This window comes from Paenibacillus sp. BK720 (genome assembly GCF_011761545.1).
Taxonomy (GTDB): Bacteria; Bacillota; Bacilli; order Paenibacillales; family Paenibacillaceae; genus Pristimantibacillus.
On the sequence record NZ_JAASRQ010000008.1, the window covers coordinates 1 to 57,671 of the forward strand.

A 57,671-nucleotide genomic window follows, 5' to 3' on the forward strand; every position below is an offset into this window, starting at 1 on the left:
CTGGAAAGTACCGATCCAACCAGTTATGGACGCGGCCTTGCACCACGCGCAGGTCAGTTGACAGATGATCGCGAATTTTCATCGCTTCCCTTAGTTCGGCATAGATGCCCTGGGGAAGGTTGGGTACAGCATATCTTCCGTCTTTGACAAGCTGTGCGATGACTTTAGCATCTTTAATGTCGTTCTTGGTTGGTGAATTGTCATCCAATTCTTTGCTTTTCTTCACGTGGAGCGGATTAACCACAGCGCACGTAACATGCTGTTCTCTTAAAAAATGGGCCAGGTTCAGCCAGTAATGACCGGTCGGTTCCATGCCAACGATGACGTCCTGGAACCCTTGCTCCGTCGCAATCTTTCCAATCCAGCCCACGAACATTTCGAAGCCTTCTCGATTGTTCTCAAACGTAATGGGCTTCCCAAACTCCACTCCGCGGTAGTCTTGTGCTCGAGCGACGTGTTTAAATTTAGCGATGTCTACACCGACAATTAAGGTAGAAGAAGTGATTTGATTAATGCGTTCATTTTGAGTAGAATTCATCTTGTAGTCTCCTTGGCTTGTTTTTGGATCCGGTAGCTGGCCAGCGTCGTGGACCCATTAACATCATACCAAGGAGTCTTTTTGTTTCTCAAACCTCGTATTTCTTCATTATAGGAATGCTGCCCTTTAGTTGAGAACCATCAGCAGCCGGTCATTATTGACCGGCTGCTGCACTAAAAAACTATCGTCCCTCTTAATTTAATCTTTGACTCCAAGAACCCTGTCGCTATGGCCTCTTTTATGAAGATTCATCATTTCGTACCAATATCTTTTGGTTTCTTCGTTGAATTCTTTCTTGGATACCCTCTCGAGCCAATCATATAGCTCTTTCTGTTTTGGTTTTGAGATGTCAAACTCAATTATAATCTCTTTCATATCCATTTTTCTTGCCTCCATTTGACTATCGTTCTCCCGTTAGCTTAATAGACCATTAGTTATTCTCGAGCAGCAGAACATTTAACTGATTGGGCTTAAGCCGCTTCCCACATCTTCCTTCTCCATACAATAATCCTGTATGTCATTACTGTTAAGAAGGGAGCCAATAATGAAAATTCCAGTTACTGGGTTCGTAGTGGATTCTGGTGATGATGATACTCAGCACTCACACAAACTGTATATAACTTCTTTCAATGGAAATCCGGTTCATGTTCATTCAATCTCCGGTATAACATCAATAAACGACGGACATTCTCATCAATATGCGAGTTGGACTGCCCCTGCCCCCACCGGTGTACCTCATGTCCACAGCTATAATACCTTTACTTCCATGAGTCAAGGCCATACGCATCGCATTCAGGGAACCACTGGCCCCGCTATTGCTCTTCCCGGCGGTGGGCATTACCACCTATTTGAAGGGTATACTACAATCGATGGCAGTCATCCACATTCGCATGCCTATAATGGGCGAACAAGTAATGAAGTCAGTAGTCGATAAGTTTTTGAAAGACATTCACCACACACTTGATTTTTTCCCGTCAATAAAGCGGCAACTGATCCTCTGATCGGCTGCCGCTTTTTAATCGAACTATCTTCTCCCGGTAGTTAAAAACTATTATTTCGCTGGCTCATAATGTACATGTACTTCTAATACTTCTGAAGTTTTTTAAATTCATTCTCCACTTCTGTAGCAACATCATGCGCTTCATCAAAATCAAGGGTTTTATCAATCGATAGAACCACATCAATTACAGCATTACTGCCATAATTTCTTGCTTTAAGATCTTTTACATCCTTAACACCTTCAACCTACTTTACCTTTTCTTTAAAATCTTGCAAGGCTGATTCATAAAATCCGTCAGATAAGTGGTGGGAAGCTTCACGGAAGATGTATAGAAGTTCTTGTCTTGAGCTCACGACAAAAACTTCTATACAAATAATAAAAGAAGCCGCAGTTTATGTCACTTCCATTGTATAGATGTTGTTGTCGTAATCCATTGAAGCTTCTCCTTTCCAAACAATTAACCATTGGCTTCTAACAAAAATTTAGGCATCTAGGCATTTGACTAAAGAAAGTAGGCAAATGACCGCATAGTATATTTTAAATTTTTTGAAATGAGGGCTTCATGTACTCAAACATTAATCAGCAGTATCTAAATTCACAAAAACAAAATCTCTTGGACTTGTGTTGTAGAATTTGTACGGACGATATAGGGCGACAGCGGTGGTGCTGTCCCCCTTGCTATCTCCCTGCTCCGCCTTACCAGCCATATTACTCATATCCGCCTCTTGCCTCATTCTATCCGAAACAATATGTTTACTGAGTTACCCCCCAGAAGGACTGTCAATAGGCAGTCCTTCTCACCATAATGTCAATTACCTTCCAGTGAACTGGACATTGGATATATCCTCTCAAAGCCTTTTATCAACGCTTCAATCTGAATTATTGCTGCAAAATACCACGACAATTCATACTTCACTTAACCATTTATACCATAAAACTACCACGCTATCCTGCCCGTTAGTTGAGAAAACGGCAGCGGATCTCTGATCTGCTGCCGTTTTTATTGACTTAAACTAAAGCTTCCTTTTAGCGCAAGATAAACCCGCCATTAAGTCCTCTTCGTAAAAATCTGGAAGGTAACGCCGAATTTGTCGGTTACCATCCCGTACGCGGGACTGAAGTAGACCTCCTGCAGGAGAGGTTCGACCTGTCCACCCTCTTTCAGCGCCTCATAATACTTCTGGGCCTGCTCTTTATCGGCGATGGAGATGCAGATGTTTACTTGCTTGCCCTGCACGAACCGGCCCCCCGGTTCTGTATCGGCGACATACAGATCCGTTCCTCCAATCTTCAGGACGGAATGGGCCACTCGGTCCCTCACCTGCTCCGCAGCATAAAGATGTCTTTTTATAGATGTCTACATAGCATGACCACATGGACGGCTTACGGCTGCATTATACTTTATTTCGAATTAAACACTCCGTTTAGTGCATCGGCCCAAATCTGATATCCTTGCTCGTCAGAGAACTTTCATTCATTTCACTGTCACCCCTCACAAACTTGAGTTAAACTAGATCTAAACTAGTCTTAAGGGAGGAGAACGGAAATATGAACGTGAAAAGCAAGGTTCAGCTCTATTTAGATCGAATCGGCTATGACGGACCGCTGGATAGAAGCGCTCAAGCGCTAGCAGATCTGCAGGACTGTCATCTTCACGCCGTGCCTTATGAGAATTTGGACATTGTGCGCGGCATGCCGATCTCGCTTGAGATCGATCACCTATTCGATAAAATTGTCGTCAGGCGACGCGGAGGTTATTGCTTCGAGTTGAACGTGCTGTTCGGATGGCTGCTGCGCGAGCTGGGATACCCTGTAACCGATCTATTCGCCCGCTTTTGGCGCGACGAGCCGTCCCCTCCTCCGAAACGCCGCCATCAAGTGCTGAAGGTTGAAGCTGAGGGCCAAACCTATTTATGTGACGTTGGCGTCGGCGGCATCGTTCCCCGTAGGCCAGTCGCCATGGTCGAGGGGCTTCCGCACCGGCAGGGCGATGAAACTTACCGATTGGACAAGGACCCTTACTACGGCTGGATGCTGTGCGAACTGAAGCATGAAGAATGGTGCCGGCTCTATTCTTTCACGGAGGAGCCGCAGCTGCCGAAGGATTACATCATGGCCAGCTATTGGTGCGAGCATGCGCCGGACTCGATCTTTACGAAGGCAGAGATGGTTGCCATCCGCACCCGGGAGGGCCGGAACACGGTGGCCGGAAAGGAATTCCGCCTGTTTGCCCAAGATGGGGTCAACGTGTTCACGCCCCAATCGGACGAAGCATACAAGGAAGCGTTACGCCAGCACTTTGGGATCAAGCTGGACTAATCGTTTAAATACAAGAACTGCCTATCGTCATTATTCGAATGACAACAGGCAGTTTCTTTGTGTGCGCTAACCCTTCACCGCGCCGACCATGCCGCTAATAATTGCTTTTGGAGTAATCGTTCCGGCCGCGATATAAGGGAAGTTATACGCCAGCGCAGATGATCCTTCGATCCAAAAAAGCAGCCGATCTTTATAAGCCGGCTGCTGTCGTGTTGTTGAGCTATAGTTCTCCGCTTTAGCAAGTAATTCTATCCATACTTCGCTCCCTACCCCGACCTTGATTGTCGCTTCACCATCTGTAACCCTACAGCCGCAAGGAGAATCAACCCTTTTACTGAATCGTTCAACAACGCATTCATTCCGACCGCCGTTATGATTTTATCGATCATTGTGAATGACATGGTGCCGAACACGATACTCGCCACTTTTCCTCTCCCGCCGGACATGCTGATTCCGCCGATGACAACGGCAGCGATGGCATAGAGCTCGAAGTTCTGACCGGACGTTGCCGGGTCGAAGGAGGTATCTTTCGCAATCTTCAGGAACGCTGCAAATCCCACCAATGCGCCGCTAAGCACGAATACCTTGATTCTGGTCCAATGAATATCGATACCGGCTAGCTTAGCAGCGCGCGGATTGCTTCCGAGCGCATGGACACGCTTTCCGAATTTGGTAGAGGACGATATGTACGTGAGAGCCACTGCGATACAGATAAAAATAATGCCAATGACGGGGAGTGTTATCAATTCTCCATTGCCGAGCTTGAACAGCGCCGAATAGCTGGCTAATGATCCGTCCACGCTGTATCTCGTTTCACCCCGCTCATTCATCATATATTGCGAGATCGACCTAAAGATCAGCATCGTTGCCAAAGTGACTATGAACGAAGGCATCAGCAGCCTGCCAACAAGCACGCCGTTAATGAAGCCGCACACCATTCCGAGCAGAATGGCGATGATCAGCCCTGCAAAGATGTTATCCACTTGATTGTAAACGATAATGGTCAGCCCGCCGACAAGGACGAAGGATGAGCCGACAGAGAGATCGATATCCCCGGTAAGAATGATGAAACCCATTCCGAGCGCAATCGTCCCCAGAATGGCGCTGTGAAGCAATATATTCGTCATGCTGGTCCAGGATGTATCGCTGCCATTTGTAATCAAGAAGGCAATGAATATGCCGATAAAGACGATAATGTAGTTGTAATTGGACCACAGATGCTTATAGTTGACGCTCATTCTCCGCCGCACTCCTCTCCTCTGGAACAATGGCGTTTGTCGCATGGAGCATGACGCGTTCTTCGTTGATTTCTTCCCGGTTCAGAATCGCCGTAATGGTCCCGCGATAAAACACCGCACAACGGTCCGCAATTTTCTGAATCTCTGTCATCTCGAGTGTGTTGACAATAATTGTTTTTCCTTGCTTGGCCAGCTCGAGAATAAGCTTATATATTTCGTGCTTCGCGCCGATGTCAATCCCCTGCGTAGGGTTGTCGAAAAGAATAAGGTCTGCGTTGGTGCGCAGCGACCGCGCCAAAATGATCTTCTGCTGGTTTCCGCCTGACAAGCTTGTGATCATGTCCCGATAGCTGCCCGCCTTGATTGCAAGCCTTTTTCTCAACTCGTCGTAGGTTTGAAGCTCTCGTTTTTTGAATATAAACTTCTGTCTGGAATGAATCGCGTGCTCGGAGAGGTAAGTATTTTCGAGCAGGTTGAGGTCCGGGATGACGGAGTTTTCCTTGCGGTTCGCGGGAACCATCGCTATTCTTAACTTCATCGCGCTTCGGATGCTGTGAGGCTGGAGGCTTCGGCCGTAGATGAGAAGCTTGCCGCTATGAGGCTGCAATACGCCGAAAATCGTCTGCAACAGCTCCGAGCAGCCAGCGCCTTCCAAGCCTGTAAATGCAATGATTTCGCCCTTCTTCACGGTCAAGTTGACGTTGTGAAACCGCCTGCCGGATAGCTGCTGTATCTCTACGATTGCAACACCTGCCGTGCGCTCTTCATACCCTACATCGGATGAATACCGCTCCCCAACCATATATCTGGCGATTTCCTCCGGCGTGGTGTGCTTGATGTCATTCGATACAACCAGCTTTCCGTTGCGAAGCACGGTGAAGCGGTCCGCAATCCGGAAGATCTCCGGCATCTTGTGGGAGATAAAGATAAAGCTTTTGCCAGCATTTTTCAATCTTTGGATAATAAAGAACAGCCGCTCAATCTCTTCGTTGTTCAGCGCTGTGGTAGGCTCATCCAGTATAAAAAGCTTCGCTTCCCCCTGCAGCACCTTCGCGATTTCCAGCAGCTGCTTTTTCCCCGTATCCAGGCTGCCCGCGTATTCCATAGGGTCTATATCGACCCCCAGCTTATCCATCAACGCGCTTGTCTGCTCAACCATCTCTCTCTTTCGCAATCTGCCGAGGGGACCGGTCAGCTCCTTGCCCAGAAACACATTCTCGTACACACGCAAATCGTTAAATATATTCAGTTCTTGATGAACAAAGGCAATCCCGTGCTGCTCAGCCGACTTGATGCTGTGTTGGGTGATCTCCCTGCCGTCGAAAGAGATCAGGCCGTTATCCTTGCTATGAACGCCAGCCAGGATGTTCATCAGCGTCGATTTGCCCGCACCGTTCTCTCCGAGCAAGGCGTGTACTTCTCCCCGGTTAACGCTCAGACTAACACGGTCGAGCACAGTAACTCCATAGAACGCTTTGGTGATGCCGTCCATCTTCAGCAGTTCCATATGCCCCCACTCACCTTGTATATTAGGATAATCCGCTCATAAGCACGATCATCTCATGAGCGGTTTATTTACCATATTATTTCTCTTTGTAGGTGCCGAACGCCTTAAAATCCGCTACGTTGCTTGCATCGACGACCTTAACCGGAATGACGTGATCCTGCTCCACTGTTCCTTTTTTCATGAGGAAGTCCGTCATCACCTGCATCGCCTCTTGAATCATAGCCGGATCATAGGTTACCGAGAAGAGATCGAATGTGGACGGGCGTGCGATTGTCTGATGTTTGTCTTTCAGAATCGCATACATTTCGGCAAGACCCGAAGAGGCGCCAAGTCCCTTGAGCTGCTTCAGAAACGCTTCCTTCTTGCCTGCATCAAGGGCGGAACCGTTCAGCGATTCCAAGACACCGATAGCGATTTCATCATCGTGCGTGAAGATCCAATTCTCCTTGGAGGTATCAAGCTGGGCGCTGCCGAACCACGATTCGAACAGCTCCTTCCCCGTATCGCGGCTCCAGCCGGTGGCTGCGGATTTCACCACGGTCTTGTCGATCTCTTCTTTGGTCCAGCCTTGCTCGCTTAGGTATGCCCTGAATCCGTTCGAACGAAGCTCCGGCACGGAGGAGTTGTCTCCGATCATTTCATAGACGTAATCGTCCTTGGTGAGACCCTTCTCAACGAATCGCTTGGCCGTCTCATAACCGATGCCTTCGTTGTCGCCCTTTACGTTCGAGACCACCTTCTCATCGATCATCTGACTCGAGATGACACGGTCGAATTGGACGAAGGGGATATCTGCGGCCGCAATCTTCTCCAGAGTCGATTGAAGACCGTTGTCGTATGGAAGAATAACAATGCCGCCGATGCTGCCCGATTTAGTCAGGAGGTCATCCACTTGCTTAATTTGGTCCTCCACATCCGTTGCTGCATACACCTTGACCTTGAATTTCTCCTTCACCGCATCGTCCTTATTGAGCTCATCCGCCTTCTCCTGGGCGTAAGTTAGAACAGCCCCCGTCCAGCCATGATCCGCACTCGGCACCATGACGGCAATTTCTTTCCCGGAGCCGTCGCTCGTGCAGCCGGCTAGTCCCAACCCGGACAGTACCAGAATCGCGAGCACCAGCATTACTGAAACTCGATTTCTAATCATATCAACCCTCCATTCTTGATATATTCCCTTTGGTCTCAATCAAGTGTATTCGTGTACAACTACATTCATGTCAGGGTGATAAGGGGATGAATGGTACGTTGTTCTTGTCACTCATCGGGGATGTTATCAAGTTCTTGTCATTTCATTTTGACAAAAACTTGATAACATAAAACAAAAAGTCACAATTTATGCGGCTTACAATGTTACTATGTTCTTGTCACCCGACACCGGCGGAATCGCCTCCGAATTGACTGACAGTACTTCTAAACATACCTGTTAACGCAATGAAGCTGCCGATAATGCCGGCGCTTCGTCCTGGTTGCTTATTCAACTAACGTTCTCCCGTTAGATTAACGAATTAGTGTTTAGAATCTTAGTATATTTGTATTTCCATTTAGCAAATCTTCAAAGACAGGCCGTTGGACGCTGTTTATTTGATCCAGTGAGATGTCGCTAATATTCCAGAACTGTAATTTCAATGATTCAAATTGATCGTCCTGAAAATTGATCGTATCTCCATCTTCTGATAAAAGCTCATTGTAATTAGTCCAAGCATTGAAAAGAAACATAACGAATACTACCCTGTTCCCGTCAGGATAGGTGTATTCCATTCTAGGGCCGCTATATACTGCATAAAATTCACAATCCTTAACAGATAATCCGGTCTCCTCAATAACCTCTCGTATCATTGTCTCTTGAATAGTCTCACCTGGATTCATGCCTCCGCCCGGCAACCCCCAATCGCCGTAATCGGATCTCCGCTGCAATAAAATTCTACCTATGCTATCTCTTATTATCGCTCCGCCAGTTACAACAATTCTCATTTGCTGATGACCTCTCTGCTCACTAATATTTAATTTTATATTAGCACATATTGGAAGTAACCTGCCCTTTAGTTGAGAAACGGCAGCTCATGTGCGAGCTGCCGTGCTGTGATTGTTGAGCTATAGTCTCCCTTTAGCTTAATGACCTACGTGGTCGCCCCACAAAAAGAGAGAAGCACTTAAAGACATGTAATCAACAGTTTTGCTTTGGAGTACCCTTTGTTGGATTGAAAGTATCCTGAATCGGCCTTTATTAGCCCATTAAGTGTACCAATACTTCTAACCGTGTATCCGAAATCTGGAATTTTTAATGATTTCTTCAGCAAGTTCATCCGGCTTCTTACCATCGGTGTCCAGTAGGAATAGCTCATTAACCGGTGAAGCCATCAACTTGCTCCGAAGGAAGAGCGAGCGGTCGATATATTGCGTATCTCCTCGCTGATGGAGTCGAGCGTTAAGGGTGTCCGGTTCCGCGTGCAGCACAACATAGTGAAGCGTTACATCGAGATCCGATAGTTGGTCAAAGAACCATTGAAGTTCATCTTCAACGACGAAATCGATAACCACGTCTAACCCGTTCACCAAAAAATTCCGCGTCACCGCAGCGATATTTAACCATGCCAGTCGGAGTCTTTCCTCCCAGGGCGGTTCGGTCTCCCCTCGGTAGACTTGGAGAAGGAGATCACCTTCAATCAAGACACATTGGTTCATCGCACTAGCCAGAGTCTTGGAGACGGTTGATTTCCCTACACCAAGTGGACCAGAGATAAGATAGACGGTTACTGTTTTTCTTGTGGTATGCATATAATCTCCTCCCCCATATTTTACGCATTCGTAACAAAGCTGCTTTTTCATGCCGGCAGCTTCGCACTAATCATGTTCAACTCTCGTTCTAGTTGAATCAGCCTCTTACTAATTGGTGTTTATATTCCGTACCAAATAACCACATTTAAACTATCTTTAAATGGGTCTCTCCTGTTTACTAAGATAGGCTTTGGCTTGTTCGTAGAAGGATTCACCGAATAATCCCCCAATTAGCTATCCGTTCTTCACAAATAGAGAATGAGGTCTCATATTCTTTCATTAAAATGAAAGTAAGAACTTTTTCTTTGTGAATATCTATAACTGAGTTAGGATATTTCAATTTTAAACTGCTATACAATGATTCGAGGTATTCAAGATTTTTCTTGATATCGTTGCCTACTTGATCTACAAGTGTATCTGAAATACTTTCTAATATAGTTATAACCTGTTTTGTTGCATTCAATATTTCATCATAATCAAAGGTCCCAAGAGGTATTAGCCCCTCTTTAATTCGTTGGGTAGGAAAAGCCCACGCACCTGTTGCTCTTAGACTTACAGGTCGGTTAATGTTTTCTTCCATATTTAACATGGTCCAGTAAATGTCATCAAATTCAAATAGTTTGTAATTTAAGGAGTAGTGGAGCTCTTTTGTTTTGACGTTAGCTGTAATTATTAATATAAAAAAGAACATCTCTTTATAAAAACATATCCGTAACTACTTTTCCATTTGTTCGTTTTAGCGGATTCTCTTATTGCTTTATCAAGTAATTTATTTAGGTCTGATTGTTTCAATAGTTTCCCTCGCTCATTGTTTTTCTGTCGATACGCATATTGAGGATTATATCATGGTTTTTAACTACGAATTATCACTAAACTGCCTCTACTCTAAAAAAAGCTGCAGTTGATCCTCCGATCTGCTGCAGCTTTTTTGATTGAACTAACGTTCTCCGATAGTTTAATGAATGAACGACAGAGGGCCGAATGACCGAAACGTGAATACAGTGATAGGTAATGTTGAGGACTTCTTTAAAGTGATCCTCGACTTACCTGATTTCATACATAAGAAAGTCATTTAATTTATCTATTTTGTCTGTTACAAATTCAATATCATGTTTTTTCTCTCTAATTAGTACATATAAAGGTGCAGAAGTAACATATACTCTTTCTTCAATCTCTGGCATTCCATGTGTAACTATATTTATCCTATGATTTGGATCTTCCAGTCCTTCAATTGGAACCTCATTATTTATTGTTCTGTTATAGACTAGCAGAATATATTTAGGTTTCTCAAACAAACTTGTAAGTAGAATGTAGATAGCATAACTAGCAAGAATAGCCATACCTAAGCGATATAAGTATTTATTTATTGAGTTTTTCATAATTACTGGCCCCCCACAATCCATTCACTTATCCACTCAATAATACCACATATTGGAACTTTCCTGCCCTTTAGCTTAATGAAGTCTAAGCTGTTACACTTTGTTTTGGTGACTCTTTTGTCGTTAGTGCAGTATAAAGGGATATTCACGTCTAAAAAAAACGACAAGAAAATACCTACAAATGAAAAAGAACCTTGATTTATCAAGGTTCTAAATCGGGATTATTATGTCGTTGTACTCCAGAATCGGCGGTTCATAAACGATGACACAAATGTTTAGACGTTTCTGACAGCCAGAGCACTTCTAAGTTAGTTGGTAGTCCCTACGAGCCGGCAGGTCCTCGCGGCCCGATCGTTCCAGGGTTCCGTCCGCACACCTTGGTCCCTCGGGACCCTGAACACCCGTCAGCCTTGCGGGCCTTATGTTTGGTTTGTTTTAGACTTTAATGAGGCCGCTGCATTTCCATGCAGCGGCCTCTGACAACTAAAAAAATCATTTTTATCGACTATTACTAGCGATCAGATATTCTGACCGCCCGAGACCTCGATTCTCTGTGCGTTAACCCAGCGATTATCGGAACCGAGTAAGCCGGCGACTGCGGGACCAATGTCGTCGGGTACGCCGACTCGACCCAATGCAACCATTGCGGCAAAGGCGTCTTTGTAAGCAGGCGTGTCGCGTACAGCACCGCCTAGAAAGTCCGTTTCAATTGCGCCTGGCGCAATTGTATTAGCGGTGATACCGCGGTGACCAAGCTCTTTGGCCATATAGATGGTTAAAATCTCGACTGCCCCCTTTGCAGCGGAGTAAGCGGAGAAGCCCGGATAAGAGACACGGGTGAGACCCGATGAAAAGTTCACAATGCGGCCGCCATCTGCAAGTAGTGGCAGAAGGGCTTGAGTCAAGAAAAACACGCCCTTAACATGCACATTAAACAGGCCGTCGAATTGAGCTTCTGTAGTTTCGGTAAAGTTGGTCATTTCTCCGTGGCCGGCATTATTCACCAAATGATCGAATGTAGTGCGATTCCAAGTTGACTGCAGAGTCGAACGGACAGTCTCGGCAAAGGCAGCAAAGCTGGAAGTACTTCCAACATCGAGTTGTAGAGAAACCGCTTTACGCCCCAAAGCTTCGATCTCGGCAACGACTGAATTGGCTTCTTCTGCTTGGCTTCGATAGGTTAGGATGACATCGCCCCCATGACGCGCAATACTGATGGCCGTATTGCGACCAAGTCCACGGCTGCCGCCAGTGACGATTGAGATATTTGTCATTGTAACTTCATCCTTTCAGAAATCATCTTGAATTACATTGATATCATAAAAGGTAAAGTTTACTTGAAGTCAAGGATATTTTGAATATAATATTAAGTGCTTATTTGAACAGAAAAAACCGTTGTTTTTAATTCCATTTCCCTCTCTTTATCGTATAACCTGAAAAGTCTAAAATTCGTGTCGTCAAAATTTGTTTAAAGTAAACTTTAACAGAAAGCGGTGAAGGTTAATTTATGTTGACTATAAGAGAAGTTACTGTATTGACGGGAATAACGGCTCCAACCCTTCGATATTACGAAAAGGAGGGGCTGCTTCCACATGTGAAAAGAAATGAAAACGGGAAGCGGCTGTATGACGAAGAAGATTTAAGCTGGATATCCTTTGTTACTGCGCTTCGAGCCACAGGAATGCCGATCGCTCAAATTCAGAAGTATGTATACTTGTATAAAGAAGGGGACTCGACGATTTCGGAACGAAAAATGATGATGCTTCATCATAAAAAAGAAATTGAGAAGAGCATAAGGGCACTATACTTCAACTTGGATAAAATAAACTATAAACTTGCTCTATATGATGTGTTAGAGTCTCAGATTGACCGAACTACCATAAAAATTTGATTTCATACCGGAGCCCCTGCAAGTTTCGTCCTGCTTGATAGGGTTCCGCGTATCGATTCTTATAAAAGTCGATTGTCTCATCATCTGACGCGGATGGAAAAAAGATCGCGGCGTTCAAGATATTGAATCGATTACTAAGCTGGCGGAAAGAACAAAAGCTGAGTCTTAAACGTCTTGAACATGCTCCTTCTGCCAATACGGCAGAGGGGGCTTTTGCCTTCCATAAGCAAAAACCCCTTTTCGTTACGTATCGTTCTATAACCCCGCCATAGACACTGCGGGAATATTCTCAATTATGCCCATGTTGTAACCGTCTCTAATGGTAAGCGATAGGAAGGATAACCTTCTTTTGCTGCTTTCCCTATCGAGATTAACATGACCGGTTGGAAACGGTTTTTATCCAAACCAAACGCTTCGGCAATTTGATCCTTCTCATAACCGGCCATCGGGTTGGTGTCATACCCGTGGGCACGGGCCACGAGCATAAGCTGCATCGAAACGAGGCTTGAGTCAATCAGATTCATACTATGAAGACCGGATTCACTCAGGCTGGCATAATATTCTTTTGATTGCTCGATTTGCATATCCGCAATGTCCTGAGGCATATAGCCTAGTTCAACGGATTTGCCGATAATTTCGTCCATATATGCAATGTTGTTTTTATCATAAAATACCGCGATAACAGCCGATGAAGTCAAAGCTTGCGTCCGGTTGAAGGAGGCTAGCGGAGCAAGTGTTTCTTTACCTTCTTTGCTGTCGATGACAAGGAAACGCCATGGCTGCATATTAATGGCTGAGGGGGCGCGGGTAGCTTCGAACAAAATTTCGTTCATTTCCTCCCTGCTGATCTTCACTTCAGGATCGTAGGCTTTAACAGCACGGCGACCAAAAACGATTTCGTTGAAATCGTTTGTTTGATGGAATTTCCCAGTGTAATTTTTCATGTGAATTCCTCTCCTTTTTATCTTTATAAGATTTGTGAAGTTGCGGTATCTACCACTTACCTTCACTTTGACGAGTGTAAACTATGAAGTATACTTTATAGCAAGAGAGGAAATTCGAGGTGATTAATATGAAGATTAGTGAGGTAGCAAAAGCTGCTGAGCTTCCTATATCTACTATCCGTTACTATGAGAAAATCGGCATTATTACTGAGGATTATATACTTAGAGATCAGAATAATTATCGGAAGTATGCTGCAGGAGTCATCCCATATATTGAAGTTGTTAAAAAATGTTTGGCTGTTGGTTTTTCGATTCATGATATAAAATCAATGATCTCATTACATGGAATAACAAAAGAGGAGCTAACCCGCATTATTAGAAATAAAGTGTCCGAAATCGAAGAGGCTCAACTAAAATTAGAGAATTCCAAACAAAGTCTTTATGATATTCTCGAATCAGATGTTACATGTGAAGACGGGTTCGGAAAATACTGATTTTAAAAGATATGATATTTCAAACGAACGCTCATTCGTGGAGTAAAAGGGCCAAGTAGACTGGGGGGATTTGCAACTCTGCCACAGAACAGGGCTACTCTTGCAGCAGAAGTAAGAAGGACCCGCCGCTGCGAACGCTTCGCACCGAAGGCGTATACGAATATAAGTTCTTCCATCAAACAGGAGAGCTTCTTTGCCGACTTTCGCTGTAAGCATCTTACCGTCTTTGGTAATCGTCGCCGAGTGCTTTTGTTACAGCCGACCTGTGATTTCACCCATCTACAACTTTCCTTTAAGCCTTATGTAACTATCTGCAAAAACGCTGATAGGGAATAGTAGCGAAACAGCGGTTACAAACCCAATTAAAGGTTTACTTAATTTCATTCTCATTTCACGCTTCATTATCATCTTTAGCAGATATACATCAAGATTTTGATTTTACCGTATCACTTTGTTATTGGTGTGTCATGACAAAGAGAACAGCCCGCCGGCTGTTCTCTTTCGCTATCTGCCCTAGAAGCATGTAAACGAGCGAATCTGATTCAAATCGATGCCGAAGTACGCCCAGAAGAAGCCGAACCATCTGAACCCTGCAACAGAATTACGCCCGACGAATACCGGGAAGAACCAGAATTGCCCGCCGTTGTTCAGCCAAATGTATGTGTTGCGGAACAAGCAGCCTCTGATCCCGCCAGGGTCGACGGCAAATGTGGTAAACGGCATTTGCGGTACGAATTGCGGTGGAGGAGCCATGGGCGCTTGAACTCCTCCTGGTGCACCCCCTGGAAACCCCGGAGTCCCCGGAAACCCACCTGGAAATCCACCTGGAAACCCACCTGGAAACCCCGGTCCTCCCGGTCCTCCCGGCACGCCAGGACCGCCCGGAAATCCCGGAAACCCTCCGCCGGTTCCCGGCGTTGGAAAAAAACCCATATGTGATCGCTCCTTTTAATGAATAGGCATAATCATCATATGCATTCGCGGAGAGGGCGCCTGGGCGAGTTCCAATAAAAAAATCTTGAGGCACGAAATGCGACTAAAAAGGCTGTACTAACTTTCAAATCCGGTTTAAATATCGCGTTTTGAATAAGGTTTCCGATAAAGATGACCGAAAACAAGTCTAAAACTCTTAGTCCTATTCGCTTCAAGAGATAGCCCCCATTAGGTAACGTCACGTTGCTCCAGCGGGACGTTCGCGAGTACCCGCCGGAAGAGATTTTGGAGTACTTATATAGAATGTACGGTGCAGCGAGGGAATGAACATATGGTAAAAAACTGACGTTGAAGTTATGATATTAATGAAAAAAATAATGACATCGGACGGGACAATCTATGAATATTCCGGTTTTAGCAAGCAAGCTTTATATCCCCGTGCCCAGAACGAAAGTTGTCTTCCGCCCGCGTCTGATCGAGCGGCTGAACGAGGGGCTGGAACGCAAGCTGACCCTCGTTTCCGCCTCCGCCGGTTTCGGCAAAACAACGCTGGTCGGCCAATGGGCCGTCGATTGCGATCGGGCAGTCGCTTGGCTGTCGCTGGACGAAAGGGACAATGACTCCACGCGCTTCTTCCTTCATCTCATCGCTGCCGTGCAGTCTATTGCGGAGAGCGTCGGAAACAGCGCGTTCACCGCTTTCGAATCGTCTCAGTCCCCGCAAATCGAATCGATTCTCACGGTTCTGCTTAATGAAATCTCGACTCTCCGGTTCAAAATCGTTCTTGTCCTGGACGATTACCACCTCATCGATTCGGAACAGATCGACGATGCCCTCCTCTTCCTGCTCGAGCACCTTCCTCCGCAAATGCACCTGGTTATCGCCACTCGCGAAAACCCGCAGCTGCCCCTGGGCAAATTGCGCGCAAGAGGACATTTGACCGAGCTGCGCGACAGCGATCTTCGATTTACTTCCAAAGAAGCTGCGGCTTTCCTTCATCAAGCGACAGGGCTGGATCTAACGGCCGACGAAATGGCTGCCTTGGAATCCCGGACCGAAGGCTGGATTGCGGGACTCCAGCTGGCGGCTCTCTCGATGCAAGGCCGCGAGGACATTCCCGGGTTCGTTCGGGCATTTTCCGGGGACAATCGGTACATTGTGGACTACTTGGCCGAAGAGGTTCTGCAGCGCCAGCCAGAGCCCATCCGAAGATTTTTGCTGCATACATCCATTCTCGACCGTTTGCATGGCCCACTGTGCGAAGCCGTTACCGGCCAGGCGGAAGGCAACGTACGGTTGTCCGATTTGGAGAAGGGCAATTTCTTTATCGTTCCGCTGGACGACACACGCCAGTGGTATCGCTACCATCACCTCTTCGCGGATGTTCTCTACGCTCATTTGAAGGCGGATCAGCCCGATCAAATCGCTTCATTGCATCGTCGTGCAAGCATTTGGTACGAGCGGAACGGCTCCGCGGACGATGCGATCCGCCATGCTCTCGCAGCAAAGGATTTCACGCGAGCGGCGGACCTGATCGAGCTGGCCTGCCCGACGATGGCCAAGCTTCGACAAGAAGCTACGATGCTACGTTGGCTAGAGGCGCTGCCTGACGAGTTGGTTCGCCGTCGGCCCGTGCTCAGCGTCGTTTATGCCGGGGCGCTGCTGACCCTCGGCAAGCCGGAGGGTGTAGAAGAACGGATTCGGGACGCCGAAAGCGGGCTGGAGCCGACGGCAGACTTGAACGAACGACCGGATGTCCACTCGTCTTCGGCTGAGAAGGTTTTCGTAGACGAAGCCGAATATCGCCGTCTCCCTGGAACGATCGCAATGTATCGGTCAGCGCTTGCCCTCATGACGGGCAATGTAATCGATGCAATGAAGTACGCCCGACTGGTGCTGAGCCTCATGCCGAAAGATGCCTATCTCAAGCGCGGAGCGGCATCCGCTCTCCTTGGACTCACCTCCTGGACAAGCGGGAGCCTCGATGAAGCTTATCGTCTGTTCGCTGATGGCATGGCCGACGTGCAGCAAGGCGGGTACATCTCCGACGCGATCGGGGGCACGAACGCCCTTGCCGATATCCGAATCGTTCAAGGCCGTCTCCGTCAGGCGATGAGCCTATACGAGCGGGGATTGCAGCTTTCGATCGAGCATGGTGATCCTGTCATGCGGGGAACGGCGGACATGTACGTGGGGATGGGCGAAATCCATCGCGAGCGCAACGATCTGCAGACCGCCATGCAGCTTCTGCTGAAAAGCGAGGAACAAGGCGAGCATACCGGATTTCCGCAATACCGGTATCGCTGGCACGTCGCGATGGCTCGAGTATGCGAGGCGCAAGGAGACTTGCAAAGCGCGCTCGACCTCCTCGACGATGCGGAGCGCTTTTATGTCGGTGATCTTTTCCCGAATGTGCGTCCTGTGGAGGCGATGAAAACAAAGGTGCTGATCGCGCAGGGGAAACTGCGCGAAGCGCTCGAATGGGCACGCGCACATGGCCTGACCGCCCGGGACGAACTGAGTTACCTGCGCGAATTCGAGCATATCACTTTAGCCAGATTGCTTCTTGCCCGTTTTCGAAGCAATCGGGAATACAGCTTTTTACATGAGGCCATGGGACTTCTTGAGCGCCTCCGTCAAGCGGCGGAAGAAGGCGAAAGGACGGGAAGCGCGATCGAAATCATGATCGTGACGGCTCTTGCGCATCAAATGAAAGGAGACACGCCTGCTGCGCTTGGGCCGCTGGAACGCGCCTTGACTTTGGCTGAACCGGAGGGCTACTTCCGTATTTTCGTAGACGAAGGCCAACCTATGGAGGTTCTGCTGGGAGCCGCCTCGAAACAAGGACTCAACCCCAAGGAATTTGTTCGCAGGCTCCTGGCAGCCTTTAGCCGGACCAAACCGGCTGCAAACCATTCGCTGCGTGAACCGCTAAGCGAACGTGAACGCGACGTACTTCGGTTGCTAAGAACCGAACTAAGCGGACCGGATATTGCCCGCGAGCTGATAGTTTCCCTGAACACCTTGCGAACCCACACCAAAAACATTTACGACAAGCTCGGGGTGAACAACCGCCGCGCAGCCGTCCGACGGTCCGAGGAACTCGATTTGTTATAACGTGAGCGCATCCCCCCGCCCTGGCAAAATAACCGGGGCTTCTTTGCGTTTCCCAATAAAATTTCGCCACATCAATCACCACATGTGGTGATGCGGTCTCCCTACATGAACAATTATCATTGGATCTAGCAAGAACACGCGTAGACAGGAGTCGAATCCGCAGGAGGGAGATGCAGGTGGTGAATAATGAGTGAGACGCAAGGGTCAATGGAAAGCCGACACGACGGATTTTACGAGATTTGCATTAAGGGGCACTTGGATGCCAAATGGGCTTATTGGTTCGAAGGGATGAGCCTTACGCACGGGAGCGACGGAACAACCGTCCTTTACGGCCCGGTGGCCGACCAGGCCGCCTTGCATGGCATGCTGAGAAAAATACGGGATCTCGGCCTTGCATTAGTATCGGTCATTCAAACAAAGAAGGAGACGAACCCATGAACAAAGAGAGTAAAATTACAGTAATTTCGCGTCTTTTCCGCTTCGCCGGCGTAGCCGCTATGTTGTCAGGGATCCTGTTTGTCGTCATTCAAACGATCCATCCGCTGGACATTCTTTCATCCGTCAACACCGATCGGTGGGTCCTCGTTCACTTATTGGGCATAGCCATGTGCTTTCTCGGCCTGCTCGGCCTGACGGGGATCTACGCCAGGCAAGCGGCAGAGACCGGCTGGCTTGGTCTGATCGGCTATTTCACGTTAAGCCTCTTCTATGCGCTTACGATGGCTTTTCAATTCGTCGAAGCCCTTATTTCTCCGACGCTCGTAACCGAGTCTCCAAAGCTTGAGGAGAGCATCTTGGCGATCGCCGGGGGATCTTCCGGCGAGTACCTCGGAGCCCTTGAAACGACTTACATGTTGACGGGCATCCTGTACTTGCTCGGCGGCCTGTTATTTGGCATCGCATCATTCCGCGCCCGCATCCTGTCGCGCTGGGCGGCCGGTTTGCTTGCCTTAGGAACGATTCTGCCTCTTCCTTTGTCTTCGCTGGTCCATCATCCGTACGATCGGTTTTTGGCGGTGCCTGTTGGGCTGGCCCAGGCTTGGCTGGGTTATTCCCTCTGGCGATCCTTGTCCAAGGAGAGGAAGGAAGGTGTCCCAGATCTTCAAAGCGCCGGCAAAAGAGTCCCCGGCTAAGCTCCTCATAGCCGGCCTGATTTTTCTGAGCTTCATTCGGCGATCGGAAGAACATTTGATGCGAAGGCTGGCTGTTTGGTCCTTATAAAAAAGGGGGGTCCCACCGTCTTTTAACGACTTATGGGATACCCCCTTTCGATGTTACATTAAGCTATTGTTCTCCTAAAGGCGAACCCGCCATTACGCCCTCTGCGTGAAAATCTGGAAGGTGACGCCGAATTTGTCGGTTACCATCCCGTACGCGGGACTGAAGTAGACCTCCTGCAGGGGGTGATCGACCTGTCCGCCCTCTTTCAGCGCCTCATAATACTTCTGGGCTTGCTCCTTATCGGCGATGGTGATGCAGATGTTTACTTGCTTGCCCTGCGCGAACCGGACCCCGGTGGCCGTATCGGCGACAAACAGAACCGCTCCTCCGATCTTCAGGACGGCATGAGCCACTCGGTCCCTCGCCTGCTCCGACACCGCTTGTCCAGCTTCGCCGAAGGTCTGCTTGAATACCACCTTGGCTTCCAACGCTTGCTCGTAAAAGGCGATTCCCTCACGAGCGTCTCCGTCCAGCATAATATACGGGTTCAGTTGCACTTCCATAATTAACAGCTCCTTCAACCTTTAGGATTGATCTTTCTCTGATAGTGTAACCACTAATAATGACAACTTCTGTCATAATTAGTAGTTATTTTATCAAGCCGGGATTAAAGTCGACCGGCTTCATGCCTTCCGCCTTCCACACCGTGCCTCTTCGCTCGTACTCGAATAAATTTTCGATTTCCTTCGCGATTTGCGGACCTAACTCGCGCTCGACCAAATACAAGGCTATATCGAGTCCGGAAGTTACGCCGCCTCCGCTCACAAGACGGGGATTATCCTCCACGATTCTCGCATCAACCGGATTGGCGCCGAGTGCCTTTAACGCATTCATGCCCAACTCATTGGTAACCGCATACCTGTCCTTGAGCAGCCCTTTCATGGCAAGCAGCAATGAGCCTCCGCATACGGTAGCCACAGTCACCTCCTTATTGCGAAACGCCTGATGCATCAATTCGGTTAATCGTGAATTCGCAGCCTTTCCAAGTATCTTCGGAATGGCATCCTCCGAATTTCCCGCCGGTTTGCCAGCCGCTCCAGGGACCAAAATGATGCCAGAACGATTCGGATCAAGCTTCGCCTCCGCCGTGAGGGAAGGTCCGTTCAAGCCGCTCGGGACAGAGCGTTTGCCTTCTGCGGATACCAATTCTACGGTAATCGCTCCATTCGAGTACATGCCTGCGGCAGTGAATACTTCATAAGGACCCAATGCGTCAAGCAGATCGAAGCCGTTAAACAGTACGATTTGAACATGAACGTTTTGGTCCTTGTCCGCATCCTGATCCTTTTTTGTTTTTGCGTTTGCTCCAGGAGCAACCAGCGTGAGAACGAGTGTCAGCGACAAGAGCAATCCAAGCATCTTTTTCATTGTTAACACCAAATCCTTTCATTTCGATTAGACATGCAAACGGTATGAAGTCAAAAGCACTCATCGGATTGTTTAAACAAAGCGGGGTCTGCCGACCGTTCTAATGAAAATTTTCGGAATGATCAGCACAGCTATACCATGTTACCGGTCTCTTCATGGGATTCTTATGCCTGTTAATTTGGATGCCGGCAGCATTCCGGCCTTCGCGACCCCGGTCATGCGATCACCGTCGACAGCCACTTCGAATTTCAGATTTAAGCGCATCGGCTTTGTGATTTTCAGCAGCCAGGCTAGCTTGTCGCCCTGTAGAACGGGGTCCACAAAATCAACCGTTTCGTTCCCTTGTATGGCTTTGCCGTGGACTACGCCATGATATGTAATAATGGATAGCCTAACCTGCAGCTTCCCGACCGGCGTAGCAATCGTCGTATCCCAATCTCCATCAAATGCGAATTCTTGCTGAGTCCTGCCAGTCGTGGCGCCATCTTCGATCGCCGCTTGCTTCTCCGCTTTCCGCGGCTTGCCGCCCGTTAGTGGTATTGGCGCCATCCCCGTCGCCCGCCAGACGGTTCCCCTCCGCTCATATTCGAACAACTGCTCGATTTCGTACGCGATGCGCGGTCCAAACTCGCGCTCAACCAGATAGAGTGCCGCATCGAGTCCCGACGTGACGCCGCCGCCGGTAACCAGATTGCCGTCATCCACGACGCGCGCCGGGATAGGAACCGCCCCGGTTGCACCCAGTAATTCCATGCCCAGATGATTCGTTACCGCCGGTCTGCCCTCAAGCAGCCCCACCATTGCCAGCACCAGGGACCCGCCGCATACTGTTGCGACGACGACGTCTTTTTGTTCCAGCGCCTTTCCGAGCATGCCGGGCAACGTCGTATGGACGGTCCGTCCCAAAATGGACGGAACCGAATCGGGGCCGTCTCCTTCGACGGGACCGGATGCTCCGGGCACGAGAATAATGCCCGGGCGCCCCGGATCCAATCGGCCGCCGGCCTCGATTTTTAACCCGTTCGTGCCGCTAGGCACGGATCTTGGCCCCTCGGCGGTAACGAGCTCTACGCTTAACGCGTTTTCCGTTATCATCTCAGCAACACAAAATACCTCGTAGGGTGCAAGGGCATCGAGCAGATCGAAGCCGTCAAAAAGCACGATTTGAACCGATAACATTGATTCATCCTCCTTGAATCGTTTCAGCGAAGCATGTGATCTTTATCACTTTGAAAGCATAACAAAGGAGTATCTCAAAAGAAGCGGCGAAAAAGTCACAAAACTATAAACAATTAATCACAAAACGGCAGGCTGCTCTAATACTTGCGGAATACGTGAAAAGATAGGGGAAAAGGGGTTATTTATCCTCCGTTAAAGAAGTCTTGTCTGTCTGCACTTTATTTACCAACTTAACTGGCTCAAAAATTGCTCAACATGAAATTACGTACAAACTAAAAAAAGAACCTTGAAATAACAAGGTTCTTAATCGGGATTTTCCTATCGTTGTACGCTGAGTGACGACTATTCCATAATCATGCCAATGACTTGTTTCGCAAACGCAGCGTAAGGCTCGATCAGATCAGGACTTCGATCAATAGCCCACCTAAAGTTATCGAAAGCCCTTAATAGCAGGAAATGCTTCGTTTCAGAAAGGTCTTTTTCACTTATTCCGTACCCGTCCATAAACGCTTTGAACTCCTCAGCGCTTGCACTTTCTTCTATCCCCAGAATTTGGCAATGCATCAATTGAGCAACGGTTGCATGCGGTACCACGCTTACTTCTGGATTCCAACTTTACTCCCTTGCGGAGCGCAGCTGCCGTTCCGCAAAATATTTCTTTACAACGGAATAAGCGAGCTTCGGTCTGCGGTACCGGTCGACGATTCCCTTGCTGTTCTGCGTTCCAGCGCGGGTTAGCAGCCATCCTGTTCCTTCCGTTACCCTGCAATCGCAAAATTGCCAGATCAGCATGCCGGATAAGAACTGGACGGACGTATAAGCCGCCAAATTGCGCTCGATGATATCGGCCTGGCGCTCCTCCGTTCCTTTCACCCGACTCGGATCCCGGTAGCCGTAATAGCCGTCGGCCCCGAATTCGCTCATGATCATCGGCTTCCCAAGTCCTCCGGCTTGGTCCGCCCAAAGTCTCGCCTGCTTGACAAGCTCCAGAGGATCCTCGTCCTCGTACCAGAGCGGATACAAGTTGAACGAGACGATATCCGCAAGATCGAAGCAAAGCTCGCGATCGCGGTGATGCGAAGCAAAGCTTAGCGGCCTTGACGAATCCATCGCCCGGATTTGCTCGAGCTGCGTCCGATACATCTCCCGTCCTTCCGGCGTATCGCTTGCGCATTCGTTCAGTATCGCCCAGATGATGATGCCAGGATGGTTGTAATGAGTCTCCACCATCTCCCGGTTGCAATCCTCGCACTGCTTGGCGAACAAAGGATGCTTCATTTGCTCCAGGCTAAGGCCGCGCGCATGATTTTCTTCCCATACGAACAAGCCCCGCTCATCGCACAAATCAAGAAACCGTTCGTCGTTCGGATAGTGGCTGGTCCGTACGGTATTGGCACCCATATCCAGCATCAGTTCGATGTCGTTCACCATGAGAGGATAAGGAATGGCGGCTCCTGCCAGCGCATGATCCTCATGCCGGTTGAAACCCTTCAGAACAACGTCCTCGCCGTTTATTTGGATGCGGCCATTCTCCGTTGTCACCGTTCGAAAGCCGACCCGCTCGATCAAATCATCCACGGGAGCTTCCCGTCCTTCTATATACAGACGCGCCTTCAGCAAATAGAGCTTGGGGTCACCCGCCGACCACGGAGTAACGCCAGGGAACGATTCCGTAATCGAAATCTCGACGGTTTCGCCCGGCTTCACGCCAGCCTCGCCTGCGGCAATGTCCCTGCCTGCCAGACTGAGCCGCAGCCGTGCGCGACGGGCTCGTTGTCCGATATTCCGTACATAGAGGCGAATCGCACCCTGCCAACCTTCAGCCGTACGAATCGGCGTAAAGACGATTCGTTCGATGAACAAGTCTTGCAGCAGCTCAATTGCCGCAGGTCGGATTAAACCTCCATAGGTATAATAATCGTTCGGAACATGGAGCGCGGACGATTCGCCGAATGAATTGTCCACGATCACTGCAACTTCATGCGTTCCCGGTTCGACATCCGGAATGACGACGGCAAACGGCGTATACGCATTATAATGGTGCCCTGCCGGAATTCCGTCAAAAAAAACGTCAGCTGTATGGCTCGCGCCTTTGAAAACAAGCCGAATTGAGCCTTTCTGCGATATTTCTATAGTTCGCCGGTATACGGCCTTCCCCCGATAGGTCGCAAACTGCGGGTGCATCTCCCAACAGCCGGGCACGGGCATTCGATATTCGTAGCGGGACGGTAACCCCTCAATCCCGTTAATCGGTTGAAAATCCCAATCGCCTTCCAGCTCTTGCACGTCGCGTATTTCATTCGTTCTAAACAGTCTCAGCAATGGGGACTCCTCCAAACTCTTCATCTAACTCGACGATTTCAACCGCATAGAGGTCCAAGCTTGCATCGGGACCGACGCTCATCTCTTTCAGAAGGCTCTTAAACTTTCCTCGGCAATAATACCCATATAGTATACATTGCCCTTCCCATACGAATGAAACGTTACAGCCGGTTTGTTCCGATCCAATAACGGAGTGCCCAAGCAATGACCGAAATGCGGGGCATCGATTGGCACCTGGCATCACGCTTGCGAAGGCTGAATGTCAATCTATTGCATCACGGTGATGCGGGCTGCAGAGCGGGTACTCCACCTTTGAGCGTCAACCTTCATAGCGTAGTATCACCGGTTTAATCAATCGCTTGCTATCGCAGCCTTTTCGTTTCGCCTGCCGCAATACGGACGACTTCTCCGTCTGCGCTAACCCAAACCTCAAGGGCGTTCGGATTATGCACCAAGCTTCTATCAACCGAGAAACGGAGCGCTTTGAGCGCATTCTGATAGGATACAATGTCCGTCATCGTCGCTTTCCAGACCGACTCCTCGCCGCCGAGCAGCTCACCCGTCTTGTCTACCAGCTCCCAGTTGTCATCGTTGTCAAACTCGTAGCTGTGACCCCAAATGAACAATAGCTCCATCCGACTAAAATATGGATTGGACGATAGCAGCTGTTCCGCCTTCCCGACCATGTCCTTGTGGTGACAGGTCGGATGCCATCTCAGCGGATCATCCGGCATGTGGAAGCGGCCGTGGCTCTGGACGGTGCGGGCATATTCGATGCCGAGCACCGGCAGCGCGTGCACGACGCGGTCATTGTAGGTGCCGAACGGATAGCTCATGCCGCGTACAGGGTATCCCGCAATCGCTTCCAAATTTCGGCGGTCCGCGATCAGTTCCTCCGCGATCTGTTCATCCGGAGACTGCTCCAGGAACGGGTGAGTGACGGAATGGGCCGAAATCTCGTGGCCGCGATATAAGTCCGCTACTTCTTCGGCATTGATGTATCCTTCCTGGCCGAATTTGCCGGAATTCAGATGGAACGTTCCTTTGAGCCCGTATCGGTTAAAAGCCTGTACCAGTCTCCTGTCTTGCTCGCGGCCATCGTCAAAACTAAACACGACCGCCTTGCGTAGCCCTCCCGGAAACCGGTCGAATCGAATGCTTACGTTTCCCATTATGACTCCTCCTAAAATCGATTCTTGATCTTTTACAGCTTTCTTTATAACAAATTGTGGGCCACTGCCTCGAAAAATACCAGAATCGTGCTTCAATGAGCTTAAAATAAGAGTTTCAATCGGCGTCCATATTAAACCCGCATTTTCCCCGTGCTGACTGACTATTCTAATCACACCTGATATCTTACATTTCTTCTCCTCCAATAGGGATTATAGTCGATGTTATAACACTAAAACCTGTATTTAAAGGACAAAAAGTAGCATGATATAGACCTCCATCTATTCCGGAATCGGGTTTAGAGGAGGTTCCCTCATATCTTATCGATCATCCGCTCCAAGCTTCAACTCGAACTCCTTGTCGCGGTCGCAGATCAATACTCCGTCCACAACCTCCAGCTTGGCAACCTGAATGGACGAGCGGCGCAATTCATAGCTGTTCGAATCTTCATGATGCCCATTCACACGGCCAGGATGAGTAAAATAAAAGACACTATCCTTCTTCTCCTTGCACGACCACATCCGCGTGAAGGCCAATCGTCCCGTCATCCGAACGTTTGCCAGGCTGGTCGAGAATGATATCGTTCCGTTCCCATGTCGTAAGATCATCGGAACGGAGAACACTTGCCCTCTCCATTCGTCAATGATAACCCAATAATACCCTTTTAAGCGAAACACATTTGGTCCTTCGTGGCCTCTTTCGGTTATCACCGGACCAGCGTATCCCGATGCTATTTGAACTCAATCTTGGTCAAAAAGAAAAAGAGCAAACATATTCTTTGCTCTTTTCTCCATTCAAGCCTATATTTAAATTTCAATGGCAAGGCAGTTGACGTATTCCGTCGGCAGCGACTCCGGCAGCGAAACGACGAGCGCGCCGAACGATTGCTGGAACGGCACTTCTCCGGCACCGAGCAATCGCACGTTCTTCACCTTCTCCTCCGAACCGAACGTTCGGATTACGGCAAGACGGTCTTTCGGCACACCCATCTGGAACGCATAGACTGTGCTGCCTTTCTGCGTGAACCGGAAATCCGATGCGGTCCACTCCGCCTTGTCTTCCTTAAAGTGATCAATAACGACGCGAGTGCCGCCTTCGCCCGACACGCGGAACGGCCGGGTTCCATACACACCTTCCCCGCAGGCTTCAATCCACCGCGCCATTTCCTTCAGGATGTACCTGCATTCATCGTCGATCGTGCCATCGGGCTTCTGCGGAATGTTCAACAGCAGATTGCCGTTCTTGGCAATGATATCTACAAACATCTCGATGACGTGCCCTGGCTTCTTGTAGACGGACCTTACATTGTAGAACCAGTCGCCCAGGCAGGTGTCCGTCTGCCACGGTTCCGGTTTGATATCCGGCTCTTGGCTGCGCTCGATATCCATCACGCCGATGCTGTAAATCTCTTTCTTGCGGTCCTTCTGGTTATACACCGCCCTGTTTACGCCGCCGTTAAGCGACGCGCTCGTGTTGTACAGGTGCGCGACTGCGTGCAGCCCCGCCTGATAATCGGGATGATCGGGATTAAAATCCGGTTTGTCCCATGTGTTGACAAACGGCAGCACGCCGTCCGAGTACAGGAGATCCGGTTGATACAGGTCGATGACTTCCTTAACGATGTCGAACCATCGCTGATGCCACCATTGATTCGGCGTATACCACGGGTCCAGATCGTACATTTTCTTATCCGGGTCATGATGCTCGCGGTTTGGCAAGTACAGATCCTCGTACTCGGGATCATTGCCGTCATAGGGAACGCCTTTATACGGTCCTTCCTTGTCCTGTCCTTTGTTCCAATGAAACCAACTGAACGTAGCGCCCAGGTGTTCGGTAAGGCCAAACGGAAGGCCCCGTTTCACTGCAGCCTGCTTCCACAGCGCGACGATATCCTTTTTAGGCCCCATGTTCACGGAATTCCACCGATGGATCTTGGAGTCGTAATTGAAAAAGTTGTCGTGGTGCATCGCTTGCGCTACGAAGTATTTAGCTCCTGCCGCTGCGTACAAGTCCATCAGCTCTTCGGGATCGAACTTCTCGGCTTTCCACAGCTGCACGATGTCTTTGTAGCCAAATTGAGACGGATGCCCGTAGTGCCGGACGTGATAGCGGTACTGTTCCGAGCCTTCGACGTAAAGGTTGCGCGCGTACCAGTCTCCGTACATCGGGACCGATTGAGCGCCCCAGTGCGACCAGATGCCAAGCTTGGCGTCCCGGAACCAGTCCGGGCATTCGAACGTCCGCAATGAATCAAAGGTTGGTTCGTAGGGACCCTTAGCCATTTCTGTCTTCAGCAAACGAAAAACCTCCTAATTGGTTGTCTCGGCATGATCTCCGTTACTTTGCCATTTTGTCGTACGCATTCTGGTAAATTTCCAGATAGCGTTTCAGTTTTAAGCCATCGAAGCCCTTCATTCTGGTTCGGCCAAGATTCGCAAAACTTGATGGCGCTGTTCGAACAGCTTTCATTCGAAACGGCTTCAAAATCCATCGGATATCACCGGTATGTAGGTTATTTTTTCCCTTGATCATGGGGAACCGTAACAGTGGCAGATGCTTCCGTTACATTCCCTGCTTGATCTGTTGCTCTATAAGTAATCGTATAGACAAGAGGCTCATTACCCATTGCTTTTTTGGCCAGCAGCTTAAATTCCGTATCGAGTGTGCCGAAATCTGCTTCCTGTACCATGGATTCGTAGCGGTCGACGGCTACGCTCGGCGTAATGGACAGCAGTTCCACCTGAGACAGCTCATCCCCCGTTTCAACAATCGCCGTTACTTTAACCAGCTTGTTGTTGGCCGGCCACAAGGTTTCCTTATCCAGGACAACATTCAACCTAGGAGAGACCTTATCAATGATCAAGCTTCTATACGCCCAATCCGACCAAGCGCCACGATTATCCATCGCACGAACCCTAATCGACCAATCTCCGTCCGCCAATCCATTCAAAGTGTATAAACCGGATGCGCCCGCCAGTTCGCCGCTGTCCGCATCAACCGTCTCCCAACCGTTGCTGGAGGCTTGAACCTGATAAGCAGCCTGAACATCCGCATCGTCGGCATCAAGGAACGTCCAGTTAAGCTGCGGACTGTTCAGATTGATCGCCTGTCCATCCTGATACGAGGTGATCGAGACGGATGGGGCCGAATTAGGCGTTTGCCCCGTCGCACTCTTGACAGCCATTAGCTGCTCAAGGAGTACTTTATCATTCATTTCAGCTTTATCCCGGTTGTAAAATACATTTGTGACATCCCATAAAACCGGGGTAATTCCCCGAGAATATGCGGCCTTGGCCACCGACGTAAGATAGAGCCGTATCATTTCTTGCGTCTTATTTTTTGTAGCTACGCCAAACTCCCCCATGATAACGGGGATGCCTTTGTCGATGAAACGTGTTTTCACCAAATCCATAAGCCTGTTTAGCTCAGCGAAGTCTTCATCCGTTCCCCATTCCGTGCGCGCTTTTCCCCAGCTCGCGTCTTCATCGAGAATGGCGAATACGGAAGGAGTGTAATAATGGACCGATACAGCACAGCGATTTTGAGGATCGTTTGGCATCTTAAAGAGTTCATCAACGGTTTTCTCAAAATCGGTTCCATACCCGCCAATCAACAGATGTCGTCGTTCATTGTTGCCTCCCGAACCGCGCACAATATCTACAAAGGTCTGATTGATCTCATTCAGCAACGCATAGGCTTTTTTTCTGCCGTCGACAACAGTGTCTTGACCGCTGTAAAAGTTCCATAAATCAAACCATATGCCTTCTTCATTGAAAGACTCGAACATCAGATGATCGTCATAGTTTTTAAAAGCTTCCGTCAGCTGCGTCCATATGCGTGTATATTTGTGCATCGATTCTTCTTTTTCTGTCGGAAACTTCTCAAACCAGCCGCCGTCCCAGTGAAGATTCAGAATCACATACATACCGCTATCCCGCGCCCAATCCACAACTTCTTTTACCCGGGCCAGATAGTCAGCATTGATCGCGTAATCCTCGCCCATCATATTGGACCACGATACGGGAATTCGAAGGACGCCGAAACCTTCGTTTGCATAACCTTTAATCATTTCCTTCGTAATAATGGGACTGCCCCAGGCCGTTTCATAATTCGAAACACTGGTGTCGTTAATCCAGTCGCCTGTGGACTCAAACGTGTTGCCCAAATTAATGCCGATTCCCATTTCCTTGACAAGCTCCATTGTTGTGATTTCCCGCATCGTGGTTGCCGGCTTGACGGTGACGACTGCCGTGGCGGCGTATTGGCCGTCCGCGCTTACCGCGGCAATCGCTGCCGTCCCCGGCTTCAGTCCGGTTACCTGTTCTCCCGAGACGCTCGCAACGGATGCGTCGCTCGATGACCAGACGACCGGACGGCTGGATGCGCCGCCGTCGAATACCGGAGCGAGTGCAGCCGATTTGCCGGCCTCAACCGTCAAATCGTTCACATGGAGCCCTTGCACCGCAGCACCCTGTTTAATATCGCCGCGCACGATGCCCATACCGTTCGTTCCGATATAAACCCGGCCGTACACTTGTCCGTCGCCCGTAATCGTCGCCTCTACATTCGCGAATTGATGCTGATCGTCATTCATGCGGATCCAGCTCGCGCCTTCGTCCTCCGAACGGTAGAACCCGAGCTTGCCGCCGTTCACTTTCAAAGCGGCATAGATTGTTTTATACGTTTTGCCCGGCGCTTCTTTGCCGAAACCGACGGATAGAGCCTCGTCGACGCCGTTTACTTTCGTAAAGCTCGCTCCTGAATCCGTTGAACGGAATAGTCCTTCCGAGCTGGCAAGCCAGATATCGCCTTCGGCCGTAGGAGCAGCCTTGAACTTGCCGCTTAGATTATTCGGCAGTCCGGAAGCCGCGGACGAGAAGTTGGCGCCGCCGTCCGTACTGACATAGAACGTCCCGTCAAGGAAACCGTAAAACTTGTCCGGATTGACGCGGTCCGAAGAGACGCTCGCGCCTTGAGGGATGCCTATCGAGGCGGTCCACGTCTTGCCAAGGTCGGTAGAGAAGCTTACCGGCCGAACGGCGCTGCCATCCGGCTTCGGAGCCCATACGATTGTATGGCCGTTCGCTCCGACCGCAACCGATCCTCCGTCCGTTCTGTCGCCGTTCTCCGCCTGCCAGGCATTTGCCGCCGGCGTCCAGGTGATGCCGTTGTCCGTCGATACGCCCATCCGCGCGTCCTCTGGGTTCATTGAAAGGGTATGGCCGACTCGCACGATCAAGTTCGGATTCGTCTCCGCATAGTCCAGGTCGGTGCCGACAGTGAGATCAGGATTCCTGAGCGTATGCGGCGACGTATTCAGGTCTTCATGACGGAACCCTCCGAGATCGCCCATCGCGCTGATCAACGGCGCCCCGGATGGAGGACTGATCAAGCCCAAAATTCCGTTCTCTTCAATCCCGTTCGCCATGACGGAGATCCGGATTTTCTCGCCCTTGTCGAAATTGGTCATGTCCTCCGAGCCGTACAGCGTCGCCCCGGTGCCGTACATGATCCGGTCGGAGTTGAACGGATCGATCTCCAGGTCGCCTATTCCCCAGCCAAGCGTTGGCGAGGTGACCGGATCGGTCTCCGGATCGCGCTGAACGCCCCAATCGAGCCATGGCGAGATCGAATAATCGATCGTGTACCGGTTGTCGCGCTTCGGATACGCGGTGAACTGCCAAAATGGTTTCCATGTTTGACCGCCGTCCGTACTGCGGTGAATCTGGTTATCCGGCCACCAATTGTTCAACGTCGCGACCATCAGTGTATCGGGATGCTGAGCGTCGACGGCAAGGCCGCCGTACTGATTGCTCGTAACGCCGGCTCCGCCCGGGCTGATATCCGTCCACTCGCCTGTCTTCGTATCGAGCTTCCATACCGAACCGCTTTTGCCGCCTTCGAACGGTCCAAGCTCCGAGTTGTACGTTATATACAGCATACCATTGGAACCCAGCGTTCCGTGGTGGGGCAGGAATCCCTGCTTCGGCTGGCCCGCCACCGGTTCCCAGGTAGCACCGCCGTCGACCGACTTGTAAATGCTCGTCTGCCTGTCCGCCAAGCCGACATAAATCGTCTGCGTCGCATGGCCTGCGGAGCCCGTCGAAGGATCAAAGGTGACCCATACGGGGCCGACTTTGCCGCCGTAGCCATCCTCCACGTCGCCGACTGGAGTGAAGCTGCTCACCTTATGCCATGTCGCTCCATAGTCCTCGCTCTTCCACAATCCGTTTCCGTTGCGGGCTCCCAAGTAGAGGATCCGGTTATCGTTCGGGTCGATAACCAGACGTTCGCCCATGGTCCGGCCGGGCATGTTGCCGCCGAACTTGAACGGCATTTCCGTCTTTTCCCAGGTTTGCCCGCGGTCCTGCGAACGAAGGATGTAACCGTTCGTTTGCACCCAATCGTTCGAGTAGGTGCCGGCCGCTATGTACACGCGGTTCGGATCGACAGGGTCGGTAGCTATACTCTCCACGCCAGACAGGTTCCAGTCTTCCTTGCTCACCCATTCCAGCAGCTGAATCCACGTCTTGGTCGTCGGGTCCCAGCGATACGCGCCTCCCATGTCCGTGCGGGCATAGATGAGATCCTTCTCCTTCTCGTTGAAAATAATGCCCGGGATGAGTCCGCCTCCGACGATCTTCACCCTGCCCCAATCATAGGCTTGCGATTTCACCGGCACGATGTCCGACTGTACAGCTGTTGCTGCGCTTCCGATCGAATCCGCTGCGAATGCCTTGCCGGGGACCGTAGTCAACGAAGAACTCATGCTTACCGTCAACGCGGCGGCCGTTACCAGAAGTGAAGCGGACTTGCATAAGGATATGATTTGTTTGGTGAATCCACGCGACTTTTTCCTTGTTTTCATCAAGCTTGTCTCCTTCTTCAATCGTTTTCTTCTTGCGTTCATGCCACTTGCCCTTGTTGAAAGCCGATGCATGAAAACGTTTTCAATTTTCGATAACCACCCCTCCTCGTCTCGCATGTTTCCTTGCATAACTACTTTATCAACAGGTTGAATATTGAACCTTGATTATTTGGACATTGGTGTAGCATGATTTAGTCAGGTTAAAAGCATTCCAATCGTAATTTGTAATAGTAGAGTGCATCATGCCAGTAAAATAGAATTGCCCAAAACCAGTAAACCAGTCAAAGGCAATCCTTCCTTATAAACGAATAGCTAACGCCTTGCGCTTATTTCGACCAAAGTTCAACGCGGTCCTTCACCATCTTTGTAACTTCTTCATTCAGCTTCGAAACGCCTGCGTCTTCCAGGTCCTTCAGGAACTGATCATAGATCTTATCGAAATCTTCCGGCTTCGCCAGAATCGCTTCAGGTATGCGTTTCTTCATAATATCCTGCGTTTTCTGGAAAATAACGTTCGCCTTGGAGCCCGTTTCGAACGAAAGCGTCCATGCCGCGCCGTATTTGCGTTCAGGGAACGCATCATTAGAAGGCCACAGGTCCTTGTAAGTCGTTGCGCCGTAAGCTGACAGCGTCTTTTTGTCTTCTTCCGAGTAAGTTGCTTGGATCTGCTCAGGGAATGTCGTCGTATAGTAGTTTCCGGACGGATCCTTCACGCCGTCGCCGTAACGGGCGGATAGGTTGTAGTTGCCGATACCCGTTGTTTTCGTAAATTTGTTGTTATCGTTTGTTTTCTGCTCTAGCACATCGGCCGGAATGACGCGTTTGCCGTCTACCACATTGTAATGCTTGCCTTCAATCCCCCAGTTTAAAAGCACTTGGCCTTCATCGGAAGCAAGGTAGTCCAGGAATTTGATCAAACGAACCGGATCTTGAGCATCCTTCGTAATACCGATTCCGAGGGCTGGAAGGTAACCCGTACTTGCGAAGGAATGATCCTGGTAAGTTTCGTTCAATGTTACAGGGAAACGAGCGTATGTCGAAGCAAATTTGCCTTCAGCTTTCAAAGCGTTCTCAGCTTGGCCGTAATCCCAGTTTTGGTCGATAAGACCCAGAACGCGGCCGGAAGCGATTTTTGCTTTGTATTGATCGTATTTTTGAACGAAGCTTTCTTTATCAAGCAGGCCGATATCGTTCATGTGATTCAGCCAACGGAAGTATTCTCTTTCTTCAGGACGCTGGTAGTGCATGATTGCTTCATAAGTATCTTGGTTAATGAAGAATTCGCCATCGTCCGGAGCGCCGGTTGCCAAGAACGCAGGGTTTGTTGCGGAAATCAGAATTTGCCATTCCCCGCCGTTAAGAGACAAGCCGATATTCGGTTGGCCGTCTGCCGTTTTTGGATTTTTCTCTATATATGCTTTGATTGCAGCTTCGTAATCCTTAACGGTTTTGATTTTCGGGTACCCGGCTGCTTCAAGCACTTGGTGCTGCAATTGGAAACCGCTGCCTGAATCAAAGTACGTATGACCAACGCCGGTCAGCGAAAGCGTATAAATCGCGTCATCATCTTTGCTCCAACGAAGACGGTTATAATATTCGCCGTAAACCTTTTTAATGTTAGGACCATACTCTTCGATCAATGGGCGAAGGTCGATCAAAGCGCCTGCATCAACCAATTTGCCAGTGCTGCCGCCCGGCATTACCAGATCCGGGTACTCATCGCTTGCTACCATAAGCGCGAACATGTCAGTGTCGGTACCGCCGACAGGGAATTCTTGTTTAATGGTAATGCCTGTTTTTTCTTTAATAAATTTGCCGACATCGGATTGCATGTCATCCCAGTTCGGGTTGTTACCGGCTGCCAAGCGAACCGTAATCGGCTCCGCTGCCGGCTCATTTGTTGCATTTGTTGTTTCTTTCGTGTTGTTACCGCCTTCATTATTCGAATTGCTGCATGCTGTGACGAATACGAATACGAGTGCCAACATCAAGCTAAGTGCCATTTGAATCTTTCTTTTCATTTCGTTAAGCCTCCCTTTTTTCCCGTGCGTGATGTGCATGTATATAACAGGAAACCTGCTATTACTAGAATTAGCTTTTTACCGCGCCAAGCGTCATTCCTTTGACAAAATACTTTTGAAGGAATGGATATACGAGCAAGATCGGTACGGTAACGACGATCGTAATCGCCATCTTAATGGATTCGGGCGATACCGCCGCCATCGCTTGCTGTGCGTTCGGGTCGCGGTAGTTGCTGCCCGTCTGCGTAGATAACAGCACTTTCATAAGTTCATACTGAAGCGTCGTATTTTCCGGATTCCTGTTATTGAACAAGTACGTATCAAACCAGGAATTCCAATGTCCGACAGCAATGAACAATGCGATTGTCGCCAATACGGGTTGACAAAGCGGAAGAATAATTCTCCAAAATATAGTCCAATCATTTGCGCCGTCAATTTTCGCCGATTCTTGAAGCGCATACGGAAGTCCGTCGATATACGAGCGGATAACGAACACGTTCCAAACGCTGAGCAGTGCAGGAATGATATAAACGTAAAAGGTTCCGATCAAGCCTAGGTATTTCATCAATAGGAAGCCCGGAATGAGTCCGCCTGAAAAATACATCGTGAGAGCGAACAGAACCGACATCCATCTTCTGGACTGAAAATCGGGACGGCTTAACGTGTATGCCATCATGGACGCTGCCACAACCCCGATTGCCGTACCGATTACCGTACGAATGACAGTGTTTTTAAAGCCGGTAACCAAGCCCTCAAAGCCGAAGATCGTTTCATAGTTTCTTAAGGTAAATTCTCGCGGGTAGATCGTCAGACCGCCTCGTACGGTATCCACCGAATCGTTAAATGAAATCGCGAGTACATTTAAAAACGGATATAAGGTTACAAGAGCTACCATCGTCATGAATACATAGACGAATAGGTCAAAGATTTTATCGCCAATATTTTTTTGAACAACTCCTTGCATATGCCGCGCCTCCTATATGACGGTTTCTTTGGTGACTCTCTTGTATATTCCGTTCGCGATAAACACCAATAGAATGCTGACTACGGAATTAACTATACCGATTGCCGTACCGTACGAATATCGGCTCATTTGAATGCCGTACTTGAGCGCATACAGATCGAATACTTCTGAATAATCAGCTACCAGCGGATTGCCAAGCAAGAACTGCTTCTCGAATCCGATACTGATTAAGTGTCCAATCGACAAGATGAAAAGGACCATGAAGGTTGTACGAATACCAGGCAGGGTGATATGCCACATTTTGCGGAATCTGCCTGCCCCGTCAACCGTTGACGCTTCGTAAAGCTCGGGATCGATGCCTGCCATCGCTGCCAGGAAAATAATCGAGTTCCAGCCTGTTTCCTTCCATAAATCTGAAGCGGTTACAATTCCCCAGAACAAATGGCCTTTAGCCATAAACTGAATAGGCTGGTCGATAATATGAAGCCACATGAGCAATTGGTTAACCGCTCCGCCGTCTGTCGAAAGCATCTTATATACGAGTCCGGCTACAACAACCCATGAAACAAAGTGAGGCAAATACGATATCGTTTGAACCGACCGTTTGAAAAACTGACCTTTTATTTCATTTAGCAATAATGCGAATATAACAGGAACCGCGAAGCCTGCAATTAGTCCCATCGTACTCATGGCCAGCGTATTTCGCAGAACAATATAAAATCTTTCATCTTGGAATAATTCAACGAAATTCTCAAAGCCGGCCCATTTCTGATCTAGAATCGAATTTTTCGGTTTGTAGTTTTGAAAAGCGGTAAGCCAGCCCCATACAGGCACATAACTAAAAATAATTATCCATGCTACGAATGGAAGTGACATCATGTACAAGTAACGCTGCTGGAATGCTTTGAACCAGAATCGGTTCCTTTTGAGCGTCGGTCCTGCTTCCGGGGCAACTTCTGTTAACGGTTTCATTTGTGCTCCTCCTAGCTTCGTAAGCTTCCTTTTTACATGCGATTGCTTATCCTCTCTTATTTGTAATTATCATAAACGATAGAGACCCTTCCATTGCACCCGATAAAATGAACCTAAAATCATATCAAAATAAATACTTTCAAACGCTTTCATAACTAGTATCATAGAAACGAAATGAACATAGAAATCCAAGAGATAGGCAGCATTAAAGCCAAAAAAAAAAAGCATCCACATCCCCAAAAAAAGGGATTGGATGCCTTTTTTACTCCGTAAACTTAGTTAGCCGCTTATTCATTCCAAAGCTTCACGCGTTCCTTCACCAGCTTGGTAAACTCTTCGTTCAGCTTCTCAACGCCCGCTTTTTCCAGCTCCTTCATGAAGTCGTCCCAAATGGCGTCGAATTGTTCCGGCTCTGCCAAAATCGCTTCGGTAATGCGCCTCTTCATAATATCCTGGCACTTTCGGAAGATGACATTCGCTTCAGAGCCGGTCTTCATGTTGATGTTCCATGCCGCTCCCCACGGTCTAACCGGGAACTCTTTCTCGGACGGCCACAGATCATTGTAGCTTTTAATATGGTATGCGGCCAATGTTTCCTTTTCCGCCTGGGTGTACCCCTTCTCGATTTGTTCAGGGAAGACAGTGGTGTAATAATTGCCCGTCGGGTCCTTCACGCCGTCGCCGTAGCTTGGTCCAAATCGATACATATCTATGCCGGTCGTTTTTCTAAAGTTCCCGTTGTCATTAACTTTCTTATTCAGAATATCTTCCGGAATGACGCGTTTGCCGTTTTCCACCTTGTAATGCTTGCCTTCAATTCCCCAGTTGAGCAGTACTTGCCCTTCATCGGACGCCAGAAAATCGAGAAACTTGATCACGCGAACCGGGTCTTTGGCGCTCTTCGTGATCGAGATGCCGATCCCCGCCAAATATCCGTAACGCTGGAAGTCATGTCTCTTGTAGGTTTCATTCAAGGTAACCGGGAAGTTAGCGTAGGTTTGGTCGAACTTGTCCTCCTTCCTCAATACCGCTACTTCACCGGCGAAATCCCAATCCATGTCGATGAGTCCCAGAACGCGCCCGCTGGCAATCTTCGCCCTGTACTGATCATACTTCTGGACGAAGCTCTCAGGGTCCAGCAAGCCGATGTCGTGCATATGATTCAACCATCGGAAGTATTCCTTCTCTTCCGGGCGCAGGTAATGGAGCTTCGCCTCATAAGTATCCGGGTCGATATAAAATTCGCCTTCATCCGGCGCACCGGTCGTTGCGACGGCCGGGTTGGTTACGCTGATCAAAAACTGCCATTCCCCTCCGTTCAGGGACAAGGGAATGATCGGTTGACCGTCGGCCGTGGTCTTGTGTTTGCCGTAATAAGCTTTGAGAGCATTCTCGAAATCCCGCACCGTCTTGATCTGTGGATAGTTCTGTTCCTTCAGCACGGCGTGCTGCAGCGAGAAGCCGCTTCCCGCCTTGAAGTAGGTTTGGTTTACCGGTGCTGTCGGCAGGACATATATGCCATGATCGTCATTGCTCCAGCGCAAACGTTTCATGTATTCGCCATATACCTTTTTGATGTTCGGCGCATGCTCTTCAATGAGCGGCGTCAAATCGATCAAAGCGCCGGCGTCCTTCAGCTCGCCTACGCTGCCTTTGGCCCAAACCATGTCCGGATATTCGCTGCTTGCCACCATTAGCTCGAACATATCCCTATCATTGCCGTTCATCGGGAATTGCGCTTTGAGCGAGATGCCGGTTTTTTCCGTTATGAGCTTGCCGACCTCGCTTTGCATGTCGTCCCATAAAGGGTTGAAGTCACCAAATGCTATAGTGATTGTTTGTGGTGTGAGATCTTTGTTCGGCGATGCGTCGGGACCGCCGGAGCTACCGGAGTCCGATCGGTTGCTGCAGCCGTTGGATACAAGAAGTGCTCCGATCATGACAAGGCCTGCCACTTTTGTTTTGCTGACTTTCATGAATGCCGCTCCATTCTAAAAAAATCTAGGATGTTTCCAGCGAAATGGTCTTGGCCTTTGGAGGAGCCCCTTTGATCGAAGAAGGGGAAGCTCCTACATATTTCTTGAATTTGCAATGGAAATAATCCACATTCGGATAACCTACGAGCTCCGAGACCTCGTAAACCTTATGCCCTTCCTTTAGAAGCTGGATTGCTTGCTGAATCCGGACCTTATCCAAGTAGGTATGGAAGGAATCTCCCGTGTGCTGCTTGAACATTCTGCCCAAATACCCCTTGTTGTAATTGTAAATCTCCGCCATCGTCTCCAGCTTTAGATTTTCATGGTAATGCCGCTGGATAAAATCTATCACTTGCTTGACTACAGGAAGGTTGCCGTTTCCCCCCAGTCTTATCGCCAGTTCGGCGAGCTGGGAATAAGCGGCGTTCATCACTCTATCGTAATGCGCGTGCTGATAAAGCTCGGCAAACAGCGGCGCATAGTCCTGGATTTCGACGCTTTGATGGAGAGCCGCCAGCTTGCTTAGGGCGACGGACAACACTTTGGCCAGGCCGTTCTTGATCGCGGTTTCGGAAGAATCGCAAGCCACGAGTGCTCTTCCCGCTTCCTCAAGCGTCTCAGCCACCCCCTCGCATCTGCCGAGATCCAGCATATAACACAGCTTGGTAGCGAGAGCCTCCAAATCCTGAGGAGCATGTCCGTTCGACTCCGACGAAATAGGGCTAAAGACCGGTTCCGTTACCATGTGGATCTGTCCTTCGGCAAGCAGAAAACGGTTCTTTAACAATCCCAAGGCATCCTCATACGATTGACGGATATCCGCAAGTTCATAGACAATCCGTCCAGCGGCCGCAGTGAAGCCCAGCTTAAGCCCGCAGGCGTCTTGCAGAAGCCGAGTCCATTCGTTTTTGGCGCCGGGCCGTTTCAGATCTTCCTTCAAAAGAAATCCGATATACGGGCCGGCCTGAAACCCGTATCCGAGACCCTCCGTCTCCACGGCTTCAAGCCATCCCGTCTTGACCGACTCCAGATACGCAAGTCCTGCTTGAGAGATGTCCTCCGCCTCAATCAACAAAATCTGTTTGGATTTCCCTGCGAAGCCGGTTAAGGGCATTAGTTGGCTTTCCAATTCCTGAGCGTCAGCCGGATCGGCGGCGATCAACTTGAGGATAAGTTCCTCCCGCAGCGCATCGGCATGGATTTCGGACAATTTGGCGCGGCCTGACAGCCGGTCTAGTTGGGCTCTGATGCGCAGCAGTTCCTCTTTAAACTCCTCAACATCAATCGGCTTGAGCACATAGCCGCTCACATTCATCTCGATGGCTTGCTTGGCGTAGGCAAAATCGGCGTACCCGCTCAAAATAAGAAATTGGCAATCCCCATCCGTCTTGCGAATTTCGCGGATCGCTTGAAGGCCATCCATCCGAGGCATCCGGATATCAATGACGATCAGCTCGGGAGACAGCTCCTGATGGAGGGCAACCGTTTTTATTCCGTTCGAGACGTCTCCTACTACGGAGAAGCCAAGCGCTTCCCAATCGACAATTTTCAGAAGCCCCTTCCGGATCGCCGGTTCATCGTCGGCCACAATCACTTTATACATGTAAATTCCCTCCCAACGGTATGGAAAATGTGATGCGGGTACCGGATCCCGGCGGGCATTCCAGCTTTAGCCCGAACCCTTCTCCGTAGGTCAGAATAAGGCGCTGATGTACGTTGCGGAGTCCGATCCGATGCTCCTCCGCATCTTCCATATCCAGAAAGGAATGCTCGATTTCCCGCATTTTATCCTCCGGTATGCCGCACCCGTTATCCTCCACCGCAATCACTACCCGATCCGACTCCACACGCGCATCGATGATTACGATTCCGCTCTCTTCAACCTCCTCCAGCCCGTGCACCACGGCATTCTCCACAAGAGGCTGAACAATGAGCGGCGGAATCTCCACTTTCATTGCCGAAGGATCCAGATGAAGCCTGTAAGTCAAACGTTCGTCTTCGAAACGGAATTTCTGAAGCTCCAAATAGGAGCGTACATTATCAAGCTCTTCCTGGAGCTGGATCTTGCGATCTCCGATTTCAATGCTGCGCCTCATCAGTTTCCCCAGGAGATGCACCACATTGGAAATTTCCGCATCTCCCTTCACAAACGCTTTCATTCGAATGGACTCCAGCGCATTAAACAGAAAATGCGGGTTGATTTGGCTCGCCATCATCTTCAGCTTGATGTCGCGCTGCCGCAGCTCCAGCAAGTTTTTGTGCACATGGGACTCTCTCACCTCTTCCATCAGGCTCCGGATGCTGGCAAGCATATGGTTGAACTGTCTGGATAAGGCGCCAATCTCATCGTTTCCGTCCACATCCAACTGTACGTTCAGATTCCCCATGGATACTTTGTTCAACACCTTATTAAGCAGAAGCAATCTGCGGGACAAGAAGGAGGAGGTGATGTAGATGAGAACGATCGCGAGGAACAAACTGGCCGCAATAATGGTAAACCCCAGCCTGCTGACCTTGTTTGCGTCGCTGACGATACTGTCGATCGGAAAGACCGAAACGACTTTGAGCCCGTTCCGGCTGTATGGCGGAATCACCTCCTCCACCACAATTTTCGAGTGTTTTCCCTCGTATTTAAACTCGTAGGCTCCAGCCGGTTTATCGCTCAAATCCTTGGCGAAATCCATGCTGTCGATATTCCGGCCGACCCACTGCGGGTATTTGGCGGCGACTATTAGGCCCTGGGAATCGAAAATCATCGTATCGAACGGTTCCTGGCTTAGAAGCCCATTCAATTCATTCTGATCCAGATCGATGACCAGCACTCCGCGGGAACGGTAAAGCGGAAAATCAATTCTGCGAACGAGGCTGAGATACGGGCGATTTTCCTTCGTCTCGTCCGCGACGTAATGCCAAGCGATGGACGAACCGGGGTTGTTGAGCGCCTCCCGATACCAGTCCGAGTTCTTGACAGACTCATCCGCGTTCAGAAAGTACCAGTTGCTGATCGGCATCGGGGGGTCCGTGTAGAAGCGAATGTTATAAATTTCCTTGTATAGCTGCACATAGTCCCGGAAATAGCGAAAATCCCAATAGGCCGTAACCAGTTCGAAAGTGGTCTCATAGTGGGAATTGACCAAATTGGATAACCTGTCGTCGACTTGCAGGTTGTGCGATATTTCAATCGGCATCCGAAGAATGTCCGTTAGTTGCTTCTTGATCTTATCCACGTTGTTCATGGTTTGGTTCGTAGCCTGATCTAGTACATTCTGACGATAAGATACCGTCAAGATACTGCCCACGAGCAGTACCGGGATGAACACCACGACCACGATGGAAATGATCAGCTTGTTCTTGAGCCGGATATTGTTCGTTTTCCTAACCGCGGCGAGGATCTTGCTTCCCATTTCAGGTCTCCTTTCGGATGCTTGAGGACTTCTTTGACAGCGCTTACAACAGAAATCTTACGAATGAGTCGAAACGATTATCCTATCAAAATTATACCTCATCACCACTCTAATAAAAATTAAAATATCCCTGCCGACGGATTTGCCGTCCGCAATCACAACGTCCCTGTGAGAAAAATTCTATCGAAGTACTTCGAAGATGAAGGGCCGCGTTTCAGTGGTAGTTTTTATCGCCAATCAGAAAGCTAGTTTTCGAGTTTGAAAACTTATACTTTCTGATGCGGTAAAAAGCAAATTCCGCGGGCGCAATAAGCTCACGGAATTTGTTTGCCACAATAGACTTTATAAGTTTCCAAGGCTTGGTTGCTTGCCGGTCGGCTCTATTCTTGAATTTCCAGCCTAACCACCGTATCGAGCGGTTCCCATTTCTCCTTCGGAACTCGAATTTCTAGCCCCCGCTCGTTCTGCAAGTAAGGAATCTCGGTGCCATCGAGCAACCGGCAGCGCGAGATTCGCTGTTCAAGCGGCAGCAGTCCGATGTGTTCGAATGCCTGCATGTCTTGCACATGTAAATAAAGATCATTTCCTCTTCGGGTCATCCCGCAGATATGATCAACCGGCTCGATCGGCCCCGCTGTCGTCCCATAGATGGCTTCGCCGTTCTTCCGCATAAACGCGCCGATTTGCTGGAGTCGTTCGACTTGGCTTGGGGGGATCTCTCCGTCCGGATTCGGAGCAACGTTCAGCAGCACATTGCCACCGCGGACGAAACAGTCAATCATAATCTTGATGATGTCTTCCAGCGGCATTACCCGTTCTTGCGGATCATAGGACCAATGCGTGCCGATGGAGAAACATTTCTCCCAATCGATTGGAAGAATGTTCCCGGTGATGGCATGCGTGCCTTCGTCGCATTGAAAATCCCCGGTCCATCCGGATCGCGGATTGATCGCGCATGTCGGCTGATGGCGCCGAACCATCCCGTTCAACTTAACCGGCTCCCAGAACCAGGCCGCATCGGCATCCGTTCCCGCATGCGCCAGCCATCCCCCATCATACCATAGAATATCGATTCGCCCGTACCGGGTGGTCAGCTCCTCGATCTGAGCGTAGCATTGCTTCTTCATCAGCGCCGCATTATCGGCAAGCTTCACTGGCTCGAAATAGCCCGGAAACCGCCAATCCATTGGCGAATAATACAAGCCGACGCGCAGTCCTGCGTTCCGGAAGGCGTCCGTGTATTCTTTCACGAAATCGCGATTGGCCGCCGCGTGCATGCTGTCGAAGCGTCCGTAACTGCCAGGGCTGTCCCACAGCGCGAATCCGTCGTGATGGCGGGCGACCATGACGGAATAGCGCATGCCTGCATCCCTCGCAAGTTGCGCCATTCGCTCCGGGTTCCAATGCAGCGGGTTGAACCTGTCAGCCAGCTTCGCGTATTCGTCCGCGGGAATCTTCTCGTTGAACATAGCCCATTCGCCGCGTCCCAGAATCGAATAAAGTCCCCAGTGGAAGAACAGACCAAGCTTCGCATCGCGCCACCATTTCATATCCTCTTCACTCAGCTTTAGCTCCGGCGCTTTAACGCCGTCCAGGCTTTTGAGCTGGATGCTGCTCTTCACCATGGACGCAAGCTCCGCGCCGCTTAGTTCTTTCATTACCAAGCCGATTCTCCTCCTTTATTACGGAGTGCGTGACCGAATTTAGCCGACAATGCCTGTGCGCTCGATTCCTTCAACGAAGTACCGCTGCACAAAGAAATAGCTCACAATAAGCGGCAGAATAGCGAGCAGAATGCCTGTATCCTGCACCATGCTTAAATAGAAAGGATCGGACTGGGAGGAACCTCCGCTAACAAGACTGTTTAAATTATGAGGCAAGGCAGCCAGCTGCACGGACATGACCTTGCCTGAAGTCAGATACGTTGTCGTGAAGAAGCTATCGTTCCATTGCCACACGAACGAAAAGAGCAGCACCGTAATAATCGCCGGGATCGCGTTCGGGAGCATGATTCGGGAAAACGTCGTCCCGACCCCTGCGCCATCGATATAGGCGGCTTCCTCAACCTCTTTGGGAATTCCCCGGAAAAATTGCCTGAATATAAAAATATAAAGTCCCGCCTTCAGTGAACTGGCTGTCAAGGCTGTCAGGATGAACGGCCAGTAGGTATTCAGCAGATTGACGGATTTGCCCGTAAGCAATGGAATTAGCCCCATCAGCGTAAAATCCTTCAGGTTGAGATAAAGGGGAATGAGAATCGTCGAAGGCGGAACCAGTATGGTCAGAATGACTCCGGCAAACAGCAGATTGCTTCCTTTGAATTTAAGCCGTGCAAATCCGTAACCGGCCAAAGCGCATGTTATCGCGGTAAGGATAGTAGTAGAGATCGACAGCGCAAAGGTATTGACCAACGTGTCCCAGTAATCCATGATTGCGATCGCCTGCTTGAAATTATCCCAAGTAAAATGGAGGGGAACCCACACCACGATCGGCGAATATAGATCCTCCTTATCCTTAATCGCTGTCGAAATTTTTTGCAAGATCGGATATAAAATCAAAAACGAAAGTCCTGCAATCAATACGAGACGGATTAACGACCAAACCCACCTCTTCCAGGATTCTACAGATAGCAGTCGGGAATTGCGCACTCGTACATCCCCCCTAATCGTAATAAAAAACTTTCCTAGATATCAGATAGGTGCTTGCCACCAAGATTAGGGCAACAGCCAGAAAGTAGATCGTTGCCATTGCCGAGCTGAGACCGAAATTAAAAGCGGAAAAACCGGTGTCTAGAATCAAGTCCGTTATTTCGTTGGTGGAGACCGAATCTACTATGGTATAAATCACATTGACCAAAATAAGCGGACTGACCATCGGAAACGTAATCTTCCAGAAGGCCTCGTAGCCGGTTGCCCCTTCTATCTTGGAGGCTTCGTACAGCTGCGGCGAGATAGTCTGGATTCCCGCGAGGAAGATTAGAATCTGAACGCCGGATTGGCTGACAATCTGATAGATACGGTCAACCGAACCCGTGAGGTAATTGACGATCCATTCGTTAACCCCGGCTTGCAGCATCAGCTTCTCCAATTCAAAGCTCTGTAACGAATGTACGACCTTTGTCCCGGAACTTGCATCGTTTATCGCTTGCACCAGACTTGTGCTCTCCAGATTCATAATAACGCCCGACGCCAGAATGACGGGAAGGAAGAAGATTGCCCGGGCAGCGGATCTTCCGATGAATTTCTGGTTCAGCAGCACCGCCAGGAATAAACTGAATATGACGATCAGCGGAATATTGACCAAGATATTTACCATCGACTCGATCAAAACGCGGTTAAAGCTTGTGTTTATCGTCAAAGCTTCCACGTAGTTTTTGAATCCAATGTATTTAACCGTGATCCCTTCCGAATTGGCCGTTATCGAGCTGAAACTGAATCGCAACGAACTCAATAAAGGTACAAAGAAAAAGAGAAAAAAGCCAAGCAGCCATGGCAAAACGTAAAGAAAACCCCATTGTGCCTTTTTTTCCGCGTAAGACCTTTTCAACAGGCGAGGTTTCAGTATGGATTTCATTTTTGTACACCACCCATTACATAGCCTTCGGCTTCGACGTTTATGCCATCCGCCTGTACCATTGACCGATTGTAGTTCACAATGACATAGATACCGTTCTCGTAAACGGTTTTGAAGACGCCATCGCTTAACTTCTCGTGCGAAATCATCTTCCGGTTCTGCACGTTGCCCAAGACTTCATTCACATTTCCATAGATCGTTGCAGCCTGGTCCAGCCATTGCTCGTAATTGACGGCGTACAAGTCGTCGTAGTCCGTATCCTTTACTTTAGAATTCGGTTCATGAATCCATTTGAAGTAAACGCCCGAGCCGTATTCCAGACACTTCAATATATACTGGTTCATATTGGTGAAGGTCGACAGATTATAAGGCATGCCCGTATAGTCGATATATCCGCGAACGACCATTTGATAGAACGGAATTTCTTCGTCTTCAATTTTAAGCCCGCTATTCGTCATCGGCGCATTCGTAATATCCGTCACGTATGGAAACGCATAGGCGTTGCCGCCACTGGCCATAATTTCGAGATTCCGTTCGCGAATCTTGGTCAGCGCCTCCTTCGATATCGTTTCGGACTCCGTTCGGTCGATCTGACGGTTTGTCCGATAGTCGGTATTTAACCGGCTGCCTAAATCCTGCAGCGATATCCCTTCAAGACGATAGCCATCCAGCTCGCTTAGCATGGAATCCACAACCTTCAGCATATGGCTCGGCGATACAACATAGGACGGAGCCTTGCTGCGGTCGCGCTTATTCAAGACCGGTTCAATCGGGTAGATCGCGGCAGGATCTCCCCTTAATGTTCTGGAAGCTGCCTTGGTTTCATCGAAGCCATCGCTTGTACGCGCCTCTGCGATGTAGACGTCCGGAAAGAAGGAAAGTCCCTTGTCCCGAGCGAAGGCGATAAATTCCCAAAGCGCTTTGCTCCCTCCTACAGCTCCGTCGACCGAGACATGATCCGGTACCTCATGATCAAGTCCTTTATTAAACCAACCCGAATACTGAAGCTTAATATTTCGAATATTGCGGTTCTGCACCTGATATACGATATCCTCTGCCTGATTAAAGGTTGTAAGAGGCTCGAGCGCCTTATAGGGAATGCCCACCGCATGCTTGTTTTTGGCGATGCTTCCGATCAACTGCAAATAAAACGGAGCATCCCCTCCGGAATTCGAATCGCTTGCCGACTTCTGTTCGGGAAGTCCGTGCGTTTTGATCAAATACCGTTGATAGTATTGTGCCATTCCGGAATAAGTAGCATCATCTCCGCTCAGGAAAGCGTAACGGATCGTAAAGTCCGATTTTGTCGGATTCTCTTGATACCTGGGCAAGGAACGCGCCTGGCCGTTCGCGTCCAGGGAAACCTGGTCCTTATTGATCACATAAAAGCTTGGATAAATATAGTTATAGCCATTCACTCTGCCGCTTACATCCGCATTTACGCTTGCGACCGAATCGCCTTCTTCAATAATGCCGAGAAAGGCTCCATCCCCGCGAATCATTCCGAATACCGGCAATCTGGCTTTTTCCTCGCCTACGTCGTCTTTGATACCTTCCATCGTTAGATCGGATCCATAGATCCTTTGTTCGTATGACGAATAATTGATTTTGCCATTGTTGAAATGAATAAGCGCCCCGGACCCGTCCGGTACGAATAAGGCCCCTTCCGACTCCTCTCCTACTGCGCCGAAGAAACCAAGAACCGATACCGTGTTGATGGGATACTCGTCTGAGTAATGAATGCCGGAAGCCGGCACTTTGACCACGAGGCTATCGCCATCCAGGGTATACTCGATCGAGGCAAGGAATATACGCGGTTCGGGTTTGGTTTGCTCGAGATGAAACGCCTCGAGATCCTTCCGGAAATCTTCATCCGTATAGCCGGCAGCTTCGAATGCCTGGAGAGTCCGTTTCAGTTGAATCCCGGCTAGAGATTCATTTCGCACATACACAGAAGGGTCAGCATCCTCTTGGTAGGCAATCATCAGCGCGCGCTGTCCCGTTTTATCCACTTTCCCCTTAAGTTCCTCCAAGCGCTCTTTCGTCAGCTTGCTTGGAATATCGTCAGCCGTTTTCTCGTCCGTTCCGAATTGATAAGTCACTTTGATGCCGTTAGGAATGCTGTCGAATCTGAATTGCTTATGAATGACGCTATCCGTATAGGAGTTGACCGAGCTGAGCTGGCCGAACGCGTTATTGAAATCGAGCTTCAATTGAGCGGATAATAAATCCTTGTTAACTCCTGTTGCCAGATTATCGGATTCTCGCTCCGGCGGATTGCTGTACCATACTTCTCCGCTATTCTTATCGAGAACGGCGATAACTCCCGACTGATCGTCTGCGAATAATTCCAGACGATTGTTTGCCGCAACGCCTTTCATGCCCGCGACTCGAGGATCCGTGAAGGAGACGGCCAAAGCCGTTCCCTTCACAAATGCCGCTGCAACGGATCCATTAGCTTCCGTTTGTTTTTCAGAACCGGAGCCCGCACATCCCGCAGTCATTATTCCAAGCAGGAACAACAAAGTCAGCAAGGCATATCGTTTCACATTCATGGCTGCTCATGCCTCCTTCCTTAGCTTCTCAGGTCAATTTCCTGGTAAATGGTTATTACAAATGATGAGATTTGCTGAATCAAGCTGAAGAAAAGCAAGCACAGGAACGCCAGAAACCCCATTGCGACAACCGATAACAGAAGGGTGCCTATGGTTTTTGAAGGCGTAAATTGTTGAACCGTCATATTCCCGACGAACAACAGATACAATGACCAAATGAGTGCGACGCTGTGCGAGAAATAGTAGAAGCTCGTTTCCTGCATCGAGATAACGTTGCTTAACCAGATCCATGGAAACGGGATGATGACCATAGGAACGAAAGCAAAGCAGGTCGAAGTGAAGATTTCGACAAATTTCCCTTCCCCGTCCATCAAGGTCGTGAGCGACCAATTGGCCACGCACCAGAACAAGACCGGAAGCAGTACGTACAGAACCTCCATCAGGCTGTTCATGTCAGCGGGATTGTAGATATGAACGAGGAATCCGCTGTACTCGGTGCTCATGATATTGGTGACGATCATGAGGAATAAGATCGAGAAGGAAACGATCAGATTGGTTTTTTTGTTCCATTCGTACTTCAAATCCCAATAGCCGTTAAACGGGTGCAGAATCAGATAGAATGGGTGTTTAAGCAGTTCACTGTTCCATTTCGGCACGTTTCCTTCCCCCTTTCCATTGCCGGAGCTTCCTGAACGTGATTGCGCCGAGCGCGATCAAGACAATGCCGGTCATCGTCGCAGGGAAGTATTCGCGCAGCACTTCCTTGCGATAGAGCAGGAATGCCTTCGAATAGTTCGGCTGATCCTTGCTTTGCTTAAAATAAATCATCGCCTCTGCATATTTCCCTTGCCGAAGCAGCGCTTTGCCGATTCCGGCATAGGCAAATTCCAGATTGGCGTTCATATTGATCGACTTCCGGAACCATGCGAAGGCCGCCTCTTCATCGCCCTTGTAGTAGCTTCGAACGGCTTCGTTGAGGGTCCGGCCGTATTCCGTTGTCTCGAATAAAGTAATTTCCCCGAGCCCCTTATCGAGAACGAGAAGTTGATCCCCTACACGCTCGATGGCTGTCGGCGCGTTGAATTCGCCCAGCCGGTTGCCCAGACCGCCGAATACATACATGAAATGCCCATCGCCGTTGTATGTGAAAATCCGTCCGCGCCTGGAATCAAGCACCGAATAGATTTCGCTGTCCGCGACATCGATGTCAATCAGTCTCGTTCTCTCCTCCGATGACATAACGAGGTCGCCGCCCGGGCTGAAATACCCGGTTCGCCTCAAAATATCGTTCCCCTGGGCATTTAATTTCTTGATCGTTTCGCCATACCTGTCCCCGTTCGTCGCATAAATAAATCCTTCATCGTCAATATCCAGGTTCGTGAATTCCGTAGGAGTAAACTGGGCCATCTGACTCCGCTGGGCGCGGGTAGACAGCCGTTTCCACAACAGCTCGATCGGATCGACCCTTACGCGGTTCGCGCCAATGAACGCCGAAAAATCGCCATTAGCGTTAAACTCCATAAATCCGTCAAATACGCCGGCGGCCATGACATAGATCCGCTGCGCCTTATCGACAACAACACGAGCAGGCTGGAACTGGAAATTCTCTTGAAAAAGCTCGGACTCAGGATTCTTGATAACCTTCACAAGCTTACCCTTCGAATCGAGATGGACAACTCTTTTATTTCCCGTATCAGCGACATAGATATTCTTGTCTTCGGTTACAAACAGGCCTTGCGGGCTCATAAACTTATCGGGCTCCCCGTTGTTATCGAAGGAATCGATGATTCGATCCAGCTTGAAGCTCGCATCCATCACCACGATTCGATTATTGCCGGAGTCCAGCACATAAATTTGCTTGTCTGCCGTAACGTGTATATCGTTCGGTTCCTTAAACGGTCCGACTCCCAGACTGTCGCCGTTCAGAAGGGCCGTTGCCCGATAGGCGGCAGGCGAGGCGACAGCGTCTCCCCAGTAGGAATAATTATAGGATGCGGGAGTTTCTTCGGCATGAACGACCGCGCTCCCCATTCCAATGCTTAGCAAACAGATGAGCGTCGTGAGGACAAATGTCCTTGCTTTATATAGGCTGCTCAACATCGCGTCTCATCCTTTCTACTCTTTCATCCCGGAGGTCGCCATCGTCTGCATGACGCTGCTCTGCGAGATGATAAAGAGCGTAATCGGAACGATCATTAATAGAAGGGCGACCGCCGCTCCAACGCCAGCGCGGGCGATGCCGCCTGCCGAGATTATGCCAAGCGCGTAATGAAGCGTCTTCAGGTTCTCGCTGTAAATGAAGTTGCCTCCGTCGGTCCCCCATAAGGCGGGGAACTGCAAAATCATTAGCGTCAGCCATGCGGGCTTCACGTTCGGCATGACGATGCTCCAATAAATCCGGTATTCGTTCGCTCCGTCAATCTTGGCAGCTTCCAGCAGCGCATCCGGAATCTGTTCCATGAATTGCTTCATGAGGAACAATCCGAGTGGGAAGGCGAGAGCCGGCACGATCACCGAGGCCTGCGTGTTGACCCAGCCGAGCCAGGACATGACCATAAAGTTCGGAATCGCGGTAACATGTCCCGAGAACATCAAGGACAATATGACGATAGAGAACAAAGTCCTCGATCCCCAAAATCGGTATTTCGCAAGAGGATAGGCCGCGGCAGACGCCAGCAGAATATGTCCCGCCGTCCCCGTGATCGTGATAAACAGAGTGTTTGAGATATAGCGGGACAGCGGCACCCACGAGTTCCCCATCAGGGCGAACAGGTCGAAGAAGTTGTCCAGCGTCGGATTGTTGACCAGAAACCGCGGCGGGAAAATAAACAGTTCGTCAAGCGGCTTGAATGCATTGCTCACCGCATAGATGAGCGGAAGCGCCATAAACGCGCCGAAAACGGCTAGAAGCACGAACATGAAAAAACTGACGGCAAAGGATCGGTTTAACCGCCTGGGGGGCCGGAATACAGCTAGCATCCTCATGACCAATTTTATTCCCCTACCTTTCGCAACAGTTTTTGCGTCAACTTATTGGCGCCGATCATCATGCAGAAGAGCACTGTCGCGATAGTGGATGCGTACCCCATCTCGTAGCGGATTGTGCCGAAGTCCATCAAGTGCGTTACGATGGTATGCCCCGCATAGTTAACGCTTGGAAAACCGGCTAGCGCGATCGATATATCGGCGACCGCAAGCGAGCCTGTAATCTGCATAACAGCTCCGAACATCAGCTGCGGCCGCATGGACGGCAGCGTGATGAACCAAAGCTCCTGCCAGCGGTTCTTGATGCCATCTACGGCTCCCGCTTCGATCAGCGATCGGTCGATCGTCTGAAGACCGGCGATGAAGGCCAGGAAGCTGGTGCCCAGGCTAAGCCACAGCTGGACGATGATAATAATAGGCAGAATATATTTTTCGTTCGAGAGCCATTGAATCGGTTCGAGAATAAAACCGAATCTCATGAGGAACCCGTTCAAATATCCGTAGCTGTCTCCGGAGAATACGATCAGCCAAATAAAGAATACGTTCCCCGAAATGGACGGCGCGTAGAACACAAGGGTCATAAACGCTCTGACCTTGGGCGACAATTCATTGATAATCCAGGCAAAGAGGAAACACGCGATATAGCTGATCGGACCGGTCACGATTGCGAACATGAACGTATTCTTCAGAGCGATCATGAACACGTCGTCGCCTAGGAACAATCGGGAGTAATTCTGCCAGCCTACGAATCTCGGAAACTCCAGCATGTTGAAATAAAAGAAGCTGAGCGCCAGCGAGATGACGACCGGAACGACCGTAAACGTGAAGAAGATCAGCATGTACGGACTCATCAGCAAGTAGTAGTGCTTGTTTTTCCGAAGCTCTTGGGCAACATTGGCGAGTCGTGACGGCTTCTTTGCCTGGATGAGGCTCGACGCGGCATGACGGTTTGCTTCTGCTTGCATCGGCTTCCACCCCCTAACTATTTCTGCAGATTGAATTCCTTCCGCTTGAGTGCGATTTCGTCATTCATGTACAAAATATAATCCGAAAGGGCTTCGCGCGGATTCTCGCTCTGGTTCACGACGCGCCGGAAGGCATTATCCAGATGCCTGCCCGTGAAATAACCGCCCGGCACTTGAGGGATGCCCCTTACCCATTGCCATTGGCGTTCCAGGTTGTTGAAATCCTTGACCGGCCATGGCAGCTGCTCCAATGCTTCAATGTTGGCTGTCGGATATCGCGCAGCATCGCCGAGCAGCCCTTCCAGCTCTCGTCCGTAAGCGATCTGGGTATCCTTGTCCGTCCACCACTTCATGAATGACCACGCCGCGTCCTTGTCATCGGCATTATCCAGCATCATGACCGCTGTCGTATGGCTGGCGACCTCATGACTGACGGACCCGTCCTTGTGCTCGGTGCCGGGTACGACGGCAAAGTCCCACAGCCCTTTGATCTCCGGCGCAAGAACCGTTAGCAAATTGTACGTTGTATAATCGGCAATACCGATAGGCATCTCGCCAGTCCGGAACCGATTAGCGAAATCCGCTTGCAGCGGAAATTTGTAGTTCGTATAAAATTGCGTCCAGCGCTTGAACACCTGCATTGAAATCTCGGAGTCGAGTGCGCTCTTCCTGTCATTGTCCCGGTAGAACTGGCCGCCGTTCTGGTAAAGAAGCATGGCGAACGCCGCATTCGGAACCAGGGTCGCATTGTTCGCAGCCGATTCGATCGGCAAATAAAACTCCATGTTATGCTTCTGCAGCACCGAAATCATGTTATACACATCCTGCCACGTCTTCGGAGGCTCCAAATCCAGCTCTTTGAGAATATCCTTGCGATAGAACAGCATCGGGAAAGTCTGCTGCTCCGGCAGCGCGTATACCCCTTCGTCATACCTGTAAGGCGTTATGGCGCTATCGCGAAACCTTGCAGCGACTTCCTCGAAATCCGGGAAAGCGGTCAAATCGGCTGCGGCGTTCCTCATCGCATAATTGACAGGGGCATCCTCGCCGGCCTGCAAGGCAACATCCGGCCCTTCGCCGGCCAGGACAGCCGGAAGCAGGATGCCGCCCGGAACGAGCCTTACATTTACCGATATGTTCGTCTCGGGCGTAAACCTGTCGTCAATCAACGCTTTCAACACTTGCGCCTGGTCCCTTCCCGTAGTTACCCAAACCGTGATGGAACGCCCGCTTTCTTCCGTACTGCCGATACTATCGTAGTCTTCGGTATAAGAGGCAACGTAAGCGCCTAGCTCGTGCTTGATCTTCTCGAGCAAAGTCGCTTTCGCTCTCGGGAGCTTGCTGCCTGGGGACGCAACGATGAGATAATCCAACGTAAGCGGCTGTTCGCGCACGTTCAGAATCCACGTACCGAGACCACCGACATTCACCTTGAAGGAGTTCAGACGGTTCGCAATCGTTTCCGGCTTCTCCGCCATTTCGTTCAACTGCCTTACCATCGTATGAAGAACAGCGACTTTATCGCTTTTCTCCCCTGTCGATTGCTCGAGATAATCCGCCACGGCCTGGATAGTGCCGGCTTGTTCCCGGAAAACATCGATCATGCCGGGAATCCGCTTCTCCAATTGATAATCGCGGTTAGGGTCCGGCGTATTTGAGGTAATCAACAAAATTTTTCGATACATCTCGTTAAGCTTCAGCACGCTCGATTTGATCGTCTCAATAAGCGGAGCGAGCTCGCCGAGCGAAACCGCCATACGAATGGTATGTTTCCCTTTCGTCAGATGGAACAGGTAAGGCTTATCCCCTCCCAGCACATCTGTCTGCCATTCCATATTGAAGCCGAATCGCGTCCGCTTCATTTCCTGGAATGGATATTCGCCATCGATCATGATGCCGCGCGTCGCATAGACGCCGCGCAGCTGATCCTGTTTGCGCTTCAGCGCAATCTGGTACAACCCATCCTCTTCCACCTCGAATTCCCATTCAATCCACTGCCCCGGCAGCTTCCAGTTAAGGCCCCCTATCGCGTTGACCCGAATCTTCGAAGCGCTGTACGGCGTAACAGAAGGGCTTGACCGATCGGAAAGCGGATAAAGCGTAGGGGAAGATTTCAAGGTCGCATCCTCAGCCTGAATCACGATGAATTGACCTTCGGCGGCTGCAGCTCCTTCGGCTTCATATTCGGCTTTCCGTTCTTCATAGGTTTTCGTCTCCGGCTCCTGGTATAACTCGATATAGTCGATAGCCATCGGTTCCCTCAAGGAAGTCAGGGAAATGGTCTGAACCCCTTCACCGAAATAAAACAAATAGGGCTCGTCATTGTAACCTTCGCTGTCCTTGAAGGACGCGATTTGCCAAGCCGGCTTCTCTATCTGCCTCGGGCGCAAATCGTTTCCGCGATTGTCCCGCTCGATTTCGTCTTCGCGATTGCCCCAATCTCGATCGAACAATAAAATGTCGGAGCCTTTAAAAGGCACTTCCTGATTGATCGCGAACTCCCTCTCGATAGCGGAGCTTTTCCCCTCAATAGGAAAATAATGAATTCGAACATTGTATAGACCCGGTTGGTCGACCCGGACCTTCCAACTAATCGTGCCCGACTCGGGCGTTAACACAGCTTGGCCCTTCAGGCCTTGAAATCCGTTCGCAACCTCAAAGCCGTCCCCTTCGAGCGCGGTATAATGCTCGCCTTCGATTCGGATTTTCGCTGGCGGCCGGTCTGCGTTCGAGTAGCGTTTCGTATAGGCGTCATATCCGTCTTTTGCATCAGAATCCATTACCGTCGAAAAATCGCTAATAGCCTGAACATCGCCGTTGCCTTTTTGACTTGATGGGTAGATCGCCCATATGGACAAACCTAAAACAAAAAAAATACATATCCATTTCACTAATTTCTGGCTTCTGACGCTCAACTTTGCTCCCCTCCCGCGGCAAGAGTGAAATTCAAACAGTCCACATTATGAACCGGGATGCGGACTGTTTGATCACTTCAATCGTTACTTCTTGTAGACTTCATCGATTGCCGCCTGGAAAGGCGTTTTATACGTCTCGATGACCGTGGAAACGGATTGGCCTTTGTTAATCTCATCAGCGAACTGATAATAAGGCATACTTGGGAAGGTGCTTAGACTATCAAAACTAAACCGTTTACTCGCTAATACAACATTGTTGATATCATCTTCGTTGTCAAACGATCTCTCGTACCAGTCCTGACCAGGATAGTCGTAAACCGAATCGTAGGTTTCGATTTTCTCCCAGATATACATGAGCTGCTCCGGATTTTTCGCTGCCTTCGGAATGACCATTGCCCCTGGATTGGTATCAGGTGTATTGTAGGAAGTTCCATTCGGTCCTTTAGGGAAAGGAATAAAGCCGATATCGAAGTCCTTCATGTCGTTATTCAGAGCTTCCGCCTCATAGTTTCCGGATAAATACAACAACGTGTTGCCTTGACGGAAAAATTGACTTGGCTCCGTCCAATCGCCGCCCTCTGAAGGTCTGACGAGTTTATCGGTACTCAGCTTGGATAGGAAATTCAAAACCTCGACGGTTTTTGGATCGTCCAGGTTCTGCTTATCCCCCTTCGTCAAGCTTGTCTCGTTGGAGGCAAGCGCTGAATCCAAAACGCCGGCGCCTGCCAATCCCCACGTATCAAGCTTTCCATCGTTATTCGTATCTCTATTAGCCTCTTTGATCACTTGCAGGAACGTATCCCAATTCCAGTTATCTTCATTAATATATTCTTGAAGCGGTTTCATGCCGAGATTGTTCATCAACGTGCGATTGTAGAAGAAACCCGTCGCTCCCTGTGTATACCCGCCAAAACCGTACCCTCTCCCGTTATACTGCATGATCTTATTCGTTACTTCCGGATTGAATACTTTGTCATTTTTGGTGTATTCGTCAATCGGCCACAATAGATCTTGACTTACCAACGATGGAATGGTGTACGATTTGCTCACGGCAATGAGATCGCCTACCGGTTCGCCGGCAAGCAATGATGCCGTAACCTTCTTCTGGTACTCGGCGCCATCGATGACCACGTATTCCACCTTGAAATTATGTTTCTTCATTAGATCTTCCAGATTCTTTTTCCGTTGGATATTATCAGGATTATCTTCGGGGATTTCCAAGCTCCAGAAGTTTACAATCTTGATTGTTCTGCCGCCCATATCGAAATCCATCTCCGGCGTTTCATTGGAATTTCCCGCGCCGTCTTCAGCGTCATTCTCGGAAGCATTCGTCGCCGCCGGATTGTTTGATGGCTTTTCGGTAGCCGTATTGGTGCTTGCTGGATCGTTACCGCCATTGCTTCCGCTGCTGCAAGCCGCTAAAGAAAATATCAACATCACACTAACAAGCAACATAACTAGGTTTTTTTTCATTTTTCATCCCCCTGAAATGGTCATGTAATCGCTGTCACTTTGTTGTAATGACAGGGATACGGCTTAAAGTCGAACCCACTAAGCTATTTGCGCATGTGCAGCTATCCGCTCAGCACCTATCACCTCCTGCCCGCTTCAAATTCACTGCATGCAATTGTAAGCGGTGTCAAATTCTTTGCACATCTTGTATGGGACGAAATCCGCATCGTGTCCCTCTTTGCTCTTTTAAAATCATATTGTAAAAAATGGATACAAACCTTCAATTTATAGACATCGGTATAGCATCATTTAGTCATTCTCCCGTTATCCTAAAATCCGTGATATCAAATCACCATATCTGTAAATGCAAATCGGAACCAGAAGGCTTAAATAACGATTTTTAATATGTTTTTTAGTGCATTTTTGGTTGTATGATCAGCCATTTCGCACAGCTAAAATAAAAATGACAGCGCATACAACTTCTACAGAAAAAGGGGGATTGTTGGATGTCAAACGTGCGAGGAAGCAGTATGAATTCGAACTCCATGAAAAAGCTGCCGTCAATTAAGGGCGATATCGCGGATAGCGTTTATTTGAACTGGTTTACCAAAGACAAGGAATTTCCGTTTTTTATTCAGTATGGCGGGCACAATGAGGATACGGGTCTTCATAAGCATGATGACTTCACCGAACTCGTAATTGTACTGAACGGGAACGCTACGCATATCGTCAATTCCGAAACCTATTTTATTAAAAAGGGGAACGTATTTGTCATTAACGGTCCTACCTTCCATGCTTACCAAAATCCGCATGAATTTAAAATTTGCAATATTATGTTCCGGCCCGAAATCCTTCGAAGCGCCGGTCCGGATTTAAGCAACTCCAACGGCTTTCAGGCCCTTTTTGTTTTGGAGCCGTTTTATCGCAATATTCATTCTTTTCAAAGCGGGCTTAGTTTGTCGATTCCAAGCTTGGAACACGTCTCCTCGATCATCGCCGAAATGATCAACGAATATAACGACAAGCAGCAAGGCTATCAGACCATGCTCAATTCCCGGTTTATGGAACTGGCCGTCTATTTGTCCAGACAGTATGACAATCAGGAGAATGGCACGGACAGCAATCTGATGCATTTGGCGAATGCGGTCTCCTATATTGAAGACCGTTATCTTGAGCCTCTTACTCTGGAGGAAATCGCGGCCAGATCCAATATTTCGGTTCGGCATCTGAATCGGATTTTTCAGTCTTATTACCAAACGACGCCTATTTCATACCTGCAACGACTTCGTTTGGAGCGGGCGCGTATGTTGTTAAGGCAAAGCGGACTCCCCATCACGAAAATTTCATACGAATGCGGCTTTAACGACAGCAATTATTTCACTCGTAAGTTTTCCAAAACCTATGGGCTTTCACCCAAGGCTTTTAGACAAGGCCAGTGATTTTTTCACCATAAAACCTTCCTCTAGACGCGGTCGCTCATCTTCGAAATACTTCAATAGAAGTTTTTCTCCTATTAGGTTTGTTTTGCAAATTACAAAAGGCGCCCCGGTACATGTCAATAACATATACCGGGGCGCCTTTTTAGGCCCAACTGGAATATTTAGTTTAATTCCATAAGGCAAG

49 protein-coding genes are annotated in these 57,671 nt (G+C 49.3%); 8 read left to right on the plus strand and 41 right to left on the minus strand.

Going from position 1 to position 57,671, the window contains the following annotated elements; all coding sequences use genetic code 11:
• Together FHT67_RS26620 and FHT67_RS26625 are read right to left on the minus strand one after the other, a co-directional pair.
• Positions 1-538: IS110 family transposase (locus FHT67_RS26620; protein ID WP_167201887.1), on the minus strand; the 538-nt coding region annotated here is incomplete at its 3' end.
• Between the two features lie 198 nt (positions 539-736).
• Complete coding sequence (locus FHT67_RS26625) at positions 737-934, minus strand: hypothetical protein (RefSeq protein ID WP_167201888.1); 198 nt, start codon at positions 932-934, stop codon at positions 737-739.
• 148 nt (positions 935-1,082) lie between these two features.
• Between FHT67_RS26625 and FHT67_RS26630 the strand changes: the two genes are divergently transcribed.
• Positions 1,083-1,472, plus strand: coding sequence for a YmaF family protein (locus FHT67_RS26630; protein WP_208403595.1), 390 nt, complete (start codon positions 1,083-1,085; stop codon positions 1,470-1,472).
• A gap of 149 nt (positions 1,473-1,621) precedes the next feature.
• Here FHT67_RS26630 and FHT67_RS30230 read toward each other — a convergent pair whose 3' ends face one another.
• Together FHT67_RS30230 and FHT67_RS26640 are read right to left on the minus strand one after the other, a co-directional pair.
• Positions 1,622-1,723, minus strand: coding sequence for a hypothetical protein (locus FHT67_RS30230; RefSeq protein WP_347880134.1), 102 nt, complete (start codon positions 1,721-1,723; stop codon positions 1,622-1,624).
• An 863-nt stretch (positions 1,724-2,586) separates the two neighbouring features.
• Positions 2,587-2,859, minus strand: coding sequence for a VOC family protein (locus tag FHT67_RS26640; RefSeq protein WP_347880133.1), 273 nt, complete (start codon positions 2,857-2,859; stop codon positions 2,587-2,589).
• A gap of 227 nt (positions 2,860-3,086) precedes the next feature.
• Between FHT67_RS26640 and FHT67_RS26645 the strand changes: the two genes are divergently transcribed.
• Entirely contained in the window at positions 3,087-3,857 is a 771-nt protein-coding gene (locus tag FHT67_RS26645) for an arylamine N-acetyltransferase family protein (protein WP_167201889.1), read from the plus strand.
• 266 nt (positions 3,858-4,123) lie between these two features.
• Here the strand turns inward: FHT67_RS26645 and FHT67_RS26650 are convergent, their stop codons facing one another.
• The 8 genes from FHT67_RS26650 to FHT67_RS26685 form a co-directional block, all read right to left on the minus strand.
• Positions 4,124-5,095 (minus strand): ABC transporter permease, encoded by a 972-nt coding sequence (locus tag FHT67_RS26650; RefSeq protein ID WP_208403597.1) that lies wholly within the window; start codon positions 5,093-5,095, stop codon positions 4,124-4,126.
• Positions 5,079-6,602, minus strand: a complete 1,524-nt coding sequence (locus FHT67_RS26655) for a sugar ABC transporter ATP-binding protein (RefSeq protein ID WP_167201891.1) — start codon at positions 6,600-6,602, stop codon at positions 5,079-5,081. Before FHT67_RS26655 ends, FHT67_RS26650 begins: the two co-directional genes overlap by 17 nt.
• Positions 6,603-6,678: 76 nt before the next feature.
• Positions 6,679-7,752, minus strand: a complete 1,074-nt coding sequence (locus tag FHT67_RS26660; RefSeq protein WP_167201892.1) for a substrate-binding domain-containing protein — start codon at positions 7,750-7,752, stop codon at positions 6,679-6,681.
• Between the two features lie 365 nt (positions 7,753-8,117).
• Complete coding sequence (locus tag FHT67_RS26665) at positions 8,118-8,576, minus strand: NUDIX domain-containing protein (RefSeq protein WP_167201893.1); 459 nt, start codon at positions 8,574-8,576, stop codon at positions 8,118-8,120.
• 279 nt (positions 8,577-8,855) lie between these two features.
• A complete protein-coding gene (locus FHT67_RS26670; RefSeq protein ID WP_243867507.1) occupies positions 8,856-9,431 on the minus strand; it encodes a P-loop nucleotide/nucleoside kinase family protein in 576 nt (191 codons plus the stop codon).
• Between the two features lie 160 nt (positions 9,432-9,591).
• The gene (locus FHT67_RS26675) at positions 9,592-9,960 is read right to left on the minus strand and encodes a hypothetical protein (RefSeq protein WP_167201895.1); all 369 of its coding nucleotides are present in this window, start codon (positions 9,958-9,960) and stop codon (positions 9,592-9,594) included.
• Positions 9,961-10,423: 463 nt separating this feature from the next.
• Complete coding sequence (locus FHT67_RS26680; protein ID WP_167201896.1) at positions 10,424-10,759, minus strand: hypothetical protein; 336 nt, start codon at positions 10,757-10,759, stop codon at positions 10,424-10,426.
• Positions 10,760-11,277: 518 nt separating this feature from the next.
• Positions 11,278-12,033, minus strand: a complete 756-nt coding sequence (locus FHT67_RS26685; RefSeq protein WP_167201897.1) for an SDR family NAD(P)-dependent oxidoreductase — start codon at positions 12,031-12,033, stop codon at positions 11,278-11,280.
• Positions 12,034-12,266: 233 nt separating this feature from the next.
• Here FHT67_RS26685 and FHT67_RS26690 point away from each other — a divergent pair, with 233 nt between their 5' ends.
• A complete protein-coding gene (locus tag FHT67_RS26690) occupies positions 12,267-12,650 on the plus strand; it encodes a MerR family transcriptional regulator (protein ID WP_132312178.1) in 384 nt (127 codons plus the stop codon).
• A 293-nt stretch (positions 12,651-12,943) separates the two neighbouring features.
• Here the strand turns inward: FHT67_RS26690 and FHT67_RS26695 are convergent, their stop codons facing one another.
• Positions 12,944-13,594 carry a nitroreductase family protein gene (locus FHT67_RS26695; protein ID WP_167201898.1) on the minus strand — a complete coding sequence of 217 codons (651 nt, stop codon included), beginning with the start codon at positions 13,592-13,594 and terminating at the stop codon, positions 12,944-12,946.
• 128 nt (positions 13,595-13,722) lie between these two features.
• Here FHT67_RS26695 and FHT67_RS26700 point away from each other — a divergent pair, with 128 nt between their 5' ends.
• Positions 13,723-14,088, plus strand: a complete 366-nt coding sequence (locus FHT67_RS26700; RefSeq protein WP_167201964.1) for a MerR family transcriptional regulator — start codon at positions 13,723-13,725, stop codon at positions 14,086-14,088.
• A gap of 513 nt (positions 14,089-14,601) precedes the next feature.
• Here the strand turns inward: FHT67_RS26700 and FHT67_RS30575 are convergent.
• Positions 14,602-14,841 (minus strand): transporter, encoded by a 240-nt coding sequence (locus FHT67_RS30575; protein WP_347813061.1) that lies wholly within the window; start codon positions 14,839-14,841, stop codon positions 14,602-14,604.
• A gap of 618 nt (positions 14,842-15,459) precedes the next feature.
• On the opposite strand from FHT67_RS30575, the gene FHT67_RS30580 reads away from it, so the two are divergent.
• The 3 genes from FHT67_RS30580 to FHT67_RS26720 all read left to right on the plus strand — a co-directional run bounded on the left by FHT67_RS30580 (position 15,460) and on the right by FHT67_RS26720 (position 19,271).
• Positions 15,460-18,138: a winged helix-turn-helix domain-containing protein gene (locus tag FHT67_RS30580; protein ID WP_208403599.1), complete on the plus strand. Its 2,679-nt coding sequence runs from the start codon at positions 15,460-15,462 to the stop codon at positions 18,136-18,138.
• Between the two features lie 186 nt (positions 18,139-18,324).
• A complete protein-coding gene (locus FHT67_RS26715) occupies positions 18,325-18,576 on the plus strand; it encodes a hypothetical protein (RefSeq protein WP_208403601.1) in 252 nt (83 codons plus the stop codon).
• Complete coding sequence (locus FHT67_RS26720; protein WP_207918199.1) at positions 18,573-19,271, plus strand: hypothetical protein; 699 nt, start codon at positions 18,573-18,575, stop codon at positions 19,269-19,271. Before FHT67_RS26715 ends, FHT67_RS26720 begins: the two co-directional genes overlap by 4 nt.
• A gap of 180 nt (positions 19,272-19,451) precedes the next feature.
• On the opposite strand, the gene FHT67_RS26725 is transcribed toward FHT67_RS26720, so the two are convergent.
• From FHT67_RS26725 to FHT67_RS26845, 27 genes are all read right to left on the minus strand, one after another.
• Positions 19,452-19,862, minus strand: a complete 411-nt coding sequence (locus FHT67_RS26725; RefSeq protein WP_167201900.1) for a VOC family protein — start codon at positions 19,860-19,862, stop codon at positions 19,452-19,454.
• 85 nt (positions 19,863-19,947) lie between these two features.
• Positions 19,948-20,727, minus strand: coding sequence for a DJ-1/PfpI family protein (locus FHT67_RS26730; RefSeq protein WP_167201901.1), 780 nt, complete (start codon positions 20,725-20,727; stop codon positions 19,948-19,950).
• 153 nt (positions 20,728-20,880) lie between these two features.
• Complete coding sequence (locus FHT67_RS26735) at positions 20,881-21,906, minus strand: DJ-1/PfpI family protein (protein WP_167201902.1); 1,026 nt, start codon at positions 21,904-21,906, stop codon at positions 20,881-20,883.
• Positions 21,907-22,248: 342 nt separating this feature from the next.
• The gene (locus tag FHT67_RS29780; protein WP_243867509.1) at positions 22,249-22,500 is read right to left on the minus strand and encodes a hypothetical protein; all 252 of its coding nucleotides are present in this window, start codon (positions 22,498-22,500) and stop codon (positions 22,249-22,251) included.
• Positions 22,501-22,521: 21 nt separating this feature from the next.
• Entirely contained in the window at positions 22,522-24,228 is a 1,707-nt protein-coding gene (locus FHT67_RS26740; protein ID WP_167201903.1) for a glycoside hydrolase family 2 protein, read from the minus strand.
• A gap of 362 nt (positions 24,229-24,590) precedes the next feature.
• Positions 24,591-25,400, minus strand: a complete 810-nt coding sequence (locus FHT67_RS26745) for a polysaccharide deacetylase family protein (protein ID WP_167201904.1) — start codon at positions 25,398-25,400, stop codon at positions 24,591-24,593.
• 318 nt (positions 25,401-25,718) lie between these two features.
• Positions 25,719-25,862, minus strand: a complete 144-nt coding sequence (locus FHT67_RS29785) for a hypothetical protein (protein WP_208403603.1) — start codon at positions 25,860-25,862, stop codon at positions 25,719-25,721.
• 28 nt (positions 25,863-25,890) lie between these two features.
• Positions 25,891-26,034 carry a hypothetical protein gene (locus tag FHT67_RS29790; protein ID WP_208403605.1) on the minus strand — a complete coding sequence of 48 codons (144 nt, stop codon included), beginning with the start codon at positions 26,032-26,034 and terminating at the stop codon, positions 25,891-25,893.
• A gap of 170 nt (positions 26,035-26,204) precedes the next feature.
• Positions 26,205-27,695, minus strand: a complete 1,491-nt coding sequence (locus tag FHT67_RS26755; RefSeq protein WP_243711802.1) for an alpha-L-fucosidase — start codon at positions 27,693-27,695, stop codon at positions 26,205-26,207.
• 40 nt (positions 27,696-27,735) lie between these two features.
• Positions 27,736-27,930: a hypothetical protein gene (locus FHT67_RS29795; RefSeq protein ID WP_208403607.1), complete on the minus strand. Its 195-nt coding sequence runs from the start codon at positions 27,928-27,930 to the stop codon at positions 27,736-27,738.
• A complete protein-coding gene (locus FHT67_RS29800; protein ID WP_243867517.1) occupies positions 27,911-32,167 on the minus strand; it encodes a cellulase family glycosylhydrolase in 4,257 nt (1,418 codons plus the stop codon). The genes FHT67_RS29795 and FHT67_RS29800 overlap by 20 nt, the downstream gene beginning before the upstream one ends.
• Before the next feature lie 425 nt (positions 32,168-32,592).
• Entirely contained in the window at positions 32,593-34,287 is a 1,695-nt protein-coding gene (locus FHT67_RS26770; protein WP_167201906.1) for an ABC transporter substrate-binding protein, read from the minus strand.
• Positions 34,288-34,357: 70 nt separating this feature from the next.
• A complete protein-coding gene (locus tag FHT67_RS26775; protein ID WP_167201907.1) occupies positions 34,358-35,251 on the minus strand; it encodes a carbohydrate ABC transporter permease in 894 nt (297 codons plus the stop codon).
• A 12-nt stretch (positions 35,252-35,263) separates the two neighbouring features.
• Entirely contained in the window at positions 35,264-36,223 is a 960-nt protein-coding gene (locus FHT67_RS26780) for an ABC transporter permease (protein ID WP_132312204.1), read from the minus strand.
• Positions 36,224-36,510: 287 nt separating this feature from the next.
• Complete coding sequence (locus tag FHT67_RS26785; RefSeq protein ID WP_167201908.1) at positions 36,511-38,199, minus strand: ABC transporter substrate-binding protein; 1,689 nt, start codon at positions 38,197-38,199, stop codon at positions 36,511-36,513.
• Positions 38,200-38,224: 25 nt separating this feature from the next.
• Positions 38,225-39,802 carry a response regulator gene (locus FHT67_RS26790; RefSeq protein WP_167201909.1) on the minus strand — a complete coding sequence of 526 codons (1,578 nt, stop codon included), beginning with the start codon at positions 39,800-39,802 and terminating at the stop codon, positions 38,225-38,227.
• Positions 39,795-41,603, minus strand: coding sequence for a sensor histidine kinase (locus FHT67_RS26795; protein WP_167201910.1), 1,809 nt, complete (start codon positions 41,601-41,603; stop codon positions 39,795-39,797). Before FHT67_RS26795 ends, FHT67_RS26790 begins: the two co-directional genes overlap by 8 nt.
• A 380-nt stretch (positions 41,604-41,983) precedes the next feature.
• On the minus strand, positions 41,984-43,261 hold the full coding sequence (locus FHT67_RS26800) for an alpha-L-fucosidase (protein ID WP_243867519.1): 1,278 nt from the start codon (positions 43,259-43,261) through the stop codon (positions 41,984-41,986).
• Between the two features lie 45 nt (positions 43,262-43,306).
• A complete protein-coding gene (locus FHT67_RS26805; RefSeq protein ID WP_132312214.1) occupies positions 43,307-44,251 on the minus strand; it encodes a carbohydrate ABC transporter permease in 945 nt (314 codons plus the stop codon).
• Positions 44,252-44,264: 13 nt separating this feature from the next.
• Positions 44,265-45,176 (minus strand): carbohydrate ABC transporter permease, encoded by a 912-nt coding sequence (locus FHT67_RS26810; RefSeq protein ID WP_167201912.1) that lies wholly within the window; start codon positions 45,174-45,176, stop codon positions 44,265-44,267.
• Positions 45,173-47,731, minus strand: a complete 2,559-nt coding sequence (locus FHT67_RS26815; RefSeq protein ID WP_167201913.1) for a DUF5696 domain-containing protein — start codon at positions 47,729-47,731, stop codon at positions 45,173-45,175. The genes FHT67_RS26810 and FHT67_RS26815 overlap by 4 nt, the downstream gene beginning before the upstream one ends.
• A gap of 20 nt (positions 47,732-47,751) precedes the next feature.
• A complete protein-coding gene (locus FHT67_RS26820; protein WP_167201914.1) occupies positions 47,752-48,387 on the minus strand; it encodes a YIP1 family protein in 636 nt (211 codons plus the stop codon).
• A complete protein-coding gene (locus tag FHT67_RS26825) occupies positions 48,368-49,831 on the minus strand; it encodes an NHL repeat-containing protein (protein WP_132312222.1) in 1,464 nt (487 codons plus the stop codon). Before FHT67_RS26825 ends, FHT67_RS26820 begins: the two co-directional genes overlap by 20 nt.
• Before the next feature lie 15 nt (positions 49,832-49,846).
• On the minus strand, positions 49,847-50,716 hold the full coding sequence (locus FHT67_RS26830) for a carbohydrate ABC transporter permease (protein ID WP_167201915.1): 870 nt from the start codon (positions 50,714-50,716) through the stop codon (positions 49,847-49,849).
• 8 nt (positions 50,717-50,724) lie between these two features.
• Positions 50,725-51,681 carry a carbohydrate ABC transporter permease gene (locus FHT67_RS26835; protein WP_132312226.1) on the minus strand — a complete coding sequence of 319 codons (957 nt, stop codon included), beginning with the start codon at positions 51,679-51,681 and terminating at the stop codon, positions 50,725-50,727.
• 17 nt (positions 51,682-51,698) lie between these two features.
• The gene (locus FHT67_RS26840) at positions 51,699-54,533 is read right to left on the minus strand and encodes an extracellular solute-binding protein (RefSeq protein ID WP_167201967.1); all 2,835 of its coding nucleotides are present in this window, start codon (positions 54,531-54,533) and stop codon (positions 51,699-51,701) included.
• A 147-nt stretch (positions 54,534-54,680) separates the two neighbouring features.
• Positions 54,681-56,069 carry an ABC transporter substrate-binding protein gene (locus FHT67_RS26845; RefSeq protein WP_167201916.1) on the minus strand — a complete coding sequence of 463 codons (1,389 nt, stop codon included), beginning with the start codon at positions 56,067-56,069 and terminating at the stop codon, positions 54,681-54,683.
• Positions 56,070-56,593: 524 nt separating this feature from the next.
• On the opposite strand from FHT67_RS26845, the gene FHT67_RS26850 reads away from it, so the two are divergent.
• Entirely contained in the window at positions 56,594-57,487 is an 894-nt protein-coding gene (locus FHT67_RS26850; protein WP_167201968.1) for a helix-turn-helix domain-containing protein, read from the plus strand.
• The last annotated feature ends 184 nt before the right edge of the window (positions 57,488-57,671 follow it).

Coding starts and splice junctions, on each gene's coding strand:
- FHT67_RS26830 (WP_167201915.1), bottom strand. CDS start 50,716: ATGAGGATGCTAGCTGTATTCCGGCCCCCCAGGCGGTTAAACCGATCC.
- FHT67_RS26670 (WP_243867507.1), bottom strand. CDS start 9,431: ATGAAAAAGCAGCTTTGTTACGAATGCGTAAAATATGGGGGAGGAGAT.
- FHT67_RS26775 (WP_167201907.1), bottom strand. CDS start 35,251: ATGCAAGGAGTTGTTCAAAAAAATATTGGCGATAAAATCTTTGACCTA.
- FHT67_RS26795 (WP_167201910.1), bottom strand. CDS start 41,603: ATGGGAAGCAAGATCCTCGCCGCGGTTAGGAAAACGAACAATATCCGG.
- FHT67_RS26845 (WP_167201916.1), bottom strand. CDS start 56,069: ATGAAAAAAAACCTAGTTATGTTGCTTGTTAGTGTGATGTTGATATTT.
- FHT67_RS29800 (WP_243867517.1), bottom strand. CDS start 32,167: ATGAGTTCTTCGTTGACTACGGTCCCCGGCAAGGCATTCGCAGCGGAT.
- FHT67_RS26745 (WP_167201904.1), bottom strand. CDS start 25,400: ATGGGAAACGTAAGCATTCGATTCGACCGGTTTCCGGGAGGGCTACGC.
- FHT67_RS26655 (WP_167201891.1), bottom strand. CDS start 6,602: ATGGAACTGCTGAAGATGGACGGCATCACCAAAGCGTTCTATGGAGTT.
- FHT67_RS26785 (WP_167201908.1), bottom strand. CDS start 38,199: ATGAAAGTCAGCAAAACAAAAGTGGCAGGCCTTGTCATGATCGGAGCA.
- FHT67_RS26770 (WP_167201906.1), bottom strand. CDS start 34,287: ATGAAAAGAAAGATTCAAATGGCACTTAGCTTGATGTTGGCACTCGTA.
- FHT67_RS29790 (WP_208403605.1), bottom strand. CDS start 26,034: ATGGAGAGGGCAAGTGTTCTCCGTTCCGATGATCTTACGACATGGGAA.
- FHT67_RS26675 (WP_167201895.1), bottom strand. CDS start 9,960: ATGGAAGAAAACATTAACCGACCTGTAAGTCTAAGAGCAACAGGTGCG.
- FHT67_RS26700 (WP_167201964.1), top strand. CDS start 13,723: ATGAAGATTAGTGAGGTAGCAAAAGCTGCTGAGCTTCCTATATCTACT.
- FHT67_RS26810 (WP_167201912.1), bottom strand. CDS start 45,176: ATGAAATCCATACTGAAACCTCGCCTGTTGAAAAGGTCTTACGCGGAA.
- FHT67_RS26850 (WP_167201968.1), top strand. CDS start 56,594: ATGAAAAAGCTGCCGTCAATTAAGGGCGATATCGCGGATAGCGTTTAT.
- FHT67_RS26815 (WP_167201913.1), bottom strand. CDS start 47,731: ATGAATGTGAAACGATATGCCTTGCTGACTTTGTTGTTCCTGCTTGGA.
- FHT67_RS26625 (WP_167201888.1), bottom strand. CDS start 934: ATGGAGGCAAGAAAAATGGATATGAAAGAGATTATAATTGAGTTTGAC.
- FHT67_RS26720 (WP_207918199.1), top strand. CDS start 18,573: ATGAACAAAGAGAGTAAAATTACAGTAATTTCGCGTCTTTTCCGCTTC.
- FHT67_RS26825 (WP_132312222.1), bottom strand. CDS start 49,831: ATGTTGAGCAGCCTATATAAAGCAAGGACATTTGTCCTCACGACGCTC.
- FHT67_RS26780 (WP_132312204.1), bottom strand. CDS start 36,223: ATGAAACCGTTAACAGAAGTTGCCCCGGAAGCAGGACCGACGCTCAAA.
- FHT67_RS26660 (WP_167201892.1), bottom strand. CDS start 7,752: ATGATTAGAAATCGAGTTTCAGTAATGCTGGTGCTCGCGATTCTGGTA.
- FHT67_RS26800 (WP_243867519.1), bottom strand. CDS start 43,261: ATGAAAGAACTAAGCGGCGCGGAGCTTGCGTCCATGGTGAAGAGCAGC.
- FHT67_RS26730 (WP_167201901.1), bottom strand. CDS start 20,727: ATGAAAAAGATGCTTGGATTGCTCTTGTCGCTGACACTCGTTCTCACG.
- FHT67_RS26645 (WP_167201889.1), top strand. CDS start 3,087: ATGAACGTGAAAAGCAAGGTTCAGCTCTATTTAGATCGAATCGGCTAT.
- FHT67_RS26665 (WP_167201893.1), bottom strand. CDS start 8,576: ATGAGAATTGTTGTAACTGGCGGAGCGATAATAAGAGATAGCATAGGT.
- FHT67_RS26680 (WP_167201896.1), bottom strand. CDS start 10,759: ATGAAAAACTCAATAAATAAATACTTATATCGCTTAGGTATGGCTATT.
- FHT67_RS26650 (WP_208403597.1), bottom strand. CDS start 5,095: ATGAGCGTCAACTATAAGCATCTGTGGTCCAATTACAACTACATTATC.
- FHT67_RS26715 (WP_208403601.1), top strand. CDS start 18,325: ATGAGTGAGACGCAAGGGTCAATGGAAAGCCGACACGACGGATTTTAC.
- FHT67_RS29795 (WP_208403607.1), bottom strand. CDS start 27,930: ATGATCAAGGGAAAAAATAACCTACATACCGGTGATATCCGATGGATT.
- FHT67_RS26835 (WP_132312226.1), bottom strand. CDS start 51,681: ATGCAAGCAGAAGCAAACCGTCATGCCGCGTCGAGCCTCATCCAGGCA.
- FHT67_RS26695 (WP_167201898.1), bottom strand. CDS start 13,594: ATGAAAAATTACACTGGGAAATTCCATCAAACAAACGATTTCAACGAA.
- FHT67_RS26725 (WP_167201900.1), bottom strand. CDS start 19,862: ATGGAAGTGCAACTGAACCCGTATATTATGCTGGACGGAGACGCTCGT.
- FHT67_RS26685 (WP_167201897.1), bottom strand. CDS start 12,033: ATGACAAATATCTCAATCGTCACTGGCGGCAGCCGTGGACTTGGTCGC.
- FHT67_RS30575 (WP_347813061.1), bottom strand. CDS start 14,841: ATGGCTCCTCCACCGCAATTCGTACCGCAAATGCCGTTTACCACATTT.
- FHT67_RS26630 (WP_208403595.1), top strand. CDS start 1,083: ATGAAAATTCCAGTTACTGGGTTCGTAGTGGATTCTGGTGATGATGAT.
- FHT67_RS26735 (WP_167201902.1), bottom strand. CDS start 21,906: ATGTTATCGGTTCAAATCGTGCTTTTTGACGGCTTCGATCTGCTCGAT.
- FHT67_RS26790 (WP_167201909.1), bottom strand. CDS start 39,802: ATGTATAAAGTGATTGTGGCCGACGATGAACCGGCGATCCGGAAGGGG.
- FHT67_RS26690 (WP_132312178.1), top strand. CDS start 12,267: ATGTTGACTATAAGAGAAGTTACTGTATTGACGGGAATAACGGCTCCA.